The following is a 57671-nucleotide window of genomic DNA, read 5'->3' as shown; positions in this document are numbered from 1 at the left end:
GAACCATAAGGAGCATACAAGGCAAGGCCTTTGTACCGAGTAGCAATAAGTTGGGCCAGTTGTTGGGCCAGTTTTTGAGAGGAAAGGCTCATAAGGTAAAGAGCCCCATGGAATTTTATATGATTCAATTCCAGGTTTTCTTTGGCAGCCACCGTATTGATTAAATCAATTTGGTGAATTAAACTATCCTGTAGTTGTGGGAAAGGCAGGTCCACTGGAATTCTCCCGAAATTAGTACGATCTGGATAGGAGGGGTGAGCCCCAATTTTCACCTGATGTTTTTTCGCAAGTTTGATTGTTTGTGAAATGCTATGCACATTGCCAGCATGTCCCCCAGCGGCAATATTACAACTTCCCAAATAGGGCATAATGGCCTCGTCGTTTGGCATTCCTTCTCCCAGGTCACAATTTAGTTCCACGTCCACACTCATAGGTACAAGAATACGATGTATTTGTAATATAATGCTGAATTTCGAAAAAGAATCCATTTGGCGACATTACTAAATATACTTTGCCGCAACATTTTCCGTTTTCTTTTCGTCTTGAAGATAGAAATTAAGGTAAAAATTATGAAATATTCAATCAGCTTATTGGTAATATCCCTTGGGGTATTTTTTTCTGCTTGCAGTCCGGTACGAGTTTTCTTAGAAAAAAATGAAGTAGCAAGTATTGATGCTTATAAAACGTTTTACGTCATCAACCAATATTACGATAAAGATGCTTTTGAATCTCCAGTTTTGGAGGAGAATTTACAATATAGGCTTACAGAAGGTATGAAAAATTTGGGCTTTGAGCAGAATGAAACCAAGCCAGACCTTATCGTAAGGTACAATACAAACCTCACCGACAGACAGAAAGAGGTCAATCATCGCCCCATGATGAGCCCCTATTATGGTTATGGTGGGTTTTACAGTCCTTATATGATGCCCTATCCCTATGGTGGAAGGAGTTCATACAGTGTGGAGAAATACGATATGGGCGAATTGGTAGTGGATTTTATAGATACCAAACAGGATAAAGTAGTGATGCGGATCAGTGCTGTAGGAGAAATCACCAAGCCAAAACAAAAAACAAAAAACCTGTTTCTTTCAGTGGAAAAAATCCTCAAAGCCTTTGCTAAAAGCGTAATTTCTTAATCCTCAAACAAAGTCCAAACTTTGCCAGTGCCAGAGTAGGGGCTAAAGCACTAAGTTGTAGTTGGCCTTTAAGGTCTGGTAGACTTTATTTACAGGCAATCCCATTACATTGTAATAAGAGCCTTTAATATGATCTATACCTACCAGACCTATCCACTCCTGTATTCCATAGGCTCCGGCTTTGTCAAATGGTTTGAATTGGCTTATATAATAAGCTATTTCTTCCTGAGAAAGTTTTGAAAAACTCACCTCAGTTTTATCACAGAAAGTGAATTTTTTATCCATATCAGCTATACAAACGCCAGTAGTCACTAGGTGGCTTTTCCCATTGATTAATTCAAGCATTTTGAAGGCCTCATTTTCATTTAAAGGTTTGTTGAGGATGGTATTGTTTGCGATTACTACCGTGTCGGCCGTTATCAGCACCTCATCTTTTTTCAAACTTGGAAGGAAGGTACCTGCTTTTTTTTCAGCCAAATAGGTAGCCACTTCTTCTGAATCTAGATTCACCGGATAACTTTCATCCGTATCCATTGTTTTCACCTCAAATTCCAGGCCCAGGTCTCTGAGTAACTGTTGCCTTCTGGGGGAATTGGAAGATAAAATGATTTTTTTATTATTTATTAACATGTTTGATTTCGGTTTTTTGATCAATTTTAAATCCAAAAATAAGTTTTGAGATTTCCTTAAACCAGTAAATGGTCATAGATATCTCAATTAGTTAAATTTCAGGAGACCTTGGCCGCTTGATAGGAAAGCAAAGCATAGGTTTACAAATTCGGTTTATAGCTGGAAATTGGCCTGTTTTAATTTGGTTTTTTCTTCTTTAAAGCCCCAAATTTCCACATTCTTTATACCTTATGAAAGTTTAAATTAATTACGAATAGATGACATTTACATTTATTAAGTGCTTGAGAAGGCTCCAATTGTATTATCACTTATAAATAATTAGGGGACATTGAAAACTGAAATTACCAAAAGTGCATGTAATTTTGTTGAATCCACTTAAAAACCTTATTTTTGGGGGTTTTATTACCCTATTGGGTTAGTAATTTGTTAAACATCAAAGTAAATACACATTGGATATATTTGAAAAACTGAACACCAATCTTGGTCCACTAGGTAAGCATTCCGAGTTATCAGAAGGATATTTCATGTTTCCAAAATTGGAGGGTGAAATAGCTCCTAGGATGAAATTTAAAGGTAAAGAGGTTCTGAATTGGAGTTTAAACAACTATTTGGGTTTAGCCAATCATCCAGAAGTAAGGCAAGCAGATGCTGATGCTGCCACAAAATGGGGAGCCGCATACCCAATGGGTGCCAGAATGATGTCTGGGAATACTGATCTCCACGAGCAACTTGAGAATGAGTTGGCCGAATTTGTAGGTAAAGAGAAAGCCTATTTATTAAATTACGGTTACCAGGGAATCATGAGTGTAATTGATTCACTGATTGACCGAAAAGATGTAATAGTTTACGACAGTGAGTGTCATGCTTGTATTATTGATGCATTGCGTATGCACATGGGTAAACGATTTGTTTTTCCACACAATGACATGGAAAGTTGTGAAAAGCAACTTAAAAGAGCTGAGCGATTAAGCAAAGAAACAGGTGGTGGAATTTTGGTCATTACTGAAGGTGTATTTGGTATGACTGGAGATATGGGCAACTTGAAAGAGATTGTTAAATTAAAGGATAAATTTCAATTTAGACTTTTAGTAGATGATGCGCATGGTTTTGGTACTATGGGTAAAACAGGTGCTGGAAGCGGTGAGGAGCAAGAAGTTCAAGATCAAGTAGATTTATATTTTTCAACTTTTGCTAAATCTATGGCAAGTATTGGCGCGTTTATTGCAGGAGATGCTAAAGTTGTACATTACTTAAAATACAACATGCGTTCTCAGATATTCGCTAAGGCACTTCCATTAATTATGGTTGAAGGGGCTTTAAAGCGTCTTGACATGTTGAAGAACAGACCTGAATTCAAAGATAACCTTTGGAAGATCGTTCGTGCATTGCAAAATGGATTAAAGGAAAAAGGATTCAGTATTGGATCTACAAATTCTCCTGTAACACCAGTTGTTTTGAATGGTACTGTGGGTGAAGCCGCGACTTTGAGCAAGGATTTAAGAGAAAACTATAATATCTTTTGTTCAGTTGTTATTTATCCTGTTGTTCCAAAAGGAATGATTATATTGCGTTTAATACCTACTGCAGTTCATAGTCTTGAGGATGTGGTAGAAACAATCGCCGCTTTCGAAGCTATAAAGGAAAAATTGAGTAGTGGCTATTATAAAACCACAGAATTGGCAACCTCTTTTGGTGAATAAAATCAGAAAAAATTGCTTAAGCTGTAAAATTATAAAGTATTTAACTATATTGAATAAAAAAACAATTTCATCATTAACCTAAATAAACTTTTAATTATGAACAGATTTAATGAAATCAAAGATCTTATAATGTCTCTTGAAGCTGATTTTGACAAATTCTATGACAAGAAAAATCAAGCTGCTGGAACTAGAGTAAGAAAAGGCATGCAAGATTTGAAAAATATGGCGCAGGATATAAGAAAAGAAGTTCAGGACATCAAGAATACCTGATTTGAAAATTTAATAAAAAGGGGGACTTAATATTTTAAGTCCCCCTTTTTATTTTATATATGTTTTTAAACCCTGATTATGTAATAGGATTTCTCCGTCCTGACAATAGTCAGGGGTGAAGCCTGTCCCGTGTTTACGGGAAGTGTTGCAATCGCAGGAAAATCAGGCTGTTTGGAGATTTTAGCATAGCACCGCTATGGTGAAATTGAAAACAGCAACGATTGGGTATTTTGAAGCGATTTCAGCAGGTAATAGATTGTCTATTGCATATTTCGGGTTTAATTTACTCCAAATGTGGAGAATAGAACTGATTGGTATTGATTTTACCTGCAGCGGATTTAATTCTAGACTTAAGCTCCTCTGAAGCTTTTAATAGAGGAAGTCTTACATTGCCCTCACAAATCCCCAAATGCTCCATTAGGCATTTTACTCCTACAGGATTACTTTCCTCATACATCAGTGGATTGATGTCTAATAAACTAAAGGTGCCTTTTTTTGAATATTCTCCATTACCGTGAATAATGGCTCCCATAATTTCAGGGTAGGCATTAGCAATAACAGAAATTACACCTTCGGCGCCAATACTTCTCATTGGCGTAGTGATCATGTCATCACCTGAGATCAAAAGAAAATCGTCCGGCTTGCCATTGGCAATACGCATGCATTGCTCCAAGTCCCCGCTTGCTTCTTTAATTCCGATAATGTTCTTGTGCTTGGCCAATTCTAAAGTTGTATTTGCACTTAAATTGGACATGGTTCTCCCAGGGACATTGTACAAAATCACTGGGACAGGACATTTGTCTGCCAAAGCGGTATAATGTGCGATTATTCCTGATTGGCTCGGTTTATTGTAATAGGGACTTACCGATAAAACAGCAGCAATTTCGGAAAAATCGATGTTGTCTATAGCAGATAAAATTCCTGCAGTATTATTTCCACCAAGACCGTAAACAATAGGAACTCTTGTACGATTGATTTTTATAGTGAATGAGAGCACATCCATTTTCTCTTGCTCAGAAAGTGTGGCTGACTCTCCCGTAGTACCTTGTACAACAAGATAATCCACATTACCCAGAATTACATGCTCAATAACACTTTCCAAAGCAGAGTAATCAATTGCTCCATCTGCTTTAAAAGGAGTTACTAATGCTACTCCGGTACCTGTAAACTTTTTCATTTTAATTAATCTGCTTTAAATATTTTATCAACAGCGCTGTCCCTGATTGAATATCTTTTTCTTCATTATTTAACATCAAATCCAAATAGGGTTCTGTCTCCTTGTTATAAAACCCCATGCTATAAGATGTCGACTGTAATTGTAGTAAAAATAAGGTAAAGTAATTTAGTCTTTCCGGAGTAAAAATAATCAAATCTGGTGTAAGGGAAAGCAATTGAATTAGTTTTTCTCTGGGTTTACCAAATAAAGTAAAATCTTTATAAGAAAAAGCCTGTTCATCTACTGATTTCTCGTCATAATAATTCCCCATGATCGTGATTTCATTTCCAAGGTCGGAATGCACTACCTCCTTAATTACTTCAATTTCTTCTTTGCTACTCGCAATAATTGAAATGGTTTTAATATTAGCGGTATTTAATAGGATGGATTTCTGGGTTAACTTTTTCTTTGGATTTTCTAAAATACTTTTTACGTAATATTCCCTTATCCATTTCATCTGTTCTTATTTTATTTCTTTGTTTTATCACACATTTCTAAAAAAGATTCCTCTGAAATCAATGGAATATTTAGTTTTTGGGCTTTTTCCTTTTTACTTGGCCCCATTTCTTCTCCTTCGATAATGAAATCCAGGTTTTTAGAAACAGACTTGGAATAAGTGCCCCCATGGGATGCTACAAAATCCATGATCTCATCTCTCTTAAAATGATTTAATCGACCTGAAGCAAGAATTTTTTTACCTTCTAAAATGTTACTTTCCAACTGAGTCTCCTCTTCTGAAAGTTGAAATTGTAGGCCCTTTGCTTTTAGTTTATCTATGATCATTCTGTTTTTCTCTTTGGAGAAAAACAATCCTATACTTTGCACTAAAGTCTCACCTACACCATTGATTTCAAGTAATTCTTCTGCACTTGCCTTTTCTAGGTTCTCTATATTTTGGAAGTGTTTGGCCAACAATATAGCCGTATTTTCACCAATATTCCTGATCCCTAATCCAAATAATACTTTTGGAAAGGGTTGGGAAGTCGATTGGGCGATCCCATCCAGCATGTTTTTTATCACACCTTCCTGAAAAGTACTTCCTTTTAGTTTATTAATTTGATCCATTGCCCCACCAAATAAATCAAGGGTATCATTGATTACTATTTCATGAACACTATTTTTATTCTTTGTTATGACTGTAAAGTCTGCCAGGCTGTTTTCATTTCCAGTTAAAATATATAGAATATAGGCGACAGGTACAAAATCTTCCACTAAATCAAATTCTCCTTTATCTAGCAGTGCATCTAGCTTTTTGATTGATTCCAGATTGCTTTTGGCTTTTTTACCTGTATTTTTCACAAAATTTATAAATTCTGAAACCTTTTCATGCAAACTATAATTCTCATGCGTATCAATAAAGGAATCAATTTCCTTCAAGGTCAAATGTTGGCTTATGGCATACAATGCCTTTTTCAAGCTTACATACAAATACCCATCACTGTTTTTGGAATATTGATCATCGGATACCTCTAGCCCCAACAATTCTCCTTTTTTCTCAGGCAAATAATAAAGGTCTGCCAGATCCTGTACATAGCCCTGTTGGATCAATGCCCTGAGCCTTTCGGTCCCTAGCGAGTCAATATTCATGGCTCTTTTTGATACAAAGTGCTCAATTCTCCCTAAAACCTGAGGAGGGCAGGCTTCGTCATTTGGACAGAAGTGTTTCGCCTCACCCTCATTTCTTTCCAACAAGGTACCGCATTCTGGACAATGCTTGATATATACAATGGGTTTGCTGCCAGAAATTCTTCTTTCCAACACTACCCCAGTGATTTTTGGAATGATCTCTCCTCCTTTTTCTACATTTACTGTATCACCCTCATGAAGGTCCAGCCTTTCAATTTCATTGGCGTTGTGTAGGGATGCTCTTTTTACAGTTGTTCCTGCCAGTGAAACAGGGGATAAATTCGCTACAGGCGTGATTGCACCTGTTCTACCTACTTGATATTGAATAGACAAAAGGGTGGATTCAGCACTTTCTGCCTGGTATTTAAAGGCAATGGCCCATTTTGGAATTTTCGCGGTAAAGCCCAATTCCTCTTGCTGCCGGTAATCATTTACCTTAATTACCACGCCATCAGTCTCTACTGAAAGATGGTGTCGCTTTTCTCTCCAATCTTCGATATATGCCAAAACCTCATCAAGATTTTGGCATTGTTTATAAGTAGGAGATACATTGAATCCCCAATTTTCCAAAAGTTGTAGCGATTCTCCATGCTCTATTATGCCATAGTCATCTGCTATCAATTGGTATAGATAACAATTCAGCCTTCTTTTGGCAACTACGGATGAATCTTGCATTTTGAGGGTTCCCGAAGCAGTGTTTCTAGGGTTGGCCAGTAAACTTTCCCCACTTTCAAGCCTTTCAGCATTGATTTTCTCAAAGCCTTGCTTGGAGAGAAAAATTTCACCCCTGACTTCAAAATACCTGGGAAGATTTTCCTGGTCTTTGATGACCAAAGGTATCGTTCTAATGGTTTTGACATTTTCAGTCACTACATCTCCTTTGTATCCATCTCCCCGCGTGACTGCTCTTGTTAATACTCCATTTTCATAAACCAAACTGATGGCTACTCCATCAAATTTCAATTCACATAAATAGTTGTAATTTCTATGTTCAAGTCCTTTGGCTACCCTTTCGTCAAAGGCGATTAATTCTTCTTTGGAATAGGTATTGCCCAATGAAAGCATGCGTACAGAATGCTCTGCCGTCTCAAAGTTTTTTGTGATGGTACCACCAACCCTTTGGGTAGGGCTGTCCTCTTTTTTTAAATCAGGATACTCATTCTCCAGTTGAATGAGCTTATCAAGTAACTGATCAAAATCAAAATCACTAATTTCGGATTTGTCTTCCTGGTAATAAAGGTGATTGTAATGATTGATCTCTCTCGTCAACTCATCGATTAACTTCCCTGCCTCTTTTTTACTTACTTTATTCATTTAAAAAATGATCACAATTTCTTCCTTCAAATGTACTGTTTTTGATTATAAATTAATGGCATTGGCAGCAAAATAAAACCTGCTTTTTCTGAGCTAAATTTACTTTTGAGTAAAAGGCATTATGCTTCCTCAAAGGCTTTTTTAATCTCCTCTGAGGTCATTTTAAGTTTTTGCTTGCAAACTTTCACCAATTCACTGGCTTCCTGTACCATTTTGGTCAAATCATCCATTCCCTGATCTTCTTCTTCAAGCTGTTTTACCAACTGATCCAATCTAGCAATAGCTTCATCGTAGCTCAAGTTATCCTTTTTGTTTTTCATTTGTCTCTAATTTTTTGATAACAGAAGTTATTTTATCCCTTTTATTATAAGTAATCAGCTCATCACCGATTTTAAGGGTTTGCTTGTTAATAGGAATTCCGTCTTTCTCTGTTTTTGTATATCCCCGTTGCAATAGGGTTTGTGGATTGAGCCGGTCAATAGTTTTCCCATATTGGCCTAACTTTTCTTCGGCCTGTTTTAGTTTTCTTTCGGTTATTTTTCTCAAGCTTTCGTCAAGATGTACGCATTTGATGCTTTCCTTTTCTGTTCTGTAAAGAGATATTCGCCTTGCTTGCTGGGCGTATCGATCCAAAGCAAGATTACATTCGTTTAATTTTTGTCTCAGCAGGTTGGTTACCAGGTGAGTTTTGTCTGTTAGCCCAGCTTCTTCCGATTTTAATCTCGCCTGTATATGTCTTTCTATTGAGACCAGGTTCCTGTGCAGATTGTCTTCAAATTCACTGAATCCAGACAATATAAAACTGGCAACGGCAGTGGGGGTTTTTAGCTTGGTGTGGGCAACCAAATCTGCAATTGATTCATCCCTCTCATGTCCGATTCCTGTCACTACAGGCAAACTTGCATTGGCTATGGCTTTTGCAAGTTCGTAATCATCAAAACAATCCAAGTCCGTTTGTGCACCACCTCCACGGACTATGACCAAAAGATCAAATTTTTCTTCCAACAATAAATCTTCAATATGTTGGATGGCTTGAATTATTTGAGGTACAGCATCTTTTCCCTGCATTGCTGCTTGAAAAAGCTGATAATGGATTTTGAAATGCTGTGGATTCTGATCCAGTTGATTGATAAAATCCCCATATCCAGCAGCCGTGACTGAACTAATGACAGCAATTTTTTGACTTACTATCGGCAATACATATTGCCTGTTCAAGTCCATTAAGCCTTCATTGGTTAACCGGCTAATTATTTCTTGCCGTTTTCGGGCTCTTTCACCTAAGGTGAAATTGGGGTCAATGTCTTTAATTACCAGACTTATTCCATACAGTTCATGAAACTGCACACTTACCAGTGCCATTATATTCATGCCACCTTTAAGGGCTGTTCCGGTAGTGCTTTCAAATTTCCTTGAAATGGATTGGTAGGTATAAGACCAGATATTTCCTCGGATTTTAGCTAGTATATTGCCATCCGATTTTTCTATTAAATCAAGGTAAGCATGACCTCTTACGCCTGCCCTTAACTCACCTATTTCTGCAATTACCCAATAGGTAGGAGCGAGGTGGCTATCTAAAGTACTTTTGATCAGCTCGTTTAGGGATAGAAGGGATATTGCTTGCTGCTGCATCTTACAAATTAACAAAAAATATGCTTAAAAGGAGGGTGATTTCTATTTGAACGGAAGCATTTTTTAATTAATAGGTAAGCTTGTATGGGTAAAAAAAGACAAAGCTTTTTTACCTGCACGTGGAAAGGATAGGTAGAGAATACAAATAGGTTGTGTTGCCCTCATTTTTCTAAGCATCTTGACAAGATTTCATGCTTAGTTTAGTAATCCATACTTCCTTTTTCCTGTTTTGGAATGCGCCCTAAAAAAAGTGAATGTTGAAAATTAAATAAAATTCTCTTGGGCTAAATATAAAAGTTGTAATCTTAATGTTAGATTGACATCCCTAATTATTACTCTCCGATCTGGGTTGTCTTTCTTCCCTTTGTTTTCGTTGCATTTTATAAATGTGGCGAGTGAAATCCCTATTGATTTCATTCAATTCAAGAGCCTGAACAGGACTAAGCGTATCTGCTATTTTTCTTAGAAATACCTTCTCAGCATTCATAAGATTCTCTTGAATGCTAAATCTTTTTTCCATTAATTCTCTGGCCTGAGTATTTGAAATTTTTTCATCTCCTGTTTTAGATATGTTGCGCATTTCCCGCATCATTGAGTTTCTTTTACCTTGAAACTCATTGTATAAAGGCCAGAATTTCTCTGCTTGATCAGGGCTAAGTGACAGTCGATTGGTAATGAAGGCCACTCTTGCAGCTTCCAATTTTTCCTTGTCCACCTGATTGTTTTTCTGTGCGTACACAGAGAAAGTCAGTAATGTAAATAAGAAAGCAATTGCTAAATTTTTCATATCAATAAAATATTTCATTCTCCAATAAACCTTCGTCTATCCATGTCTGGTTGCTCCACTCTTCTTCTGTAATATCGTCAAGGAGCTCGTTGGGGTTGTCAGCCAAAAGTAATACATCTTCCACATTCCAAACGCCTGATTCGATGTAATATTCAACCTCTTCATTTAATTCTGTCTGGTAATTGATTGAAGAAGTTACCGTGTCATTGGTATTGAACAAAAAGAAGCCAATAATGACAACTGCGGCTGCGGCCATACCACTGAGATAGTATTGTAGAGCTTTAGGTTTTCGCTTTTCAAGAATTTTATCCGGAAGGTTCTCAAAGTAATTTTCCGGAGTCCTGAATATATTCTTCTTTGGGAATTTTTCCATATTGTTGTTTGACCGTTTTTTTATCAATAGGTTTAATCCTTGCTCAGATATTCTTCAATCTTTTTGACAGCATGATGATATCCTGCCTTAAGACTCCCTACACTTGTTTCAGTGATTTTGCTCATTTCTTCATAAGGTAATTCATCAAAATACCGAAGGTTAAAAATCAATCGCTGCTTTGTAGGTAATTTTAAAATGGCTTTTTGAAGTTTTTTTTCAATTTCATTGCCATCCACCAAGGGCGATTGATCTACATAGTTTTCCATCTTCTCGTGATAATCTTCGATCGGAATAGACAACTTCCTTTTCCTTTTTTCAATGAAATTTAAACTTTCATTGACTGCAATTCGGTAAATCCACGTAAATAGAGCGGAATTTTGGTTGAACTTATGAATGTTTTTGAATGCCTTGATAAAGGTGTTTTGTACAACATCATCCGCATCCTCATGTACAATCACCATTTTTCTAACAATGCCATACACGTTCCTCTGGTAGGTCTCCACCAATAACCGAAAACCCTTTTCACGGGTTTTTGGGTAATTGATCATTTCCAGAAGTTCAGCATCGTTTTTTGGCTCCATTCATGTCTTTGACTATAATTTAACCAATTGGTTTAATTGCAGCCCTATTTTCTTTTAAAAATTTTATGTGCTTAGGCTGTTTCCTCTCAAAAAGTCTCCAATATCCATCCTTTTCTTGCCTTCCATCTGAAGGTTTAAAATAGAAAGCGTCCCTTCTCCTGTTTGAAAATGAACAAAGGTTTTGTTGTCCGTTTTGAAAGCACCAACCCCTGTACCGCTACTGTCTGTTGCAAGGACCTCAGATTTGAAGATTTTACAGGTTTTATCGTTGATCCTGCACCAGGCACCCGGATAGGGTGAAAGCCCTCGTATAAGGTTATGAATAGCTTCAGCCGGTAGATTCCAGTTGATTTCACCAGTTTCCTTAAAGATTTTAGGAGCATGGTTTTTTGCCTTTGTCTCATCTTGTACTTTGGGCTGTACCTCTCCCTTTACAATGGCGTCCAAAGTATTAACCACCAACTTAGCGCCCTTTTGCATTAATTTCTCGTACAAATCTCCCAGGTTATCCTCCGGTAGGATAGGAACCTCTTCCTGGAATAAAATACTTCCAGTATCGATTTCATGTTTCAAGAAAAATGTGGTTACCCCAGTTTTGGTTTCCCCATTGATAATGGCCCAGTTGATAGGAGCAGCACCACGGTAATCAGGTAATAGAGAAGCGTGCAAATTAAAAGTGCCTAGCGGAGGCATAGACCAAACTACTTCTGGTAGCATCCTGAAGGCTACGACCACCTGTAGATCGGCCTTATAGGACTTTAGGGTCTCTATAAAATCTGGGTTTTTTAGATTGGGTGGTTGAAGAACCGGTATACCATGCTTCACAGCACAATCTTTTATTGGTGAGCTCTTCGGCTTTCTTCCTCGGCCTTGTAATTTGTCCTGAGCCGTGATCACAGCAATTATATTCCAACCATCTTCAATCATGGCTTCCAATGGGGCAACCGCAAATTCCGGTGTTCCCATGAATATGATCCTTAGGTCTTTTTTCTCCATCGTTTTATTCATAGATCAGGTATTCTTTTCTTTTTGCTTTATAAAGGTTTAATTCCTCCTGCCAGGTGGAGCGAATGCTCGCTTCGGACTCTCCAGCGATAATTAATTTTCTTAACTGATCTGATCCGGCAAGCTTGTCAAAAAAAGCATTGAAAAATGAGGCTCCTTTATTGGCTTTTTGATATGCTTCTAATAAATAAGATAAGGTGAATTGGTGGGAGAGAGGTTCATCTCTTAAATCCTTGCCATAGCAAAGCTTGTCTTGCTGCGGGGGATATTTGGACATTCCTTCTATGCTTATGGGTGTAAATGTGAAATCTCCAAATTTCGGATCAGGATAACCATATACCTGAAAAGGAAACAGTGTTCCTCTTCCAAGGCTTACGTCTGTACCTTCAAAGAAACATAGAGAAGGGTACAAGCGAATAGCAACATCATTCGGTAAATTTGGTGAAGGCTTTACTGGTAAGGAATAATGATTTTCATGCTTCCAGTTGCCTACAGGAACAACTTCCAAGGGTGCTTTAACTCCCTCTTTTAGCCAACCTTCTCCATTGATCATCTGGGCCAATTCACCTACAGTAAGTCCATGGATAATGGGAATAGGGTGCATTCCAACAAAGCTTTCATAACCTTTTTGTAGGACGGGACCATCTATATAGTCCCCGTTGGGATTGGGCCTATCAAAAACCATTAAGGTTTTATTTTGTTCTGCGCAGGCTTCCATTAGATAGTGCAGGGTGCTGATAAAGGTATAAAAGCGAATGCCTACATCCTGAATGTCAAAAATCACGATATCTACATCAGCAAGGGCGGCTGTGGAAGGTTTTTTTGATTTTCCGTATAAAGATACCAAGGGCAGTCCGGTTTTTGGATCTACCGTATTGTCTACCTTTTCTCCAGCATCTGCATCTCCTCTAAAACCATGTTCAGGTACAAATACTTTCTTTACCTCAATGCCTTGTGCCAATAAGAAATCCACCAGGTGTAAATTCTCTTTGGAGGTTAGGATACTGGTTTGGTTTACAGAAAGTGCAACTCTTTTACCTTTCAGTTTGGGTAAATAAATTTCAGGCCGGTCCGCACCAGGAAGAATTATAGGAGCGCTTGTCTCGGGGCTTGGTTTTTCTTCTAAATTGCGATTATTGTCCGGTTTACTTTTACAAAAAGTCATGTTACCAAACAAAAAAGCTAGGATAAGTATTAATTTAAGGTGCTTCATGTTAATTTGCGTTTCGGTTAACAAAATAAACGACTTCATTGAACCTTTCCTACTTCATTGCAAAAAGAATCAGTTTTAAAAAGACGGGAGGTTTCACCGGAACCATCCATCGGATTGCTGTAGCCAGTATTGCCCTTGGGCTTTCTATAATGATCATTTCCTTCTTGATTCTGGGAGGTTTTCAATCGGTGATTTCTAATAAGGTGTTTTCTTTTACAGGGCATTATCAGGTCAATCAATTTGTACTGAGTCAATCTCTGGAGGATTCTCCTACAAGCACCAATAGTGAATTTTATACCAATTTCCGTGATAGAGACTATATAGAACATGTTCAGGTTTTTGCCAATAAACCAGCACTTATAAAAGGGGAAGAGGAAGTAGAAGGTGTAATGATGAAAGGAGTAGGTAGAGATTTTGACAGCCTGGCCTTTAAACCATCGATAGTAAAAGGGCGGTTTATTCAGTTTGGAGACAGTGGCTCTTCTTCCAATGAGATTGTGGTCAGCACCAAAATTGCCAGAAAGATGCTTTTGGATGTTGGGAGCAAGGTTACCATGTACTTTGTACAGGATCCTCCACGCTTCAGAAGACTTGAAGTCGTGGGATTGTACGAAACCTTTTTGGAAGATTTTGATGATAAGTTTATTCTAGGAGATATTCGTGTCATACAAGTGCTGAATGATTGGGATGAAGATAAAGTTGGTGGATTTGAGGTCTTCTTAAAGGATCCCCAAACAATTGACCTTTATGAGGATGAGCTCTATGAAAGTATAGATTATGACTTGAGACTTACCAAAGCAACGGATAAGTTCATTCAGATTTTTGACTGGCTGGAATTGTTGAATAACAATGTCTATGTTTTTTTAGCCTTGATTCTATTTGTAGCTTCTTTCAATATGGTGTCCATTCTCTTTATTCTTATTATGGAAAGGACTTCTATGATTGGCTTATTAAAGGCTTTGGGTAGTACCAACCTGCAAATCCGTAATATCTTTATCTGGAATGGAATCCGAATTATAGGAAGAGGAATGTTATTGGGTAATTTGATTGGTTTGGGCTTTGGTTTACTGCAACAAAGCACCCACTTATTCAAGCTTAATGCTGAAAATTACTACATGAGCTATGTACCTATCGTGTGGGATTGGCCAATAATTCTGGGATTGAATGTATTAATATTGGTTATCACTACTGCAGTATTGTTTATTCCTGCAGTGATCATCAGTAACGTAAACCCTATCAAATCAATTAAATTTGACTAAGCTGTAAGAGGGGTTTTAAAATCAGATAATTGATTGTTCTTTGGCTTTTTTAGGCTTTATAAACATGCTTTTTACTTTCATGTAAATTACGCCAAGTATGGCTTCTCTAAAAATATGTTTAGACATTTTAGAGGTTCCTCTTGTGCGGTCAGTGAAAATAATGGGCACTTCCAGAATATCAAAGCCCATTTTCCAGGCTGTAAATTTCATCTCTATTTGGAAGGCATATCCTATAAATTTGACTTTGTTTAAGGGAATCGCTTCCAAAACTTTTCTATGATAGCATACAAAACCCGCTGTAGTATCTTTTATAGGAATTCCAGTAATGAACTGTACATACTTACTGGCGAAAAATGACATTAAAACCCTGCCCATAGGCCAATTGACCACATTTACACCTGATACATACCTAGAACCAATTACCAAATCATGTGAGCCTTTTACCGCTGCTGAATAGAGCAAACTTAAATCTTGTGGATTGTGAGAAAAGTCAGCATCCATCTCAAATATATAGGTGTAGCCCATTTTCAAAGCATAAGCAAAGCCTTCCAGATAGGCCGTACCTAGTCCCAGTTTGCCTTTTCTTATGATAAGGAAAAGCCGATCAGGAAAGGTTTCCTGCATCTGTTTTACCAATGAAGCGGTTCCATCAGGTGAACTGTCATCTATCACCAATAAATCAAAGTTTTCTGGCAGGGCCATAACTTCGACTATGAGATCCTGGATATTCTCCATCTCATTGAATGTAGGAACAATGACTAGTTTACTGCTTTTCATATTTGAGAATACAAAAGTAGGATTTAATACGGAATATTCTTCTGAGATCAGAAAAATTTGGTGATTGGAAAAAGTTAAAAGATGTAAAATATACAGGCCCAAGCCTCTTTCCAGGATGAGAGGGCTAACCGTGGCCTATGGACCGTATTGGAATAAATTACAGGTGAGAAAAGCAGTACTTACCTGCTATAATTGCAATCATTTTGGTGAAGTTTAGCGAATTCATTGCCTTTTAAGGCGGCTGTTTCCAAGTCGAAGCAAGATTGTCTAGGATTCTTTTCCATTAAACAAACAGCTCTTCTTGCCAAGGCCTCATAATGATTTGGATTCATTTCCAGAACCGTATCAAAATCTTCGACCGCCCAACTTTTATATCCCAATGTCATGAGGGCCAAACCCCGATTAAAAATGGCACTGACATTGTTTGGCTCCAGTTCAATGTATTTATTAAAGGTCACTACCACTCCTAGACCATCTCCAAGAAGGCCCATAGCGATTCCTTTATAATAATGGGGATTAGGTTCCCTAGGCCTTAGTTTGATAGCTAAATCTAAAAATTCTATAGCACTTTTATAACGTTCATTTTTGATCATTGCTCTGGATAGAAATAGGATGACATCATAGTCTTCAGGCACAATCATGGCTGCATAGAGTAAATTGTTTTCAGCTTCCTTGAAATCTCCCCGATCCCAGGCAATTTTAGCTATTCCTGCATAGGCATAAGCGTATTTGGGATCCAAAGTAATAATCTTTTTATAGTCAGCCATTGCCTCCTTGTATTTACCCAATTCTTCATAAGACCTGGCCCGAAGGTGTAGGGTCTTGAGATCTGTGGTGCTTGCAAAAAGTACTTTGCTAAACTCTTCCACCGCCTCATCATAGGCCCCACTATTGTACAACTGTTCACCAGTTTTAAAATCTCCAAAACAGCTTGTCAGTAATAAGCAGGCCAATACTATTCTTAAATCCCTAAACACCATAATGTTAATTGTATTAAATGATTAGTTCAATATAATAGATAAATTTTAGTTTGACAAATATTTTTTCTATCAATTAATAAAATGACTAAATATTTAATACATCTTAGTGTTTTTAACAGCAACAAAAAACTTGAGTGCAATGCTAAGACACAAGGTTTTTAATTAGGATGGGCCAGGTCAAAGTTCAATTTAAATTGGTACTATAAGGCAAAGAAAGAGGGCATATGTTGAAGTTAGCCTTGATTGAAATTCGCTTAGTTGGCTTCTACATACTTTTTAAAGTTGGTTAAGATGGCTTGCCAGCCTTGTAACTGAACCTCGATGCTGTTTTCAGCTTCTGACTCAAAGGATTCAGATACAGTGGTAGTGCCATTTTTATCTTGGAATTGAATAATTACTTTTCTACCATCAGCCAAGCCGTATTCAATTAGGTTCCCGGGTCGGATTTCCGAAAATGTGCCTTTAAAGGCATGCTGCCATCTTTCGCAGCCATAATGTAGCTAAAACTACCGCCTATTTTAAACCCGGATTATGCAATAGACAATCTATTACGTGCTTAAATCGCTTCAAAATCAGCCATTTCGTTGCTGTTTTCAATTTCACCATAGCGGTGCAATGCTAAAATCTCCAAACAGCCTGATTTTCTTGCGATTGCAACACCCATCACGAATTCTATTAGATAATCCGGGTTAAAGATTTATTTAAAGGGAATACAAAATGGGGGTTTTTGGAATGAATCAGACCTTTTCTCCACAATTGAACATCCATTGAACGCCAAATTTGTCTGTGCAACTTCCGTAATAATCTCCCCAAAACATTTCTTGAAGTTCCTGAGTCACTTTGCCACCTTCAGATAGCGCATCAAATAATTTCTTAGTTTCCTTGCGTGTGTCTGGTTGTAGGTTGATATAGGAATTGTTCCCAAAATTAATATTGAAGCCCATTGATTCAGGTGCATCAGTTCCCATTAAGGAATGGACGCCTAATATTCTCAATTCTACATGCATGATTAGGTTTTTGTCTTCTTCAGGTAGAGGGGGCGTATTCTCCTGAGGTGGAATGTCTCCAAACCTCATGGGACCATTTCCATAGAATTCACCACCAAATATTGATTTGTAAAAGTTAAATGCTTCCTCGGTATTTCGAGGGTAATTGAGATAAGTACTTACTGAGGCCATAATTTTTAAATTTTATATGTTATGATTGATTAAAATAAACTCTTGATAGGTCAATTAGCCATTTATCTTTAAAATATAGGTATGGATTTTCTTAATAATGGTGCTTGAAGCACTGCTGAAATAATATACATCACAGAAAGCATAAGTTTCTGTTTCCATTTTTATCTTCCCATTGACTGCTGCCTCCTGACCATGTGTGATGATCGAATCCAGCTTTAATTCGGAAGGGACCCTATTCTTCATTGCGTTAATCTCAAGGGAGAATTGATTTTTTCCCTGGATGGATTTGTCTCCATATATCTCCCAGACAATGTCTTCAGAAACATGCTCAATGATAAAATCTGCCTGTCCTGTTGCAAAGGCAATATTGAAGTCTTTTAGAAATTCTTTTTTGGGAGAATTTCGACAATTTGCGTTTACTGTTATTTTAGTCATCTAATTTTTTGGCATTTTATTAAAGTCCATGTGCAATATATTCCACCTATGGCCATCTAAATCCGTAAAGGCACAACCATACATCCAGCCTTGGATTTCAGCTGGGGAAGAGAACACCTTACCACCTGCTTTACTCACCTTTATAGCCATGGCATCTACATATTCACGGTCTGGGGCACCTACTGATAGCAGCATTTCACTCCCATTGTTTATGTCTGAAACTTTATTTAATGCATATTTTTCAAACTGGGCTGATGTAACCATCATTACCGGAACATTGCCAATTTTGAAACCAACCATTTCTGGAGCATCTCTCAATGATTCAAACCCCAGGCTAGTGAAGAAAGCTTTGGTTTGAGAAAGGTTATTAACGGGCAAGTTGATCCATAATTCTTGTGTCATTGTGGTTTCTACTTTTGGTATATTCAAATTTCCATAATTTAATTGTTAATTCCACTGTGTTGATCCGACAATTTAAGGGGTTGATTGCGACAAGGTTAATTTGTAATTTGCTGCTATGAAACACATCTCTATTCTTGTTCCGGAAGGGGATACTAGCCTTAGTAACCTTGAGGCTACCCACAAAATGTTCACTATGGCCAATGGGCATTTGGAACGCTCTGGTCAACCATTATTGTTTGATGTTCACTTGGTCGGCCGGTCCAGTAAGAGTCAGGTTAGCAATGGGATATTTAGTATTAAGCCGGATTGTACCATTGAAGAAGTGAAAAAAACGGATTTAATTATTATTCCGGCTATTCATGGAGACATTCATAAGATTCTAAAAGCCAATCTTGATTTTGTTCCGTGGATCAAGGCCCAATATGAAAAAGGTGCAGAAGTGGCTAGTTTATGCATAGGCGCTTTTCTTTTGGCCAAAACGGGGTTATTAAATGGTAAAAGCTGTGCGACACACTGGCTTATGACCAAGGCGTTTAGAGAGATGTATCCTGAAGTTCAGCTTGTGGATGACAAAATCATCACTGACGAGGCGAGGATATACACGAGTGGTGGTGCTTATTCCTCACTGAATTTAAACCTGTACCTCATAGAAAAATTTGTAGGTAGGGACATGGCCATACTTTCTTCCAAAATATTTGAGATTGATATTAATCGTCAAAGTCAGTCTCCCTTTATTATTTTCAAGGGGCAAAAATGCCATAGTGATAAAGCCGTGAAGGAAGCTCAGGAATATATTGAGGTAAATTTTAATGAAAAGCTAACTGTAGATGACCTGTCTGAGATGTATGCTATAGGTAGAAGAACCTTTGAAAGGAGATTTAAAAAGGCCACGTCCAATACAGTAATCGAATACATTCAAAGGGTTAGGGTAGAAGCTGCTAAAAAGAAGTTAGAAGCGAATGGAACAAGCATTAATGAAGTAATGTATGAAGTTGGCTATAATGATGCAAAAACATTCAGAGAGCTCTTTAAAAAGTTGGTTGGCATGTCACCATTAGATTACCGTAACAGGTATTATAAGGAGGTAGAAATGGTTTAGTAGTTCTCCAGTTCAGGTATAAACAAAAAAAGTGACCATAAAATGGCCACTTTCTAATTTTTTAAACCGAATAAAATTATCCGATTACCTCAACGTTAACTGCATTAAGTCCTTTTTGACCTTGCTCAGCTTCGTAAGATACTTTGTCATTTTCTCTGATCTCATCGATCAATCCACTGCTGTGGACGAAAATATCTTTACCTGAATCACTTGGAGTAATAAATCCGTACCCCTTCTCTGTGTTGAAAAACTTTACTGTTCCTTCTTGCATTGTATTATTGTTTGAATTGTAATATTGTGTTATTAATCTATGCGTTCAACGTTAATGGCGTTGAGCCCTTTTTTTCCTTGTTCTGTTTCAAAAGCTACTTCGTCGTTCTCCATGATCTCATGAATGAGGCCACTATTATGGACGAAAATATCCTTACCTGAATCCTTTGGGGTAATGAACCCATACCCTTTTTCTGTGTTGTAAAACTTAACTATTCCTTCTTGCATTATTGTAATTATATTGTATTGATTAAATTATTTCTTTACTGTTGGTAGTTCCATTCGTCCGAGTAGGTACAACATTTTAAAATGTTTGCTTATAGCCGAAAGGAAATTTCCATTCTTATGGTAGGGCAAGCCAAATTCCTTGGATGTCCGCTCTACAATCGGTGCTAATTTTTTATAATGTATGTGACTAATATGTGGAAATAAATGGTGTTCGATCTGATTGGTTAATCCACCTACAAGCCAAGACAAAACTTTGCTATTTGGTGAGAAATTGCAAGTGGTTGCCAATTGATGGGCAAGTCGCTCATCTTCCATGTTTCCCTGTTTGTTGGGTAATGGAAAAGAAGCATCAGAAACCACATGTGCTGATTGGAAAACCAATGATATGGTTAGGCCAGTTACAAAGTGCATAGCCAAAAAAGCCAGGATTACCATTCCTACTCCAAAGCCAGACATTGCCAAAGGCAATATTAAAGCATAAGAGTAATAGACTAATTTCCAAAGTATAATTTTCATTAGCCCCAATCTGTAGGTCTTTTTGTCTTTTACCAAGCCCATTTTATAATACCTCTTAAGCCTAATAAAGTCTTTTGTGGTTATCCATGAAATGGTAGACAGCCCATAAAAAAACCAAGCATACAAGTGTTGAAATTTATGAAGCCTGTTAATTTTTGCATTGGGGGAAAACCTTAGGAAAAACGGTGCATTGATATCGTCATCATGCGCTTCAATATTGGTAAAACTATAGTGAAGTACATTGTGTTGAAGTCGCCAAACCTCATCGTTTGCACCTATTAAATTAATGGTGTAACCCATTATTTTATTCACATATTTATTTTTGGAGTATGAACCATGTATGGCATCGTGCATAATTCCCATGCCAATTCCTGCCATGCCAAGACCACTAATGATAAATAAACCAAATAATAGGGAAACACTTGAAAATGGGACGAAAATGATAACGGCCAAAGGAGCAAAAAACAGCAGCAACATAAAAATGGTCTTAATTACCATGCGTTCATTGCCGTATCTGCTTAATTTATTGGTTTTGAAGTATTCCGAAACACGTAACTTAAGTGTAGAGGAAAAATCAGGACCTACTGATTTTGCGAAAGATAGCTTTTTAATAGAAACTAGAATTAAATAAAACTTAATTCAATAAAAAAGGAAATGTTGAGGGTATAGATCGATTTAATTCGACTATTGGAAACGTTGGGAGAAATTCTTAGAGGAAAATACTACTTAAACGGTTACTTCTCACTGCCTTTGCAGCGCACTTACTAAATTATTGTACCCAAACATATTTTGGATAGCGTAAAGGTAATCATATTTTACAATTAAAAGTATATTTTTTAGGATTTATTTTTTACATCTCCTTTTCATCCCCAAATTATTCGATAAAATACCTCAATGACCATTATTAAGCTTATTACAAAAATACCCTTAGTGATTACATGATTACGAAATCAGGCCAAAGCCTAATTTTTAGAACAATGGCTACTATTATCCATGATTTAGGTAAAATGTTACGCAATTCCTTGCTCTATTAGGTTAAGGGATGGTTAATTAATAGTAATTAAACTGAAAAATGTGATTAATAATTGTTTTTAAATTATTAATCACGAAATAATATGTACGTTTTTATTTTTTTTTCGGTATTTAAATACTTTATTTGATAGGTAAATAGGTTATTAGGTTTCCAATTATTAGGTATGTATACTGCTTTGAGTAACTCAGATCTTCTTTTTCAAATATCAGTGAATACTGATAAAAAGGCTTTTGCTGAGCTCTTTAATAGGTACCATTGCAAATTGGTTTCTTTTGCCCTGTACTACTTACCTATTCATGAAGAGGCAGAGGATGTGGTCTCAGATGTATTCGTCAATCTTTTAAAAAAGCACAGTCAGTTAAAGGATATTGACAATTTTGATGGTTATATCTATTTCGCAGTAAAGAACCATTGCCTCAATACTATTAAGAAGAACAAGCGGAAAGAACGTTTTGTAGGTATTTCATCAGAAATGGAGATTAGGTCTGAAAAGTGCATTCAACCCTTAGAGCAATTACTTAATAAGGAGCTGAGTTATTTTTATAATTGTCTTATAGAAGAATTACCTCCTAAAAGAAAGTTAGTCTTTAAAATGGTAAAAGATGATGGTTTGAAAATAGCTGAAGTAGCCAAACTTTTAGAAATCACCAATAAAACAGTAAAGAAACATCTAGAGCTAGCTGTAAAGGAAGTAAGACTGGGAATAAACGAATACCTTGAAGTCAAAGGTAAAAATACCAAAACTAATCCTTTGCAAAGTGAAAAAGAAAAAGTATTCATTTGATACTTTTCAATCCAAATCGAAATATTCGTTAAAAGGGTATTTCCTTGTCAATGCTAAAGAGGTTTTCTCTTAAAATAATCCAGATCATTTTTATCGAGAGCCTTGTTTCTTTTTTCGAAATCTAAGGTAAACCAAATCTAATTACAGGGTAACAGCGAGTATGCAGTGACTGCTTGTATTGATTTTTTCTTTTTAGCATTGACTCCTTCTGCCAACTAAATGTTCCCGGTATATTCTGGGATTAATGCCCTTTATAACTCCTTAATTTAAAATAGAAATTATAATTTCCCACCATCATTTTTTATTGGATTAAAAGGAGTAAAAATAATTTCAAAATAAATCAAATTGTATTACGCCTTTCTTGATGTAGAGATGTCTTATATATGTGAGTAAGAAAAAAGACAATATTGATGACTTGCTGGTAAAGGTATTAACCGGTACGGCAAGTGTTGCTGAATCTGAAGAAGTTGAGTTGTGGGCTAAAGAGAATGAAAAAAATTCCAATACACTAGACAAGTTAAAGGAAATATGGCAAGAAAAATCCCCAGCATATACGCAGGCTAATTCTGAAGATAAAATCGATAACATTTGGGACAAAGGAATAAAAAAAAATAATGCCTCTAAATCTGTTTCCAAACCCTTTCTAAAATACGCTGCCTCCATATTGCTATTTTTTGGTTTTTTAAGTAGTATTTATTATTTTATTCCAGTAAATAATGATACTAAGGAAGAAAAGCTGACAAAATATACCGTTCGCAGTAATCCTCCTGGTCAGAAATCCAAACTAACCCTTCCTGATGGATCCATTGTTTATTTAAACTGCTCTTCAAGTATAAAATATATAGTAGGATTTGAAGGTGAAGAAAGAAAGGTTGAATTAATAGGGGAAGCTTATTTTGAAGTGGCTTCAAATGCTGAAAAACCTTTTATAGTAGAAAGCAATAGATTAGCGACCAAAGCGCTTGGGACTATTTTTAATATTAATGCCTATCCCGATTGTGAGCTAACCAGGATTTCGCTTTTAGAAGGTAAAGTAGAAATTCAAAACCCAAGTACAGATATAAATTCCATATTGCTAACAGCAGGGAAGGAGTTACAGGTAAACACAAAAACTAACACATATACTGAATCAACTTTTGATCCACATTTGGTAGTGGCCTGGAAGGAGGGAGCATTAGCTTTTAAGAATTCAGACTTTAACACAGTTAAATTGAATTTGGAGCGATGGTTTGGTGTAGATATTCATGTTAAAGGGAAAAAGCCAGAAGACTGGAGCGTAACAACAGTCTATAAAGGGCAAACACTAAAAAATATTTTAATGGATTTACAGTATTCTAAAAAATTCGCCTATGAGATAAACGATGATCAAATTATAATTGAGTTTTAGCAAATATGTAGCAGTTGGCAGCTACCTCCAGACGCTTATAAATAATTTAGCGAGTCTCCTGAATGCATATTTTGCAAATAACATTTTCTAAATCCTATATAGAATTTTAACAAAGTAAATTATGAGAAAAAAACCTTTACCACTAATTTTAAAAATGACTAAAAATGTCATTTTTGGTTTTTTGCTACAGACACTTTTTTTCAATGTGTTGCTTGCAAACAGGATTGAAGCGCAAAAAATCAATGAAGTATTTGTGAGTATTTCCTTTAATAAAGGAAAGTTGGTTGATGTACTCAAGGAAATTGAAGTACAGTCAGCATTCCATTTTACAGTTCACGAGAATGATGATTTTTTAAATGAGTTAATCTCTATTAATCATAAGAGAATTTCCATAGAAGGCGCGCTAAAGGAAATTAGCAAAAATACTGGTTTGGCCTTTCAGCAAATAAACAATAACATATCCATTCGGCGTCAAAATAAAGATGAGCGAGCTAGAAAACTAGAGCAAGCCAATATAGAAATTAATGGTCAAGTGGTTTCAGGAACAGATAACCTTCCTTTACCTGGCGTTGCAATTAAAGTAAAAGGTACAACCCAGGGAACCATTTCAGATATAGATGGGAATTATACCATTACTGCAGATGAAAACGCAGTGCTCCAATTCAGTTTCATAGGTTTTGCGACCAAAGAAGAAGCTGTAAATGGTCGTTCTTTGATCAATATAATCTTGGAAGAAGACCAACAAAATTTGGATGAGGTAGTGGTTACAGCCATTGGTATCAAGCAGCAAAAAAAGAAATTGGGTTATGCAACTCAGGAAGTGAATACAGATGTATTGGGTGAAGCAAGAACCATGAACTTGGGAAATGCACTTTCAGGACAAATCGCTGGCTTGACAGTTACCAACCCTACAGGAATCTTTCAGTCTCCTTCTTTTTCATTAAGGGGCAAGACACCTTTGATTGTGTTGGATGGTGTTCCTGTGGAAACAAATTTATTTGATATTTCTCCAGAAGACATTGAGAGTATCAACGTACTAAAAGGTGGTGCTGCCTCTGCACTTTATGGAGCAAGAGGAAAAAATGGAGCCATTCTTATTACCAGAAAAAATGCTTCTAAAGAAGGGCTTACAGTTACCGCTTCTACCAGCAATATGGTGACAGCCGGCTTTACTGTTTTCCCTGAAACCCAAACTCAATATGGTAACGGATCCAATGGGAAATATGAATTTTGGGATGGTGCTGATGGAGGTATTTCCGATGGTGATATGATCTGGGGACCAAAATTTGAACCTGGTGTGATGGTTCCTCAGTGGAATAGCCCAATTAGAAATATTCAAACAGGTGAGCAGATCGATTGGTATGGAAATGTAGCAGGTACTATATATGATGATAAATCATTGTACGAAAGGGTGCCTACTGAATGGAAAAGACACGATAACCTGAATGACTTCTTGAAAACAGGAGTGGTTTCTAAAAATGATTTCTCCATTGCTTACCAAGGTGAAAAATCCAGGTTTTACTTTTCAGGAAATTATTCCTACCAAAAAGGTCAGGTACCTAACACTGCACTTAATACTGGAGGTTTGAACTTTAACAGTTCTTTTGACTTAACCGATAAATTAACATTAGACGCGACCTTGAGTTATAATAAGGTTTACTCACCAAATTATCCGAGATATGGCTATGGACCTAAAAACCACATGTATACCATTTTGATATGGATGGGTGATGATGTCAATGGACGTGATTTGAGAGACCACATGTATGTGCCTGGGCTGGAAGGTTACCGTCAGGCCAATTTTAACTATGCTTGGTACAATAACGTTTATTTTGCAGCTCATGAGTTGAACCAGCAGCACAACCAGAACACGCTTGATGGTAAGTTGAAGTTGAATTACCAGATTTCTGATAATTTTAATATTCAAGGTAGGGTTTCTGCTAGGGAATATAGTGTGTTTTCTGACATGCAGAGTCCAAAATCTTACATGAACTATGGAGATTCTAGAAATGGTGATTACAAGATGTGGAACGACAAGCGTTTAAACCTGGATACAGATATCCTTGCTTCTTATAACAAGACTGTAAGTGATAATTTCTCCTTTGCGGTTAATGCAGGTGGATCCATATTCTATAGGACTTACCAGCAGGAATATGCTACTTCTGATGGATTGATTGTCCCAGAAATTTACGGTTTGAGCAATACCCAGGGGCCGGTTAAGGCAAGTAATTATTTTCAAGAAAAAGCCATCCGTAGTACCTATGGTTCTGTGAATTTTGATTTATGGAATTCTGTATTCTTAAATTTCTCAGGAAGAAATGACTGGTCTTCTACATTACCTACTACTACCAATTCTTATTTCTATCCTTCTGCTTCAATGAGTACCATGCTTTCAGAATTTATTCAGTTGCCAAAAGCAATGGATTACCTAAAAGTATACAGTTCATGGTCTCAAGTTTCAAGTGACTTAAGTCCTTATAGTATCTACTCAACCTATCAAAAAGGGGTTACCTATGGAGCTACTCCATCCGTTTATTATCCTTCAGGTTTGGTGAACTCCAGTATTATGCCTGAGAAGTCCACTACTTTTGAGGCTGGATTTTCAACCTCTTTTGTTCAAAAAAGGTTGACCTTTGAAGGTACTTATTACAGGATTCTGGATGAAAACCAGATCATTGACTTGAGCATTTCTGAAGCTTCAGGTTTCACTTCCAGAAAAGTAAATGGCAACGAATACACCACTCAGGGTTTTGAGGCCATGGTTAATTTCAATGCCATAGAGCGAAATAACTTCTCTTGGAATGTTGGATTGAACTGGACAAGATATGTGAAGAAAATAACCGAAATTTTCGATAACAATGAGAAATTTGGTAACCTGGTAGCAGGTGACAGATCTGATGCTTACTATGCTACAGTATGGCAAAAAAGTGCAGACGGGAAAGTGATTTTGGATGCCAACACTGGATTGCCTAGCAGAGATCCATATCCATCTAAAATTGGTCATTTAAATCCTTCTTGGAGATTAGGTCTTCAAAACAGATTTAAAGTAGGAGACTTCAGAATTGACATGGACATTGATGGTGCTTGGGGAGGCTTGATCCGATCCTTGACCATTGAGAAAATGTGGTGGGGTGGTAAGCACCCTAACTCCGTACTATATAGAGACCAAGAATATGCTGCTGGACAGCCTGTTTATGTGCCTGAAGGTGTAGTGGTCACTGGTGGTGAGCTTGTTAGGGATGTAAATGGTGTTATCCTTACTGATAGCCGTGAGTATACCCCAAATACTACCGCTGTAAGCTGGCAGACCTGGTCACAGATCTATCCTTACCGTGCTCAGGTAACTGAAGATGAAAATTCGCTTTTTGCCAATGTTTATGACCGTTCCTATTTAAAATTGAGAAGACTATCTGTGTCTTACGATCTTATGAAAATCATGTCTTCAGAAAAAATAAAGAGTCTTGACCTTTCTGTCTATGGTTACAACCTGGCAATGTGGAAAAAGATGCCATTATTGGATCCTGATTATGGTGATGACAATAACTTACAAGATCCATCTTCGAGATATGTAGGTTTGACTCTAAGAGCTACCTTTTAATAGATTTTCCAGACTAAGTAAAAAGATATAAGATGAAAAATATATTAGTTATAGGTTTATTGTTGATTGGGCTTGCCTCCTGCCAAAACCTTGAGGAGATGAACATCAATCCTAATCTACCAACGGAAACCCACCCTCAGCTATTGTTGACCAATATAGAGTGGGATGCTTTCAGGGATTATAGGGGTACTTCTCCTTTATATGCATTGAAAATGCTCGTACAAACAGATGGTGAGAATACAAGCCAATATTATAAGTGGGATCGTGCAAGTTACGGAAACTACAGTGTGCTGAAAAATGTGACTAAAATGATGGAAGAAGGAGAAAGAATAGGCGAACCTACCTATGTGGCATTAGGTAAGTTTTTTAGGTCCTACTATTTCTATAACCTGACATTAACCTTCGGTGATGTGCCCTACAGTGCTGCCCTTAAAGGTGAAATAGAACAAAATTACCAGCCCGTTTACGATGAACAGGAAATGGTATTCACTGGGATCTTAAAAGAATTGGAAGAAGCCAATGATATCCTTGCTGCTAACAATACCATTATCGCAGGAGATATCATTTATGATGGAGATGTTACCAGCTGGAGAAAATTGGTCAATGCTTTTAGACTTAAGGTGATGTTGACCCTATCTGAAAAAGATGGGATGAACATTGATAGTGAATTTGCCTCTGTTTATCAGAATGAGCCCTTAATGGAAGATGTGGATGAAAGTGGACAATTGGTCTTTTTGGATCAGCAGGACAACCGCTACCCAGATTTTAATTCCAGTGGTTTCAGTTCCGGAATGTACATGGACTCCACTTTTATTCAGCGACTTCAGGACCGTGAAGATCCAAGGTTGTTCATTTATTGTACACAGACCAAGTCCGCTAAAGAAGCAGGTAAAGACATTTCTGATTTTTCTGCTTATGAAGGTGGGGATCCAGCCGCTCCTTATGCTGAGGTTAATGAAAAAGCCACTGAAGGTAATGTTTCAAAGGTAAATGATCGTTACCACAAAGATCCAGTGAATGAGCCTTATATGCTTTTGGGTTATTCCGAGCAGCAATTGATTTTGGCTGAGGCTGCTACAAGAGGCTGGATTAATGCAGATGCTGCCATGTTGTATGAATCGGGTGTAAAGGCTTCATTTAAGTTTTACGAGATGTATGCAGAAAATTATTCCTCTTTTGTTGGGGAAGCGGATGCAGAAAACTATCTGTCTAAGCCTATCAATGATTTCTCTATGGCAAGCACAGAAGATGAGCAAATGCAGTTGATCATCATGCAAAAATACCTTCAGTCTTTCTTTCAACTGGGATGGACTTCCTTCTTTGATCACCTAAGAAGCGGAGGATATCCTTCTTTTAGGAGGCCTGCAGGAGTTGAAATTCCTTACAGATGGATTTACCCTCAATCTGAATACAATTACAACGCCAATAATGTTACTGAGGCCATTAGCAGACAATTTGGTGAAGGTAATGACCATATCAATGAAATGACCTGGTGGCTGAAATAAAATAAAGCCCTCCAGTTTACTTAAAAGTGGAAAGCTGCCCTTAAAAAAGGTAGTTTTCCACTTTTTTAATTTTTATTAGGAGAATTATTACAGATTCTATAGTAGAATTCTAACGTATCTAGAAGCTTTGAAAGCATATAAAAACTAGTTGCTTTATACGTGCTGAAAGTATTTAGCTTTCTTTATCAACTGCTGTGGTTTCCAGGTAATTGATAAGCATTTCCATATTCCCAGAACGAGATCTGGAATAGACTTTAGTCAATTTTCCAGAATTTAGTTTCAGGTTAATAGAATAAAATTTCCCACGCCAGAGGGTGTTGATTTTTTGAAAATTCCAACTATTTAGTTCCGTATCCAAATTGATAACTTCTTTTTTAAAGGGGTGCAAAATGGTTAATTTATTATCGACTAAATGGAAGTTAATACTGGTTTTAGAATTGGCCAATAACACTGCCATTAGTGCGGAGACAATTAAAATTGAGATTATAACTATATACAAATAACTCATGCTTTATATAATTTACAGGTTTTATCTAACGTATCAAAGGACAGAATTAAATCCATATTCGGTTTGTTTATCTATTTTTAACCTAAAAGTAATGGTGATACGGTAAGACCCCATCAAATGGTAGATGATGAAATAAATAGTTGCTTTTAGTATATTCCAGAACTAAGACTTACATTGTCATGCAGTTGATACCAAAATTCAGGATTGTCTGTATTGAGTTGAAAGACATTAACGCTAACTATCCCAAAAACAATATGGGCCAGGAACAAAGCTATAAAATAATGTAGCTGTGAAATTTCAGGAGGCTGACTATGCAAGATCAGGTAAGTTTTCCAAACAATTATTGCCACTAATCCGCTTAATGCTCCTATTAATACTGCATCTTGAAAATTGATACTAAATATCCCCCAATTCCACAATAGAAAATAAGTAAATGAGAAAACAATGCCCACTCCAAAATGGGCCAATGTACCTAGGAATAAAGCGTTTTTGGAAGGATTCATAAAATTTTTTTCCCCTGAGATCATGCTACCTAACAATGGAATAACTTTAGTGAAATGTTTTGATAAGTAACTGTATAGGTACATTACCAAAGTCATGGCGATTGTACCTGCTATTCCTGATAAAAGCGTGATTAGAAAATACCTAATATCCATATTATTACAAGCTTTTAATTGATTTGAACAAAAAGGGTGAGGGCAAGCCTCACTCCTTAATTTTCTATTTTACCTCTAGAGATTTCAATTGGTCGGCTGAAACGGTTTGATGAAATTTTTCGTGTAGCCATTACCAATAGGTATTGTTTACGGTTTCAGAACAACTTTCACACAGTCGTCTTCTTTTTTATCAAATATCTCATATCCTTTTGATGCTTCGGAAAGAGGAAGCGTATGTGAAATAATATCATCTAATACAACTTTGTTTTCTTCAACAAGGGTAATGAGTTTATCTATATAATTTATTACAGGAGCCTGTCCCTGTTTGATCGTAATGGCCTTATCAAACACCCTGTGAAGTGGGAAATTGTCATAAGTAGACCCATATACGCCTACTATACTTACTGTGCCTCCTCTTCTTACTGCCCTAAAAGCCATATCCAGTACTTTCATACTGCCTTTTTCAAAATTGATAGTGGCCTTAAATTTGTCCATCATGGTCCTTTCTGGCTCAAAACCAACAGCATCCACACAAACATCGGCACCTCTGCCTTCAGTCATTCCTCGAATGGCTTCTACCACTTCTACATCATGTGGGTTGAGCGTCGTAACGTGATTTACATCACGTGCTTTTTTAAGCCTATACTCTAGGGGGTCAATTGCAATGACTCGTCCAGCACCGTTGACCCATGCCGCTTTCTGCGCCATTAATCCCACCGGACCCGAGCCGAAAATCGCTACTGTTTCTCCTCCTTTAAGTTGTGCCCAATCGATTGCGGACCAGCCAGTAGGGAATATATCGGTTAGAAACAGGGCTTGATCATCACTCAGCTCATCGGGAACAATACGTGGGCTGATATCAGCATAAGGTACTCTCACATATTCTGCCTGACCTCCTGAATAGCCCCCGTACAAATCGGTATAGCCAAACAATGCTCCTCCTTTCTGATCGGTAAGATTGCCATTAGGACCATAGTTTTTATAATTAGACTGTTCACAATGAGGTGAAGCGCCATGATTACAGAAAAAACAATGACCACATGAAAGCGGAAAAGGGACTACCACACGGTCACCTTTTTTTAGCTTTTTTACTCCTTTTCCTACTTCCTCCACTATACCCATAAATTCATGCCCCATGATCATATTTCCCGCTTGGGGTACAGCACCACTTAAAATGTGAAGATCGGAACCACATATGGCTGTAGAAGTAACTTTTAAGATAACATCTGTAGGGTCTATTAGTGAAGGGTCCTTTACATTATCGACTTGGATTTGTCCTGGTTTGTGAAAAACTGCTGCTTTCATGGTTAGTTGGTTTTGTATGGTAAAATTAGTTGGTAATTAATTTGATTATTCGAATCCCAAAAATTTATTTATTGGAAATGATCGTTATTTACTAGCATATAACGATAAAAAACATAAATTAAATAAGCCATTGTTTATTCCCATTAAACATTTATTCAAAAAAGCACACATTGTTGAAGTCGCGGTAAAATTCTTCCCATTCTTTACAAAATCTTAAACTTTTAAGTTGGGTTAGGTCAGGATGCAATGTTTTCATTGAAGTAAGATTGCAAGTTGAACTGACAGATTTACCTTCACGGGGGAAGAGGGCAATTATGAAATAGCCCATTAAGCTGCAGACCAAGATGGTTTTCTGATTTTCTTAAAAAATTAAAGCATGACAAAAATTGGATGACTTTGTCAGTTAAATTAGGCGCTATTGGTTTTCTATAAAGTGGAAAATGAAAGAAACAGTAAGTATATTTGGGATTAGCCTGCTATGTTGTAGGCGATTTCTTTTGTTGTTCTAAGTCCAAAATTCCACGAATTAATACTCAAACAAAATAACTAGAATGAAAATAGTAGCAATTTTAATTACAGTCCTGTTATCAGGTTTCAGCTTGTCTGCACAGCAATTTGACGATTCAAAGGTGCCAGGATTTGTGGTCGCCTATAGTCCGGCCTCTTCAGGCAAGTACATTGGCTCTCCAAGCTTGGCCGTTTTGCCTAATGGTGATTATGTAGCCTCACATGATTTTTTTGGACCTGAGTCCAATGAGCATAAAAGAGCTACTTCAAAAATTTATACCTCCAGAAATAAGGGGAAATCATGGAAGGAAATTGCTCAAATAGACGGTGCGTTTTGGTCCAAACTTTTTGTTCACCAAGGGACACTTTGGCTAATCGGATTTGACAGACATCATGGGAATACGCTTGTAAGGCGCTCAGATGATGGTGGAAAAACCTGGACCAAACCTACCAACAGTACCAATGGCTTAATCCTGGAAGGGGAATACCATTGCGCTCCTATGCCTATTATTGAACACAATGGAAGAATTTGGAGAGCCATGGAAAGTGCCATGGGGCCAATTAAAAAATGGGGAAAAAGATATGGGGCTTTTATGCTTTCAGCACCTGTTGATGCCGATTTATTGCAAGCTGATAGTTGGACAAGTAGCAATATCTTGTACTATGATTCTACTTATTTGGATGGCAACTTCGGTGGCTGGTTAGAAGGCAATGCAGTCGTAGACAAAGAGGGACAAATTTGGGACATGTTGCGTGTGGATGACCGTTCTACTTTAGAAGAGAAAGCTGCCAGAGTTAAAATTAGTGCCGATGGTAAAAAAGCCACTTTTGATCCAGCAACTGGTTTTATATCCTTTCCTGGAGGAAGTAAAAAATTCACCATCCGCTTTGATGAAAAAAGTGACCTTTACTGGACCATTGCCAACGTTATCCCTGAATCGGTTAAGAAAGAAAACAAAGGTAAAAACCCAGCCAGTATTAGAAATACCCAAGCATTGTTTTCTTCTCCTGATTTAATCAACTGGGAGCAAAAGAAAGTATTATTGCAGCATGAAGATGTTAAAAAGCATGGTTTCCAATACCTTGATTGGGTTTTCAATGGGAAAGACATCCTCTTTTTATCCAGAACTGCCTATGATGATGGGGTAGGAGGAGCACACAATAACCACGATGCCAATTTCCTTACCTTCCATAAAATAAAAAAGTTTAGAAAAATTAAGTAAAGTGTTCTGTGTCAATCCTTATAGGGTTGGCAATAGTAAAAAGTTTAACTAGCCGTGGATTATCATCCACGGTTTTTTGGTCTTATAAGCTTGCGTAAACGAGATAACACAGGGTTAGTTATTGGCTAGTTTTCACGATAATATTTAGGTTTATCGAGCTTCACCTTAAATTTTAACTACAAAGCCCCCTATAGAGGTGATATTATAATAGCCGGTGGATTTTTTCGCAACAATGCTGACAAACTTTAACGTCTATTATTCATCGAAAACACAGATTAAATCCTATAACCTTACCAAGCCCCAAAGGGGTGTAATATTCTAGCCAAGGGTGTCAGCCCTTGGTATTAAATGATCAACACATCTTGATTTTGGCGGTATTGTTGCCTTTTTTGCAACAATGCTGACAAAATCTCCCTGATGAATGTTTCCTCATGGAAATGAATTGACCTTGCAATCTTGGTCTCACTTGACTGGTTGATTTTTCATTATTCCCACTGTTCATTTTTGGCTTGACCCAAAAACGAACCAAAAAGGTCAAGGCTGTCAAATCTTATTTCAAATGATGGATTAGGTTTAGGGAAAATAGATCATTAACGTATCCATCATTTGATTTTTGGAGCTGAATTCCGGGCTAAAAATGAGTGGATCTCCTTTATTGGAGCTAACTCATTTTTTTAACGCCCTCCATGCATCTCCATAAACCATAAGCTTTGAAGGCCGAAAATACCTGACATAATATGCTGTCATAAAAGAGTTTCTTTGTCGAGATTCAATGGCACACCTAAAGCTATCTAGCCAATTGGACCATCTTGCAAATCTCCCTTTTAAAACAAAAATTTGATCTTTACGATAACCATAAACCCTTTTAGGAGTGATATAATTATAGTCGGTGGATTTTTTTCGCACCAATGCTGACAAAATCTCAACGGCACAGTCCTTTACCGAAACCATATATTAACCTTTATGACAGCCGAAAACCCCGGCAGGGGTGACATGATTATAGCCGGTGGAGTCAGCCACCGGGTAAGAAATCAAATGTCACTTGATTTTGGCGGTATTGTTGCCCTTTTTTTGCAACAATGCTGACAAAATCTTCATTTGAAATCGGAATTCAATTTTCTCTGATAAATGCATTTTGGGAATCGCCAACCCATCTGTATTTATACAAGGTGGTCCGCTGTAATCCATTATCGGCTTTTTCATTGTGGGATATATAAAACAAACCATCACCCAAGGACTGTATACCTGTCGCTCCCCATTTAAAATGCCAACCACGAATACCTGTATCAGAATCCTTAGGCCCAGCTTGCAACAAAGACAAAGTTTTGACTTTTATTTCTTTATTATCAGAATGAATATGGCTTCTTCTAGGCTTATTATGCCCATCAATAACGAATAAATCATAATTCGGAAATTGGGTTTTGATTCCCTTATATACCGCAGCAAACAAATTCCCCGTATGTGAATCATAGGCTAAATTTTGGATACCATAACGGGTATTTCCGGTTTTCACAAAATACTTTTCTGCTGGCTTATTAGGACCTGAGGTATGCAGGTTATCTTGAGATAGCTGCTTTTCATATTTATCCCAATTGCTGACATCATACTTTAAAATTACCTGATGGTCATTGTCATCCCTATCTACATCCCCATAAATTCCATAGGCAACATATAGATACTTCTTATTCAGATTAGAACTTCCTATAGTAGGAGCAAAGGTAAGTCCATCGATGCCTGAACAGGCAAATCGGTGAGGCATGATTTTACCAGCTACATTTACTTTAGCCTCATAATCTTGTACCACCTCTGATAAATAAACAGTACGCAATAGGTCCTCTGTTTCGGCATCCATATCGGACCGTACAATTTTGGCCCCATCAAAAATGGCTATATAGAATCCGTTCACACCCGTACTCTCTTCTTTTCCCAAACTCTTTTTGATCCCTTTACCTATTGCATCATTTTTATACTCCAAAGAACCGTAGATTTTACCATCTTCTTGGTTGAAATCCAAATCGCCCAGGTGACCCATAAATCCCAATACGCTTCCTACCATGTGGCCTGAAAGGTCCATTTTGACCAGTTTATTGGTAAAAGAAAGATAAATAAATCCATTTTCCTTATCTAAAGCCATTCCTTGTACATGCATTTTCCCTTGGTCTCCTGAAAAGAAAGCATCGGGCCAATGACTTGGTATTTTAACTTCTTGCCCTTGTGTATTCCCTAATATCAAAATAAAAATTAAGGCGAATAGTAATGTTTTTTTCATTGGTATTGGTAATCTGTTTCAGTGATTTGTTGACTTTTCTTCATTTCTGGGAAATAAGCCCATTGCCTTCATTTTGGGCGGTATTTTTTGAATAAATGGGATCAAAACGAATGAAATAATTGAAAATCAATATACCAATTATTTTAGTAGGCTTGAGATAAATTGTTATAGACCCGGGAGAATCCAAAATGATTTGTTAGCCATGGCATTGGAGCAATAATAAAGCATAGACTGGATAAATAGATCAATTTTTATAAGGTTAAGAACTTGCAAATAATCTTGATTGAGCACCTGTGGAGCCAATAAACTCCTTTTTTAATTATAGTCAATCTTTTTGAATAATAGTCAGTAGTAACCAAATACTATTTAAAGACTTATGGTATCGATAACTTTTTGAAGTTGATGGGAAATATTCTAACAATGGGATGAACGGAGCTTTTAATTTATAAGTATTTGATAGTTTTGAAGCTTAATAGGCAAAATAAAAATAGGCTTACCATAGTATTTGTTTGGGAAAACCTTTAAAATGGAAAGTTTTACCTGCTGTATGTACCTGCCGGAAAGGCATATTGTTTTGAATCAATTAAAAATAAACAAGTAAATAAATGAACTGTAAAAAATTAGCCTTAGTACTGCTGTTGCCGGCAATGTTACTGAGTACTGCAGCCTTGAAGGCCCAAGTGAAAAAAGTAAAACATGTGGTCTTATTGGGTTTGGATGGCTTAGGAGCTTATGCAATTCCTCAGGGTGAAATGCCAAACCTTAAAAGAATTATGGATTCCGGAAGTTACAGTTTAAAAGCCAGAACAGTCTTACCCTCATCCAGTGCAGTAAATTGGGCTTCTATGTTGATGGGCTCAGGTCCTACGGCCCATGGATATACTGAATGGGGAAGCAAAACGCCGGAGATTCCACCTGCAAAAATTGGTAATTATGGGATTTACCCTTCTATCTTTGGCTTGATTAGAGAGCAAATGCCTCAAGCCAAAACCGCAGCAATATATAGCTGGGGTGGCATTGAATACCTGTTGGAAAAGGATGGCATTGATGTGGTGATGCATGGAGATGATGATGAAATCTGTACCGAAAAAGCTTCTGAATTAATTATTAAAGAGAAACCAAATTTTGTATTTATCCATTTGAGTGAACCAGATGGAGTAGGACATGGGATTGGCCACGATACTCCGGAATACTATGCAGAACTAAAAAATGTAGACCATAGAATTGGTCGAATTTATGACGCCATTGAAGAGGCGGGCATTGCTGATGAAACCATCTTTATGCTGTCTTCAGATCATGGAGGAACAGGAAAAGGCCATGGAGGAAAAAGTTTGGAAGAAATATATATCCCTTGGATTATTGAAGGTAGGGGTATAAAAAAGAACCATGAGATTTCAGACCTGATCATGACCTATGATACAGCGGCGACCATTGCCTGGATATTTGGCTTGGATATGCCACAGGTATGGAGAGGAAAACCCGTGTTGGAAAGCATTAAATGACTTTTCCTTTCCTAAATTAGGAATAGTTGCCAAGTTTATAAACCAAAATAACCATGCTAAGGGCCGGATTGTAGTTAATCCGGCCTTTTTTAACAAAAAAACAGAAATCCTTATCACGATCTTGGATAGTTTGGATTTATACTCCCGTTATTATCAAACCATCGACTCTCTCAACCCCTAAATTTGTATGTTTTATTTAAATTCGCATTGAATTTAATCCTTTTTAGGATTATTGAGGTTTAATTCCCAAACAAACTTAATTCTTTCGATTTTAAAATGTCTGGTTGCATATCTCAAGTAACAATATCCTTCTAAATAAAGGCTTGGGGGGATCATTTTATCTAAAATATCAAATTCCTCCTTAATTTCATGTATTTTAAAATCCTTAATGGTTCGGACAGTTTTATTTTCTTCGATATCTAAATACTTAATTCTTATTGGGTTATTATTTTTCTCAGCACTTTTTATTACTTGATCTATTTTATTTACCTTTCCATCAATAAAAATAGGAGCTAAACCCAAAAAGGGGCTTTCAATCTCGGTGATTTTCTCAATAATTTCATTATAAATTTCAATTTGCTCTAACTTATTAGTCAAATAATCAAATCCTTCTAAATAATAGTAGCCACTATTGCAGAGAATCCTTTTGGGACTAAAGATTGTATTACCCGAATCTTGTTTTATCCTTATCACTTGCTGTGATTCAATAAATTTATTTATACCTCCTAATACTTCAGGTGAAATGGTTGGAATTAGATTTAGGACTTCAACTGGTAGTAAAATCTCAGAAAATTTTTCTCCATTCGGGTTATACCATTTACACTTAACCAAAGTTTTTGGTAGAAACTTTCTTTGTTCTCCATTATTGGGATTATATATTTTTTGATTGGTTAAATCATTATTTTTAAAACCAATGATTTGCATAACTGGACTTACAAATTGCAAATAATTTGTTGTGGTAGATTTTTTATCAATTGAAACGCTAGAGTTATTAAATGAAATAGCTTGCTTTTGCTTTCCCAATTCAGTATTTAAAGTTTTAAGACTCACTAAAGCACCCATAAACTCCTTTAAATTTTTAGAAGAAATTGGCGCACTGATCTTTAATTCTTCATATTTACAACTTACTTGCTTTAATTCGTTACTTGAAAACCATGCTTCCACAAACTGATGGTTTTTGGTACTATACCAAATACATTTACAATTATAAGATCCTTTTTCTATAATTGGTACCCCATCCTGTTCGTCAAAATTGCTTTTTGTATTTTTCAAAAGCTCAATAATAACCATGATAGGTGGTGTCGTTAAATGGTCCCCAATTATTTGAGTTTGAATGGTTTCGTCATTTAGATAATTTAAATTGTAGGGGTGACTTTTAAAGGTTACTGTAGATCCGAGTATAAAAGTTGACATAAGGGAATGTTATTTGAGTTTAATTGAAACAAATATGTAAAAAATAAATAACTTTGAAGATTACCTTGCAGAAAAAAGTGCGGCAGACAAACGTCTGGTTAGGACCATAGGGTTGTATTACAAACCACTGTTGGCGACATACGGCCTTTCAGGATAGAGATTACCATGAACATAGTTCCTAAGAAGAGGAATTCCTATAAAGATTAATTCTTTGAGAATTGCTATTGCTGGGACGACATGAAGGATATTTTCACTTGTAATGAGGAATATATCTAATGTTAATAAAGTTGCTAATTTGAATAAGTATTTCATGTTACTCTTTGTTTGTGTTTGAACATAATTGAAAATTTAGTGTGACTCAAGAACTTGGGTTCCGGTTCGGCTTTCAAAGGAAAGTGTATGTTTGTCTATTGATGCTGGTACACCACTTCTGCAAGGTTTATTTTTATTGTTATGCCCATTGATAAAAAAAAACATGCTTGGTTAAAGAACAGAGGATACCTTCACGTTTCTCCTCAAATTGATGTTTTTAGAAAAAGAAATAGTCTTCTAAAAAAACTTTCCATTAAGGGTTATATAACAAAACATGCATTTTTTCCATTACTTCATTCCTATATTAAGGAAAGAAGATATAAGTATAATTCCCATAAGAGAAAAAATTCCCATGTGGATAAAGACGGAAGACCAACTGCAAAACTCCGTCCCCTGCATTACGCCTCTCATTTCGATAGTTTAATTTTTGGATATTATGCTGATATCCTTCAGGAAGAATATGAGAGAATCTTATCTGATAATCCCGAACTGTCCGAATTGGTTACAGCTTATCGAAAGGTTCCAGACCCTGATAATCCTGGAAAAAATAAAAGTACAATCAACTTCGCTCAAGAGGTATTTTCAGAAATTAAGACAAGAACTGAAAAAAAAGGTGAATGTGCGGTGATGAAGTTCGATATCAAAAGTTACTTTAGCAGAATTGATCATAAGAAACTTAAAAAAGCCTGGTGTTCTGTTTTAAAGGTAAATACCCTGCCTGAAGATCATTATAACGTTTTTAAAGCATCTACCAAATTCTCATACATTTTAAAAAATGACCTACGTAAATACGCCCAAACGAAAGTTGGTAAACATGGATTTGATGAAAAAAAATTAGCATCCATAAGGAAAAAAGGAAGGTTATCTTTTTACGATTCCAGCGCAGAGTTTAAAAGTGCTATTAAAAACAAAGAACTACCCATTTATAAGTTTCCCTTTCGTAATGACCAGAAAGAACCAGTAGGAATACCCCAAGGTTTACCTATTTCTGCTGTCCTTGCAAATTTGTACCTTTTGGATTTTGATAAAACTGTATTAGAGAAAATTGTAATTGAGCGTGGTGGGTATTACCGCAGATATTCAGACGATATTATAGTTGTTTGTGATGTTGCTGATAAAGAAGTCATTAAAAGCCTTATACTTACCTTAATTAAGGAAAGCAAAGTGAGTATTAGTGAAGAGAAAACAGAAACTTTTTACTATAAAAGAGGTGTTAACAACCGGTTAATAGCTTATAAATTAAGCGATCAAGGGGGATATATTCATCGTTATCCCCTTAATTACCTTGGTTTTGAATTTAATGGTGAACAAATTTTAATAGCCAGTAAAAATTTGTCTAGATTTTACAGACGAATGATATATTCAGTGAAACGAAAATGTTTCATTGCTAAAAAAGCTCACAATAATGATCCAGAGGCGAATTTAGCATTATTCCGTAGACAACTTTATAGGCTATATTCTCATACTAACTTAAATAAAAAGAAGATTTACGGTAGGAGGAAAACACTTCGCCGCAATAAGAATGGAGTGTTTGTATTTCACTCTATTCCTGTGGAAAAAAAACCTAAAGGAAATTATTTTTCATATGTAAAAAGGGCTTCTAGAATTATGGAAGAACCTGCTATTAAAAAGCAATTAAGAAATCATAGGAGTATTTTAGATCAGGCAGTTAGTAAAAATATAAATAAAGATTTTTGACTTAAATTTTATGGTTATTAATTGATGGAAAAATAATAATTAGTATTTAATACCAAAGTACTGGGTTAGATTTTTAATTGTATTCCATTTGGTTTGTGAAGAATTGTTTTTTAACATAGCAGGAATCTATTGTGTTGAAAATTAAAATAAACTATAATTCCAAAATCTTTTCAAATCACCAAATTTTTTTGAAAGCATTGATTAAATAGGAGCAATTTCTGTTTATTTGTATTGTCTGGATTTTAATGATGGTTTTACTATTTACATAAATCCGCAAACCTTGCAGGTTTTGTTGATAATCAGCGCGATGTTAAAATTAGCTGAGTGAAACCTGAAAGGTTTTATCTCAACAAGAACCAATTGATTAAAGAAATAGGCTGCGGAAATTAGGTATTTGCTATGATTTCGTTTGCCGATACACTTAACTGTAGACAGTAATACAATCACTGTCAAGTCAATAATAAAAATTTAAGCCCATGAGAATTGTCTTTCTCCTCTTTGTCATTAGTAATTTTCTCTTTAGTTGTAATACCTCTCAATCGGAAAAAGAAACCATAGAAGCCCCTCATTTTGAGGAAATAGAGCTGGTTTTTACCGCAGCCAATACCCATAACAATCCTTATACGGATGTAGAAATGTATGCGGAGTTTGTAGGTCCAGATGGACAGCAACTGCGCCGACCTGCTTTCTGGGATGGGGGACAAATCTGGAAAGTCCGCTTTGCTTCTCCTATTGCCAATGCAGAGTGGAAATGGAAGACCATCGCTTCCGATAACAGTGACACAGGCTTGCATGGGCAAGAGGGAATGCTTAAAAGTGTGGCCTATACCGGGAATAATCAATTGTTTCATCATGGGCTGTTGCGTATGTCTGAGGGCCAGCGAAATGTGGTCCATGCGGATGGAACGCCTTTTATCGTGGTGGGAGATACCCCTTGGGCCATGCCATGGAGAGCAACCTATGCAGATGTAGCACAGTATGCCAAAGATCGTAGCGAAAAAGGTTTTAATACCGCTTTACTAATGACCCTTCAGCCTGACCAAGGGGCTACCGGTCCCAATGTCCGGGATACGGATCAAGGTTTTGCTGTCGCTTTTTCAGATTTGCCGGAAGGACATATCAATCAAATCAATGCGGATTATTTTCAGTACCTGGACAGCCTGATGGGTATACTTGTTGCCCATGAAATTGTGCCAGTTTACCAGCCTGTTTTTCATGGATTTGGATGGAAGGGTAAAGAGGTATTGGGTAAGAATATTGTGGCTGAAGAATATGCACGCTATTGCAAATACCTTGTGGCACGCTATGGAGCCCGTCCGGCCATGTGGTTGGTAGGTGCAGATGGAATGGGTAAAGAAGTAGGGGTTAAAGAAGGTGGAGAAACTGTTGAAGCTTGGGATGCATACCGTCAACCTACCGGAATTCACTACAATCCTTTTGATGATTTTATCCCTGAATGGGCCGATCCGGATACTTACGAAATACATTACAATAAAGCCTATCAGGAGGCCGAATGGCTGGACTTTCAGTGGGCACAAACCGGGCATACTGCCCAAAAGATTTATGATAAAGTGGAGGAAATGTATGAGAACAAGCCTATAAAAGCAGTGGCCAATGGAGAACCTACTTATGAAGGAATAAGAGATCCGGAAAATGGTTCAGGCTGGTGGCAGGGAGAAGAAGCATGGATGCAGTTGATGTCAGGAGGCACCATGGGTGTTGTTTACGGTGCAGGTGGCATGTGGCAGTGGAAAGTGAGTCCTGATGAAGAAGGATGGGCCGCATGGGCAAATTCTGAAGTGTCCTGGAGGGAAGCCTTGAACCTGGAAGGTAGTCGCTATGTGGGATTTATAGCGAAAGCTATGGAGGGAATGCCATTTACAGATATGGAGAAGCGGAAAGACCTTGCAGGAGGGAAGCTTTGTTTGGCCAATGCAGGTGAGTTTTATTTGAGTTATCTCAACGAAGGGGGAGAAATAACCCTCAGTGAATTAACACCTGAAATGCCTTATCAATGGTTTAATCCGAAGACAGGCGCATTTTTGCCAGAAGCTTCTGTGACTGAAACCGTTCAGACCTTCACTGCCCCAGACAATGAACCTTGGGTACTAATTGTAGGCAAAAGAAAAACCATATAAAAAAATCACCCAATCACTAGATCACTCCATCACTAAATCACTCCATCACCCCATCACCTATTGTTTTCACATTCATCAAACGGCTAGGTTCAAATTTAATTTAACCGATAGTTGACCAGTAGAAAAAAACGATCCGCTCGTACACCCAAATAAATGTAATCGGACATCCCGTTACCTCTCTCATAGCGGAATTCTCCTGACAGTCGTCCTTTGATGGCTCCTAATCCTAGTATTAGCCCTTGCTCATAGCGACGTGTTTTATCCAATAGTTTGCTTTCATTATTGGTTTCTGAAGTATAGAATTTTTTAAAAGTGGATTTTTTGATAGTTTCACTCAAGGCATAACCATTTGAAATTCCTGCATTGGCAAAAATTTTAAAACTTTTCAAGGGATACTTAAAACGCACTAAATTATTTAATTTAAGGTAACCATAACTCAATTTTCCTTCTACATTTATATAGTCATTTTCATTAGTGAAGTCTTGAAAACCCCCACTTACATTATAATGAGAGTAAAGTAACTCATTATAAATAGACCATTTACGTTCCTTTCTAGGCAGTATTAAATCAACAAAAATACCTGCGACTACGCTGTAATCCCTTGGAAAATTAATCCTTTGAATGTCAAAAACTTGGCTACTATTAATTGAAATTGATGTTGAAGAAACTCCTGTCAAAATGCCTAAGTCAGCTACAATTTTTTCCCTAACTTTTCTAAATGTGGGCAGTCTATCCGTACATTCATAATATTTCAAAAAAATGCTCTCCAAACTATTGCTATTATACTGAGCATCTTCCAGAGAAGGCATCATGTATAAACAATCACCTAAATAAGAAGCCAGTTGGCGCTTATACGTTAAGTTTTCTTTCTTGAGTTGTATCCCCTTTTGTTCAGTAAGGTACCACTTGTATTTTAGAAGGGTATAATTGTTTCCTTCTTTGATATAATAATTCTCTTTGCCAGAAGATTTCATGCCTAGCAAGGATTTTTTCCCCAATACCAATGTCTGTAAGAATACTGTATCCATTCTCACCTGTAAGGCCGAAGATTCACTGTGTACATAGACCGTATTCTTAGTTACTTCCTTCTCCACTGCAGCGCCTACATAGATTTCATCCAATACCCCAAATTCGGCGATGTCTAAGGGCTTGTAAACTTTTATCCTGTCCTGTCCCTTCTGTTTGAAGAATACAGTTTTCGGGTTGTTATCCCAGTTTCTATAGTCAATTAGCCCAGGTATGGTGTCCCCTTCTAAGGTCTTTACATAGCCGGGTAAGTATTTTTCCTGTGATACTGCCTTATTAAAAATCAATGCAAAAAATAAAAATGCAAAAATATATTTCATTGGATAAAAATTGTTAAAATGTCTTACAAATTTCAAATATATAGACAAATCTGGATAATGTCTTTCTAATCTTTCCTAAAATAAATGCATTATAGTTTTCATTATTCATTCTCAATGGATTACAATTTATGCTTTAATTTTTTTTTAAGAATTCCTGTGCTTCTTTAAACTAATGCAGGATTATTTTCACCTCTGTACAGTTAATTATAGAGATTATGGTTATTATTGATATTCTGGTAGGTACAGTTGACATAAAACCCTATGACTAACAAGGGAAGTAAGCTTACTATTAGCAAAAGAGCGATTGTTTAACTTTACCTTACTTGTTTTTGATTTATTATTTGTACCAAAAAAATTACTCTAGTGAGACAATCTGTATTTATCGCACTCCTTTTGATTATAGGTTCCTGTGCCAACCAAAAGCCCAAAAATGAATTTTGGAATGATGGCAAAGCCGTTTTTGAGTTAAGTGAGATTTTTGCAGGAGAGCGATTTCCCAATGTGGTAACGGCTAAGGATGGTTCTATTGTAGCCACCTGGGGAAATAAAAGTTACCAGGTGCGTAGGAGTGAAGATGGAGGCAAAAGCTGGCAACCAATCATTACCCTTGTCGAGCCCGGTTTTCAAGGAGGAGGCGTTATAGTGGATGAAAACAGTGGAGATATTTTGGCATTTGTAGAAGAAAGTCATCCCATTTCCCCTTTTCAAATGTACAGGAGCAAAGACAATGGGAAAACATGGGCAGTTGAAGAAACGAGTCTAACAGGAGACAAGAATGGAAATGTACCTTCCATGCACATGAATGAGCACGGTATTACTTTACAATTCGGTGAAAAGAAAGGAAGATTGATTCGGGCAACTCGCAATTATGATGGCGGAAACAATAAGGAGTTTTGGCCCAACCATTATACCAATGCCATTTATTCTGATGATGCAGGGAAAACCTGGCACACTAGCGCCCCTTTTCCTGCCAATGGAACAGGCGAAGCCACGCTGACAGAACTTTCTGATGGAACCATCTACTACAATTCCCGCAGGCACTTGTCCACCGATGGCTTGAACCCAAGAATGAGGCATATTGCACATAGTACAGATGGAGGAGAAACATGGGAAGGCCTATATGTCAGTGAAGAATTACCTGATGGAGACCAAAGCGGTGATTATGGATTGATGGCAGGCTTGATTAGACTGCCAATCGAAGGGCATGATGTGTTGCTCTTTAGCAATATAGTATCCGATAAAGGCAGAAACCACGGAACCGTCTGGGCCAGCTTCGATGGTGGCAAAACCTGGCCGGTAAACAAACTGGTAGAAGAAGGCAAGTTTGCCTATTCCTCCATGACCGCCGGAAGAGCCGGTACTCCAAGCGAAGGATTGATTTACCTATTCTTTGAAGGAGAAGGCGAAGACCCTAAAGGTTACTCAGGTAAGATGGCCATTTTCAACCTTGCTTGGCTTTTAGACGGTAAGGATTGGGAGGAGTTTTTGGATAATTTATAATTATTAATTGTTAATGATAAATTAGAATAGAATATGGATAGATATACTTCAACAATAAATATGGGTGTATTCTAATTGTTTATCTTTTTAAGAATTAACCTTAGAATACTTATCAGAAATAACTTAAACAAAAAAATGGATCCCACTTAATAATACTTTAAGATAAATTTGGTTAATTGTTAATAATTCTTTGTTGAAAGTAATTAAATTTTAATGTAAAATATTTATCAAGGAAACGATATCTTTTAAAATTATCTTAAATAACCATTAAATGACTATACCTAAAGGGATTACTTTTGGATCAAAAGTTATTGTTATTCCACCTATCGTATCAGGTTTTACACATAGTGGCTACATGAAGCGGGTGATGAAAGACAATTATATTTGGGTTGAAAGGGGAGAAATTATTGGAGAATTTAACATCAATGGCAATTACAATGATAACCTTTTTTCTCGAGTTTTTAACTCAAAAGATCATACTGCACCTATCAGATGTCCTGCTTCAGGCCTGCTCTTACATCCAACTATAAAAAATTCTTTACCTCGAGATTGGAATAAAATAAATGAGCCTCCGATTGCCTGTTTTTCATTATTGATTCCAGATGACGAACCAAAACCGGAATCTGGAGAATTTATATACAAAGAAATGTGTAATTTTGTCAAGAGTATGGAACATTATTATTTCAGAAGTTCCAGGTATTGGAGTATGCCAGGGTTTACCTCAGAAACGCTAGAGAAAATGATCAACCTACAATTGAATGCAAACCCTTTAATTTTTGATGCTCTTCCAGAATGGGCGGATTATCTTGATGAGGCTCGTATAAAGAAACCAGAGTTAAGACCCCATATTAAACATTTATCCAACATCTTATAAAGCATTTTAAGAAATTATGTGAATGTATAATTAATGATGAAACCTCATTCCCTTCTTAAGGGATGATGATTTTCATGGTTTATTGTCAAATACTTTTGATTTTAGGTAGAATACGATGCCTATAGAGCATTAAATCCTTGCCAAGTTTTATATCTTTAGGGAAGAAAAAGTAGTCGGAGATTTTTTTAATCCGGTGGTAAACGCTTGATGCAATAAAGACTGCTATTGTATCAATATTCTATTACTTAATAATTAATTGCATTAATGGCCAAAAAACAGCCCAAAAAGAATCAAAAATCCATGGAGGAAACCCTCTGGGATTCAGCCAATAAATTAAGAGGAACGGTAGAAAGTTCTGAATACAAACACGTAGTACTAGGTCTGATCTTCCTGAAGTTTGCTTCAGACAAGTTTGAAGAACGTAGGACTGAATTGATCGCTGAGGGTAAGGAAAAATACCTGGAGATGAGGGAATTCTACAATATGAAGAATGTCTTCTTTCTCGCTCCCGAAAGCCGTTGGTCGTATGTGATTGGGCATTCCAAGCAGGATGATATCGCATTGATCGTGGATACGGCCTTGCATACCATTGAGAAAAACAATCCTTCCCTAAAAGGCGCTTTGCCGGACAATTACTTTTCCCGACTAAACCTTGATCCCAGTAAACTGGCGGCCCTTCTGGATACGGTTAACAATATCGATACGGTAGGGGATGCAGAGGAAGATGTTGTAGGTAGGATTTACGAGTATTTTCTGGGTCGATTTGCTGCTGCTGAAGGAAAGGGTGGTGGCGAATTCTATACACCCAAATGCATCGTAAACCTGATTGCCGAAATGCTTGAGCCCTACAAAGGAAAGATCTATGATCCAGCTTGCGGTTCAGGTGGGATGTTTGTGCAGTCTGTACAATTTGTCAAAAGTCATCAGGGCAATACCAGAGATATTTCAATCTATGGACAGGAATACACTGCCGTTACTTATAAATTGGCCAAAATGAACCTAGCTATTCGTGGGATTTCTGCTAATCTTGGGGATGTACCTGCCGATACTTTTTTTAAAGACCAGCATCCTGATCTCAAAGCTGATTACATTATGGCAAATCCTCCCTTCAACCAAAGCCAATGGAGGGAGAAAAACGAACTGGAGGATGATTTACGATGGGCAGGATTTACTACCCCTCCGGCAGGGAATGCCAACTATGCCTGGATTTTGCATATGCTGAGCAAGCTTTCCGAGAATGGTACTGCAGGTTTTGTTCTGGCCAATGGCTCTATGAGTAGCAATACCTCAGGAGAAGGAGATATCCGTAGGGAACTGATCGAAAAAGACATGGTGGACTGTATGATTGCCTTGCCGGGGCAATTGTTTTATACTACACAAATACCTGTTTGCCTTTGGTTTATAACTAAAAACAAAACAAGACGTCCTCATCCGGAAGATCCAACAAAAGAATTCCGCGATAGAAGAGGAGAGACCCTCTTCATAGATGCCCGTCAACTCGGCTCCATGATCGACCGCACCCAAAAAGAACTCACCAAAGAAGACATATCCCAAATCGCCAACACCTACCACACCTGGCGCAACCAAGTCCCTCCAGAAAAAGAACGTGTGGCCAAGGGCCAAACCAATCAAAGCTCCCCTCCTTCTCAAGGAGGGGTGGCCGAAGGCCGGGGTGGTTTTATAAACCAAACCAAGGTGGCTGAAGGCCGAGGTGGTTTATTAAACCAATCCACGGTATCCGAACCCCAGACAGCTTATAAAATAAACAACCTTCCCCACCTTAAAACCTTCAGGAAAGAACTTAGAAACAACCTAACTCCGGCTGAAGCCAGCTTATGGACGCTATTGCAAAACAAAAAACTGGATGGTAGAAAATTCAGAAGACAGCACAGTGTGGGGAATTACATACTGGATTTTTATTGTCCTTCAGAAAAACTGGCCATTGAATTAGATGGGCAGGGACATTTCAATGTGGTTCAAGCAGAATATGATCGAGAGCGGGATTTGTTTATAAATGCCTTTGGTATCAAAGTTCTGCGTTTCGAAAACAAAGAAGTTTTCGAGAATACGGAGGCTGTTTTAAATGCCATTAAAGCGGAGTTTGGCTGGTATATAAACCACCCCGCCTTGCAGGAACAGCAGGAGGAGAAAGAGAACCACCCCGCCTTACAGGCACCCCGGGAAGATCTAGAAAAGAACCACCCCGCCTTGCAGGCACCCCTCCTTGGGAAGGAGGGGAACTACAGGTACGAAGACATCCCGGGCTATTGCAAATCTTCCACACTTTCTGAGATCCAAGCCAACGACTACGTTCTGACTCCTGGGCGATATGTTGGGGTGGCTGAGAAAGAGGACGATGGGGTTCACTTCGAGGATAAAATGACGGAGCTGACGGCTGTATTGAAAGAACAAATGGCTCAAGCTGATCATTTGGATCAAGCTATTTTGGAGAATTTAAAAGCTTTGGGGTATGAGTGAGTGGAAACCAGAAACAGTAGGTAATGTTGTGGAGTATATAAAAGGTTTTCCTTTTAAGTCAATTGACTATAAAAACAAAGGAATACCGATAGTAAAAGTAAAAAACTTTACAGCCGACTCTATTGATATATCAGACTGTGATTTTCTTGATGAGGAAGAATATAATAAATATTTTAAGTACAGGTTAAACGAAAATGATATATTAATTGCAACAGTGGGTTCTTGGTTAACTAACCCTAACTCTGTTGTTGGCAAGACTGTAAGAGTGCCATCTAAAGTTAAGGGAGGCTTACTAAATCAAAATGCAGTTAGATTAAGGGCGAAAATTGATGTTGATCAGCGATATCTATTTTATTTATTAAGGCATGATAGATTTAAATTTTATATAGTAGGAACTGCTCAGGGTAGTGCAAACCAGGCAAGTATTACATTAAATGATATATTTAATTACGAGTTTGAGATTCCCCCTCTAACTGAACAAAAAGCTATTGCCCATATTTTAGGCACCTTAGATGACAAGATTGAGCTAAATTGGCAGATGAACCAAACCCTGGAAGCCATGGCGCAAGCTTTGTTTAAAAGCTGGTTTGTGGACTTCGATCCGGTGGTAGACAATGCCCTGGCAGCAGGCAATGCTATTCCCGAGGAATTGCATGCAATGGCGGAGAAACGAGCATTAGTCCCACATTCAAAAAAACTAATCTCAAAATCCCCTGAGCTTGCCAAAGAGTTTCCATCTTCTTTTGTTTATGATGGGACGCTGGGGAAGTGGATTCCTGAGGGATGGGAGGTGAAGAAGCTCCAAGAATTAGTAAATGTAAAATATGGTAAGGATCACAAAAAGCTAGAAGTTGGTGGAATCCCATGTTATGGATCCGGGGGAGTTATGAGAATGGTGAATGAAGCACTGTATGAAACAGAATCTGTTCTGATACCAAGAAAAGGAACATTAAACAATATAATGTACGTCAATAAACCTTTTTGGTCTGTAGATACCATGTTTTATACGCAAATGAAACAGAATAATTTCGTGAAATACTTTTTCTATGTAATGAAAAAATTGAATTTCAGTGACATGAACGAAGGTTCAGCTGTGCCAAGTATGACAACTGCACAATTAAATGCAATGAATATTATTCTTCCTTCAGTACAAAATCTTAAAAGATTTGATGTTTTAATCTCAAAAAAAGTTATAAAAAAAGAGAGTAATGATCTTCAAATTGAAACATTAACCCAATTGCGAGATAGGTTGCTTCCTAAATTAATTAGTGGAAAGTTAAGAGTTGACAATAAATATAATAACATAATAAACCCGAAAAATTATGAATCCTGAAAATTTAAGACCTGAAAAATTTAAAAACCACACCATAGTCTACACCAATGAATATTTTACGGTTGCTTATGGTGAGTGGGACACTCAAAAATAACTAAGACTTGCCATGAGGTGGAATTGAGGAGGAGATTCCTTAGGATACCCAAGTCAAGGAGGAAACCCCTTATGGTTTCAGCTACCAAGCGATGGGATTTGGACAACTGAAATTTTGAGAGAGATTAAAAATATTGATGAGAGTGAAAAGCAGATTAAAGATCTTAAATCGAAATTGTAAATACATAATAAGGGTACCGATTGAATCAAGAAATAATTTTTAATAAATATTCAATATGTATTTATCCAATATGAAGCTTTGGAACTTCAGAAAGTTTGGTTCTGAAAGTGATTTTAACTTAGCATTACCAAATTTGAACTTGAATTTCACAACAGGAATTAATGTTTTGATTGGTGAAAATGATTCAGGAAAAAGTGGAATTGTTGATGCTATAAAATTAACCCTAAAAACTCATAGTTATGAATGGGTTAAGTTGGATTGGGATGATTTCTATAATAGTTCAAAAAGATTGAGAATTGAATTGACATTCGAAGAACTATCCGATGACGAAGCAAAAAACTTTACAGAGTGGCTAGGATGGAATGGTGAAGGTGACGAAATCAAACCTTTTCTAAGAATAATTTATGATGTTACGAGAAATCTTGAAGATCAATATATTTTTCCTACTGAAATAAGAGCAGGAGTTGATGAAATAGGATATCAACTCACAGCAGAGGCAAGAGAATATTTGAAAACGACTTATCTGAAACCCTTAAGAGATGCAAGGTCTGAATTAATCCCGCGAAAAAACTCAAGATTAACTCAAATACTTCAAGGGCATGAGGCCTTTAAAGGAAGAGATAATGATCATAGATTAGTGGGGTTATTTAAGGCTTTTAATGAAGAAGTTAAGAAATACTTCGAAGGGAAAGATAAGGATGGAGGTGAACTTGAAGGCGATGATTTAAAGGGAAAAGAATTAAAGACTGAAATTGATAGGTTTATACAGGCTTTCTATTCAAAGAATAAAGAATCTAATTTTGGAGTTCTTGGTAATAACCTCAAAAATATTCTTGAAAAGCTTGAGCTATCTATTAAAGATGAGATAAACCCTGGTTTGGGAACTTTGAACAGATTGTTTATGGCTTCAGAGTTACTTCATCTTCAAAAGAAAAATTGGGACGGTTTAAGATTAGGTTTAATTGAAGAATTAGAAGCTCACCTACATCCTCAAGCACAAATGCAAATCATAGAAGCTTTGCAAAATGAACCAAATATCCAATTAATACTAACTACACATAGCCCTAACCTAGCGTCTAAATTAAAACTTGAGAATCTAATTATCTGTAATGGAAGCAATGCCTTCCCTATGGGAGCATTCTATACAAAATTAGCTTCCGATAATTATAAGTTTCTTGAAAAGTTTCTCGATACGACTAAGTCTAACTTGTTTTTTGCAAAGGGTGTTATTCTAGTCGAAGGATGGGCAGAAGAAATACTACTTCCTAGTCTTGCAAATGCAATTGGTATAAATCTTACCGAGAAAGGAGTTTCCATTGTGAATATTGGAAATACAGGATTTGATCACTATTCAAAAATTTACTTAAGAAAAGTAGAGCCATTTATGAAAATTCCAGTGGCAGTCGTTACAGATTCTGATTTCAGAGAATATGAAAAAGTAGGTAAGGATTATGTAAAAAAAGAAGATTGTACTATCAATAATGAAAATTATAGAATAATTAGTAACATTATTTCCAAATCAGATCAATCTGTACAATATTTTCCTGCAACGAACTGGACTTTGGAATATTCGATTTTTAAATCTCCTACATTATCCGTTGCATTTCAAAGTGTTTGTAAAAAAGTTCACTCAAAAACCAAATGGGATTCAAATTTTGAAAAAACCTTGGCGAGAAAATTAATTGATAAAAATAGTAAACTAGGAAAAACAGAAGTGGCATATAGATTAGCCAATTTTATTGATGAAGATCTAAAAAATCCAATATCTGCTAGAACAATATCAATTAATTCTGAAGATGAAAATGACAGTATAAATTATTTAATTCAAGCTATAAATTATGCTGCGGGAAATTAATATAACTGATGCGGATATCAAATACGCCGAAAAAGTACTTTTATTTGAAGGGAGAAAGTTTGATGACGAAAGAAGAATATTCATTCGAGACCTTAGTACTTTAGATTTACAAGCTGTCCCAGGAAGTGGTAAAACGACAGCACTACTTGCGAAACTCTTAATTCTAGAAAGATACATGCCTCTTGAAAATGGTAGAGGTATTTTGGTTATATCCCATACAAATGCTGCTGTAGATGAAATAAAGGAAAAAATCGGAAAAAATTGCCCTAAACTTTTCACCTACCCTAATTTTATTGGTACAATTCAAAGCTTTGTTGATACCTTTCTAGCAATTCCTTACTATACAAACAAGTTCAAAAAAAAACCAACGAGGATTGATTCTGAAATATATAATGAGCGAATCTCTCAAATACTAAAAAATCCTTATCCCTTTAAATTTAGACTTTCCCAGGATAATTTTAAAAAAATATTAGCACTTAAACATGTAGACGAGTCATTGTTTTATAATTTTCGATTTGGAATTGAGAATAATAAAATCGTTCTAAAGAAAGAATTGAATGGAGAAAATCTTGAAATAAAGAAACCAAAAAGAGGTAAAAACTATCAAGATTACACAGTAGAAGAAAAATCAATTCTAAAGAGATGGTTTTTTGAATTGAAATTATATCTTATGAAAGTTAAAGATGTATTGCATTATGATGACGCATATTTCTTAGCTAATCTCTCAATAGTAAAAAATCCTTCTATAATTAAACTTTTGCAAAGACGATTTAAGTTTGTTTTTGTCGATGAAATGCAAGATATGGATGTGCACCAACATCATTTGGTTGAAAAAATTTTTCATCCTAATAATATAACTCAATCAATCCTTCAAAGAATTGGGGACAAAAATCAAGCAATTTATAACGGGAAATCTATTAAATCAGAAAATATCTGGACAGATAGAAATAAAATATTGTTTATACAAGGGAGCCATAGACTTAGTCCAAGGATAGCAGCTGTAGTTCAAACTTTAGCTATTACTCCCAATAATATTGAGGGGAGAAATACAAATTTTGATGGTTCAGAAATTGACATTAAACCAACAATTCTCATTTATCGAAATGATACAAGATCATTAGTGATTTCGACTTTTGCTAATAAAATTAAAGAATTTCAAATATCACGGTTGATTCCTAAAGACCCAATACATAAATTTATGGCAGTTGCTTGGGTAAAGGAAAATAACGATCTGAATAAAACATCATTGAAAGATTATTGGCCTCATATTTCTAATTCTATTGCAGGTCATAAAATAGATTTCAATGTACTGGAAGATTATGTGCTATTTTTTGATAAAGAGAAAAAGACTTTAGAATCTGTTCGTAAGAACATTTTAAATGCACTTTTGAAAATTCTTCGCTTAGAAAATGTTATGGATGAATACAAAAGGGTTTATACAAAAAGAAAATTAATTAACTTCTTTAAATATCTTGGTAAAAATGAATATGAACACCTAAAGTTGAATCTTTATAAATGGTCTATAGAATGCATAAAAGGGAATAGTTTAGAAACAATTGATTCAATTAAAAAATATATTCCTTCATTTCTATTCAATTTTCAAAAAACAATAAATTATTCACATAACTTCATAAATGGAAAATCTGGAATCAAGGTAGATGATAATATATCCAAAATTCAATCCAATTTTCACGAGTTTGAAGGTATTAATATTGAAATTGGTACTGTTCATTCAGCAAAGGGACAAACTCACACTGCAACTTTATATTTAGAAACTTTTTATAGTAGGGGTTATGGGAATTACGAATCTGAAAGGTTACGGAATCAAATAAAGGGTATAAGCATAACGGATACTCTTAAAAAAGTTGTAAGTGGAAGAGACAAGGTTATTCAATCATGCAAAATGGCTTATGTTGGCTTTTCAAGGCCGACACATTTTTTATGTTTTGCTATTCATAAAGATCGGTATGATGCACATCTATCTGATATAGATCAAAATTATTGGGACATTATAGATTTAAATTCTATTTCAGATTAATTGATGAAATTCACTGAATCCCAACTTGAACAGGCCTTTATTAATTGTTAATGATTAATTGTAAATTATTAATGAAATGAGGGTGAATGTCGTAAAGGATAAAGGTTTTGGGTTTGCGATTAGAGTGGTTAGGCTTTATCAGTTTCTATGTGATCAAAAAAAAGAGTATGTTCTTTCAAAACAACTGCTAAGAAGTTGAACTTCGGTAGGAGCAATGGTTCGAGAAGCTGAACATGCAGAAACAAAGAACGATTTTAAACATAAAATGAGCATCGCCCAAAAAGAAATAAACGAAACCATTTACTGGCTTGAATTACTGCATAAAACAGATTATTTGACCTTAGACGAATTTGAAAGTATGAATTCAGATGCAGTGGAAATAATCAAAATCATCATAGCCATTTTAAAATCTGCAAAAGCCCATTAACCATTGAACATTTATAATTAACCATTACAAATGAAGTTTACTGAATCCCAACTTGAACAAGCCTTTATTACCCTCTTAGGAGAGCAGGGGTATCCCTATGTGCCGGGTGAGGAGATTGTCAAAGGAAAGGAAGAGGTGTTGTTACGTGAGGATTTGCAGGCTTTTCTACAGGAATCTTATGCAGCGCAGAAGATTACTCCAGCAGAAATCTTTGGGATCATTCGTGAATTGGAAAAACTACCGGCCTCTGATCTTTATGAGAGTAATAAAACGGTTATGAATTGGGTTCGTGATGGTTTTCTGCTAAAGCGGGAAGATCATAACAAGAAAGATATATTTATCTCTTTGATCAATTACGCCGAACCTGAGAAAAACATTTTTAAAATCGTCAATCAGCTTGAAATTCAGGGATTTGAAAAGCGAATTCCAGATGGTATACTCTATGTAAATGGCTTGCCACTAGTGATATTTGAATTTAAGTCAGCCATAAGGGAGGAAGCTTCCTTGCATTCTGCCTTTGTTCAGCTGACTACCAGATACAAACGGGATATACCAGACCTATTCAAATACAATGCCTTTTGCGTTATTGGTGACGGTGTGAATACCAAGGCAGGTAGTTTTTTTGCTCCTTATGAGTTCTTCTACTCATGGAGGAAGATCGCAGGTTTGGACAAAGAGATCGATCCACAGTCCGGACTTTCTACCAAAGTGCATGGGATAGATTCCATGTACACGTTGATACGGGGCATGCTGGACATGCACCGATTTTGTGACATTGTTCATAATTTCATTTATCTACCGGATAGTTCCAGGAAGGATGAGAAGATCCTCTGTCGCTATCCTCAGTATTATGCGGCTACCAAACTTTTTAAGAACATAAAACAGCATCAGCTTCCTCATGGAGATGGTAAGGGTGGAACCTATTTTGGAGCCACAGGATGTGGGAAGAGCTTTACCATGCTGTACCTTACCCGTTTACTGATGAAGAGTGTGGATTTTGCCAGTCCTACCATTGTGCTGATTACGGACCGCATGGACCTGGACGATCAATTAAGTGCACAATTTACCAATGCCAAGGACTTTATAGGAGACAATGTGATCAAGTCGGTAGTAAGTAGGGCTGATCTCAGGGAGGAACTAAAGGGAAGAAACTCCGGAGGAGTTTTTCTGACCACAATTCACAAGTTCAATGAGGATACCGAATTGCTTACGGAGCGGAGCAATGTTATTTGTATTTCGGACGAGGCCCACCGTAGTCAGACAAATCTGGATCAGAAAGTCCGTGTTACAGATCAGGGAGTGAAGAAGAGCTTTGGTTTTGCGAAGCATCTACACGATTCCTTTCCCAATGCCACTTATGTGGGTTTTACCGGAACACCTATCGATGCCACTATGGATGTTTTTGGGGACATAGTAGATACCTATACCATGACCGAATCGGTAATGGATGAGATTACGGTGAGGATAGTCTATGAAGGGAGGGCGGCGAAAGTATTGCTTGAAAACCATAAGCTACAGGAAATAGAGGCCTATTACAATAAAGTCGCTAAAGAAGGAGCGAATGAATACCAGATCGATGAGAGCAAGCGTCAAATCACCCAAATGAGAACGATTTTGGGAGATCCCGGACGAATTGAAGCCATTGCAAAGGATTTTGTAAATCACTACGAAACTAGAGTAGAAGAAGGAAGTACCCTTCTTGGGAAAGCGATGTTTGTTTGTAGCACCCGTGAGATTGCCTATATGCTTTATCAGGAAATCATTGGCTTGAGACCTGCTTGGGCAGAGATTTTGGTAGCCGAACAGGGTGTGGAGTTGACTGAAAAAGATCAAAGAGAACTTAAGCCCATGGCTCGGGTAAATATGGTGATGACTCGGAGCAAGGATGATGTGAAAGAGCTGTGGGATGCTTTGGGGACTCAGGAATACAGAAAGGAATTGGACCGGCAGTTTAAGAATGCCAAGAGTAATTTTAAGATTGCGATAGTGGTGGACATGTGGTTGACGGGTTTTGATGTGCCTTTTTTGGATACCATGTACATAGACAAACCCCTACAGGAACACAGTTTGATTCAGACGATTTCAAGGGTTAACCGGAAGTTTGAGGGAAAGTCAAAAGGCCTGGTAGTAGATTATATCGGAATTAAAAAGCAGATGAACTTGGCGCTTAAGCAATACTCCACGATGGATAGCCAAAACTTTGAGGATATTGAGCAGTCCATTGTAGTGGTAAAGGACCATATGAATTTATTGGAAGCTATATTTCATAAATTCGACTACAGCAATTATTTCAATGGTTCTCCATTGGAGCAATTAAATACGCTCAATATGGCCGCTGAATTTGTGCAGTTGACCAAGCAATTGGAAAAGCGCTTTATGAATTTAGTGAAACGGATGAAGGCAGCTTATGATATTTGCTCAGGTAGTGCGGCCTTTAGCAATGCCGAAAAGGATAAGATTCATTTTTTTATAGCGGTCAGGTCCATCGTATTTAAATTAACCAAAGGCGAGGTTCCCGATACCGATCAGATGAATGCCAAAGTTCGAGAGATGATTCATGAGGCCATTTTAAGTGAAGGCGTAGAGGAGATCTTCAAGCTTGGGGAAGATGATCAGAAGCAGGTGGATATCTTTGAAGCTGATTACCTGGCCAAGATCGATAAAATCAAATTGCCCCATACAAAAATCAAATTGCTGCAAAAGCTATTGGCGAAAGCCATCGATGAGTTTAAACAAATTAACAAGATAAAAGGTGTTGATTTCTCTAAGAAGATGCAGCATTTGGTAGAGAAATACAATGAACGCAAAGAGGCTGATGTGCTTCAAAGTGAGGTATTGGAAGACTTTACCAACGAAATCATAGACCTGTATTATGCCATGAAAAAGGAGAAGGATTCTTTTGCTGAGATGGGGATAGATTTTGAAGAAAAGGCCTTTTATGATATACTGAAAGAATTGGCTGTAAAGTATGACTTTGTTTATCCTGAGGACAAGTTGATTCACTTGGCGCAGTTGGTAAAGGACGTGGTAGATGACAAAGCAAAATATACCGATTGGAGCAAGCGGGACGACATCAAGGCCGAA

At 36.9% G+C, this 57671-nt stretch carries 46 protein-coding genes and 2 pseudogenes (2 of these 48 running past the window's edge); 21 read left to right on the top strand and 27 right to left on the bottom strand.

All coding sequences use genetic code 11. The annotated features are described in order from the left end of the window. Positions 1-488 carry the 5' portion of a LamB/YcsF family protein gene (locus AC13EX_RS21280; protein WP_482894250.1) on the bottom strand. The gene continues 304 nt to the left of window position 1, outside the view, so 488 of the gene's 792 nt are visible here — the first part of the coding sequence; the start codon lies at positions 486-488; its stop codon lies off the left edge, out of view. Positions 489-569: 81 nt separating this feature from the next. Between AC13EX_RS21280 and AC13EX_RS21275 the strand changes: the two genes are divergently transcribed. Next, positions 570-1136, top strand: a complete 567-nt coding sequence (locus tag AC13EX_RS21275) for a DUF4136 domain-containing protein (RefSeq protein ID WP_048644677.1) — start codon at positions 570-572, stop codon at positions 1134-1136. A gap of 42 nt (positions 1137-1178) precedes the next feature. Here the strand turns inward: AC13EX_RS21275 and AC13EX_RS21270 are convergent, their stop codons facing one another. Next, complete coding sequence (locus AC13EX_RS21270; protein WP_482894249.1) at positions 1179-1766, bottom strand: Maf family nucleotide pyrophosphatase; 588 nt, start codon at positions 1764-1766, stop codon at positions 1179-1181. A gap of 449 nt (positions 1767-2215) precedes the next feature. Here AC13EX_RS21270 and AC13EX_RS21265 point away from each other — a divergent pair, with 449 nt between their 5' ends. Next, positions 2216-3466: an aminotransferase class I/II-fold pyridoxal phosphate-dependent enzyme gene (locus tag AC13EX_RS21265; protein ID WP_048643726.1), complete on the top strand. Its 1251-nt coding sequence runs from the start codon at positions 2216-2218 to the stop codon at positions 3464-3466. Positions 3467-3562: 96 nt separating this feature from the next. Further along, positions 3563-3736, top strand: coding sequence for a histone H1 (locus AC13EX_RS21260; protein WP_205749784.1), 174 nt, complete (start codon positions 3563-3565; stop codon positions 3734-3736). Between the two features lie 283 nt (positions 3737-4019). Here AC13EX_RS21260 and dapA read toward each other — a convergent pair whose 3' ends face one another. The 10 genes from dapA to AC13EX_RS21210 all read right to left on the bottom strand — a co-directional run bounded on the left by dapA (position 4020) and on the right by AC13EX_RS21210 (position 13480). After that, a complete protein-coding gene (gene dapA, locus AC13EX_RS21255; protein ID WP_482894248.1) occupies positions 4020-4913 on the bottom strand; it encodes a 4-hydroxy-tetrahydrodipicolinate synthase in 894 nt (297 codons plus the stop codon). A gap of 1 nt (position 4914) precedes the next feature. After that, positions 4915-5409, bottom strand: a complete 495-nt coding sequence (locus AC13EX_RS21250) for a DUF6913 domain-containing protein (RefSeq protein WP_482894247.1) — start codon at positions 5407-5409, stop codon at positions 4915-4917. A gap of 11 nt (positions 5410-5420) precedes the next feature. After that, complete coding sequence (gene ligA, locus AC13EX_RS21245) at positions 5421-7892, bottom strand: NAD-dependent DNA ligase LigA (protein ID WP_482894246.1); 2472 nt, start codon at positions 7890-7892, stop codon at positions 5421-5423. 119 nt (positions 7893-8011) lie between these two features. Continuing rightward, the gene (gene xseB, locus AC13EX_RS21240; protein WP_048643721.1) at positions 8012-8212 is read right to left on the bottom strand and encodes an exodeoxyribonuclease VII small subunit; all 201 of its coding nucleotides are present in this window, start codon (positions 8210-8212) and stop codon (positions 8012-8014) included. Further along, a complete protein-coding gene (gene xseA, locus AC13EX_RS21235; RefSeq protein WP_482894245.1) occupies positions 8193-9521 on the bottom strand; it encodes an exodeoxyribonuclease VII large subunit in 1329 nt (442 codons plus the stop codon). The genes xseB and xseA overlap by 20 nt, the downstream gene beginning before the upstream one ends. Positions 9522-9846: 325 nt before the next feature. Continuing rightward, entirely contained in the window at positions 9847-10308 is a 462-nt protein-coding gene (locus tag AC13EX_RS21230; RefSeq protein ID WP_482894244.1) for a Spy/CpxP family protein refolding chaperone, read from the bottom strand. Position 10309: 1 nt separating this feature from the next. Next, positions 10310-10681, bottom strand: a complete 372-nt coding sequence (locus AC13EX_RS21225) for a hypothetical protein (RefSeq protein ID WP_339711544.1) — start codon at positions 10679-10681, stop codon at positions 10310-10312. 32 nt (positions 10682-10713) lie between these two features. Continuing rightward, positions 10714-11262 (bottom strand): RNA polymerase sigma factor, encoded by a 549-nt coding sequence (locus tag AC13EX_RS21220; RefSeq protein ID WP_048643718.1) that lies wholly within the window; start codon positions 11260-11262, stop codon positions 10714-10716. Between the two features lie 63 nt (positions 11263-11325). Then, positions 11326-12270, bottom strand: coding sequence for a methionyl-tRNA formyltransferase (gene fmt, locus AC13EX_RS21215; RefSeq protein ID WP_482894243.1), 945 nt, complete (start codon positions 12268-12270; stop codon positions 11326-11328). Further along, positions 12263-13480, bottom strand: coding sequence for an exo-beta-N-acetylmuramidase NamZ family protein (locus AC13EX_RS21210; RefSeq protein WP_482894242.1), 1218 nt, complete (start codon positions 13478-13480; stop codon positions 12263-12265). The genes fmt and AC13EX_RS21210 overlap by 8 nt, the downstream gene beginning before the upstream one ends. 38 nt (positions 13481-13518) lie before the next feature. On the opposite strand from AC13EX_RS21210, the gene AC13EX_RS21205 reads away from it, so the two are divergent. Beyond that, entirely contained in the window at positions 13519-14739 is a 1221-nt protein-coding gene (locus tag AC13EX_RS21205; RefSeq protein ID WP_482894241.1) for an ABC transporter permease, read from the top strand. Between the two features lie 21 nt (positions 14740-14760). Here AC13EX_RS21205 and AC13EX_RS21200 read toward each other — a convergent pair whose 3' ends face one another. From AC13EX_RS21200 to AC13EX_RS21175, 6 genes and pseudogenes are all read right to left on the bottom strand, one after another. Further along, positions 14761-15516, bottom strand: coding sequence for a polyprenol monophosphomannose synthase (locus AC13EX_RS21200; RefSeq protein WP_482894240.1), 756 nt, complete (start codon positions 15514-15516; stop codon positions 14761-14763). Between the two features lie 179 nt (positions 15517-15695). Continuing rightward, entirely contained in the window at positions 15696-16496 is an 801-nt protein-coding gene (locus AC13EX_RS21195) for a tetratricopeptide repeat protein (protein ID WP_048643715.1), read from the bottom strand. A 254-nt stretch (positions 16497-16750) separates the two neighbouring features. Next, positions 16751-16960, bottom strand: a pseudogene (locus tag AC13EX_RS21190) (SRPBCC family protein); the annotation flags it as partial. Between the two features lie 273 nt (positions 16961-17233). Then, positions 17234-17674, bottom strand: a complete 441-nt coding sequence (locus AC13EX_RS21185) for a VOC family protein (protein ID WP_482894239.1) — start codon at positions 17672-17674, stop codon at positions 17234-17236. A 54-nt stretch (positions 17675-17728) separates the two neighbouring features. Continuing rightward, positions 17729-18109, bottom strand: coding sequence for a nuclear transport factor 2-like protein (locus tag AC13EX_RS21180; protein ID WP_482894238.1), 381 nt, complete (start codon positions 18107-18109; stop codon positions 17729-17731). Then, a complete protein-coding gene (locus AC13EX_RS21175) occupies positions 18110-18538 on the bottom strand; it encodes a VOC family protein (RefSeq protein WP_157470567.1) in 429 nt (142 codons plus the stop codon). 88 nt (positions 18539-18626) lie between these two features. Between AC13EX_RS21175 and AC13EX_RS21170 the strand changes: the two genes are divergently transcribed. Beyond that, a complete protein-coding gene (locus AC13EX_RS21170; RefSeq protein ID WP_482894237.1) occupies positions 18627-19610 on the top strand; it encodes a GlxA family transcriptional regulator in 984 nt (327 codons plus the stop codon). A 76-nt stretch (positions 19611-19686) separates the two neighbouring features. On the opposite strand, the gene AC13EX_RS21165 is transcribed toward AC13EX_RS21170, so the two are convergent. Genes AC13EX_RS21165 through AC13EX_RS21155 form a run of 3 tightly spaced genes read right to left on the bottom strand, consistent with a single transcriptional unit; the run spans position 19687 to position 21101 of the window. Next, positions 19687-19881, bottom strand: coding sequence for a cold-shock protein (locus tag AC13EX_RS21165; protein ID WP_048643710.1), 195 nt, complete (start codon positions 19879-19881; stop codon positions 19687-19689). Positions 19882-19913: 32 nt separating this feature from the next. Further along, positions 19914-20108, bottom strand: coding sequence for a cold-shock protein (locus AC13EX_RS21160; RefSeq protein ID WP_048643709.1), 195 nt, complete (start codon positions 20106-20108; stop codon positions 19914-19916). A 27-nt stretch (positions 20109-20135) separates the two neighbouring features. Continuing rightward, positions 20136-21101, bottom strand: a complete 966-nt coding sequence (locus tag AC13EX_RS21155; RefSeq protein WP_482894236.1) for a fatty acid desaturase family protein — start codon at positions 21099-21101, stop codon at positions 20136-20138. 719 nt (positions 21102-21820) lie between these two features. Here AC13EX_RS21155 and AC13EX_RS21150 point away from each other — a divergent pair. From AC13EX_RS21150 to AC13EX_RS21135, 4 genes are all read left to right on the top strand, one after another. Next, positions 21821-22441, top strand: coding sequence for an RNA polymerase sigma-70 factor (locus AC13EX_RS21150; RefSeq protein ID WP_482894235.1), 621 nt, complete (start codon positions 21821-21823; stop codon positions 22439-22441). A gap of 385 nt (positions 22442-22826) precedes the next feature. Then, positions 22827-23828, top strand: a complete 1002-nt coding sequence (locus AC13EX_RS21145) for a FecR family protein (RefSeq protein WP_482894234.1) — start codon at positions 22827-22829, stop codon at positions 23826-23828. A 121-nt stretch (positions 23829-23949) separates the two neighbouring features. Continuing rightward, positions 23950-27426: a SusC/RagA family TonB-linked outer membrane protein gene (locus AC13EX_RS21140; RefSeq protein WP_482894233.1), complete on the top strand. Its 3477-nt coding sequence runs from the start codon at positions 23950-23952 to the stop codon at positions 27424-27426. Between the two features lie 32 nt (positions 27427-27458). Further along, entirely contained in the window at positions 27459-28931 is a 1473-nt protein-coding gene (locus tag AC13EX_RS21135) for a SusD/RagB family nutrient-binding outer membrane lipoprotein (protein ID WP_482894232.1), read from the top strand. Positions 28932-29103: 172 nt separating this feature from the next. Here AC13EX_RS21135 and AC13EX_RS21130 read toward each other — a convergent pair whose 3' ends face one another. The 3 genes from AC13EX_RS21130 to AC13EX_RS21120 form a co-directional block, all read right to left on the bottom strand. Further along, entirely contained in the window at positions 29104-29439 is a 336-nt protein-coding gene (locus AC13EX_RS21130; RefSeq protein WP_482894231.1) for a hypothetical protein, read from the bottom strand. Between the two features lie 146 nt (positions 29440-29585). Further along, positions 29586-30095: a DUF6789 family protein gene (locus AC13EX_RS21125; protein ID WP_482894230.1), complete on the bottom strand. Its 510-nt coding sequence runs from the start codon at positions 30093-30095 to the stop codon at positions 29586-29588. A gap of 147 nt (positions 30096-30242) precedes the next feature. Further along, positions 30243-31400 carry an alcohol dehydrogenase catalytic domain-containing protein gene (locus AC13EX_RS21120; RefSeq protein WP_482894229.1) on the bottom strand — a complete coding sequence of 386 codons (1158 nt, stop codon included), beginning with the start codon at positions 31398-31400 and terminating at the stop codon, positions 30243-30245. Positions 31401-31951: 551 nt separating this feature from the next. Here AC13EX_RS21120 and AC13EX_RS21115 point away from each other — a divergent pair. Beyond that, a complete protein-coding gene (locus AC13EX_RS21115; RefSeq protein ID WP_482894228.1) occupies positions 31952-33130 on the top strand; it encodes a sialidase family protein in 1179 nt (392 codons plus the stop codon). Between the two features lie 1111 nt (positions 33131-34241). Here AC13EX_RS21115 and AC13EX_RS21110 read toward each other — a convergent pair. Next, positions 34242-35399 carry a hypothetical protein gene (locus AC13EX_RS21110; protein WP_482894227.1) on the bottom strand — a complete coding sequence of 386 codons (1158 nt, stop codon included), beginning with the start codon at positions 35397-35399 and terminating at the stop codon, positions 34242-34244. A 605-nt stretch (positions 35400-36004) separates the two neighbouring features. Between AC13EX_RS21110 and AC13EX_RS21105 the strand changes: the two genes are divergently transcribed. Then, positions 36005-36901: an alkaline phosphatase family protein gene (locus AC13EX_RS21105; RefSeq protein WP_482894226.1), complete on the top strand. Its 897-nt coding sequence runs from the start codon at positions 36005-36007 to the stop codon at positions 36899-36901. 213 nt (positions 36902-37114) lie between these two features. On the opposite strand, the gene AC13EX_RS21100 is transcribed toward AC13EX_RS21105, so the two are convergent. Then, positions 37115-38314, bottom strand: coding sequence for a WYL domain-containing protein (locus AC13EX_RS21100; protein ID WP_482894225.1), 1200 nt, complete (start codon positions 38312-38314; stop codon positions 37115-37117). A 453-nt stretch (positions 38315-38767) separates the two neighbouring features. Between AC13EX_RS21100 and AC13EX_RS21095 the strand changes: the two genes are divergently transcribed. Beyond that, complete coding sequence (locus AC13EX_RS21095; RefSeq protein ID WP_482894224.1) at positions 38768-40324, top strand: reverse transcriptase domain-containing protein; 1557 nt, start codon at positions 38768-38770, stop codon at positions 40322-40324. 476 nt (positions 40325-40800) lie between these two features. Beyond that, complete coding sequence (locus tag AC13EX_RS21090; protein WP_482894223.1) at positions 40801-42462, top strand: glycoside hydrolase family 140 protein; 1662 nt, start codon at positions 40801-40803, stop codon at positions 42460-42462. Positions 42463-42557: 95 nt separating this feature from the next. On the opposite strand, the gene AC13EX_RS21085 is transcribed toward AC13EX_RS21090, so the two are convergent. Then, the gene (locus AC13EX_RS21085; RefSeq protein WP_482894222.1) at positions 42558-43808 is read right to left on the bottom strand and encodes a porin family protein; all 1251 of its coding nucleotides are present in this window, start codon (positions 43806-43808) and stop codon (positions 42558-42560) included. A 363-nt stretch (positions 43809-44171) separates the two neighbouring features. Here AC13EX_RS21085 and AC13EX_RS21080 point away from each other — a divergent pair, with 363 nt between their 5' ends. The 8 genes and pseudogenes from AC13EX_RS21080 to AC13EX_RS21045 form a co-directional block, all read left to right on the top strand. Then, entirely contained in the window at positions 44172-45308 is a 1137-nt protein-coding gene (locus tag AC13EX_RS21080) for a sialidase family protein (protein WP_482894221.1), read from the top strand. A 271-nt stretch (positions 45309-45579) separates the two neighbouring features. After that, positions 45580-46182 (top strand): hypothetical protein, encoded by a 603-nt coding sequence (locus AC13EX_RS21075; RefSeq protein ID WP_482894220.1) that lies wholly within the window; start codon positions 45580-45582, stop codon positions 46180-46182. Positions 46183-46446: 264 nt separating this feature from the next. Continuing rightward, positions 46447-48660 (top strand): N-6 DNA methylase, encoded by a 2214-nt coding sequence (locus AC13EX_RS21070; protein ID WP_482894219.1) that lies wholly within the window; start codon positions 46447-46449, stop codon positions 48658-48660. Beyond that, positions 48653-49993 (top strand): restriction endonuclease subunit S, encoded by a 1341-nt coding sequence (locus AC13EX_RS21065; protein ID WP_482894218.1) that lies wholly within the window; start codon positions 48653-48655, stop codon positions 49991-49993. The genes AC13EX_RS21070 and AC13EX_RS21065 overlap by 8 nt, the downstream gene beginning before the upstream one ends. Before the next feature lie 329 nt (positions 49994-50322). After that, positions 50323-52122: an ATP-dependent nuclease gene (locus AC13EX_RS21060; RefSeq protein WP_482894217.1), complete on the top strand. Its 1800-nt coding sequence runs from the start codon at positions 50323-50325 to the stop codon at positions 52120-52122. Beyond that, on the top strand, positions 52106-54160 hold the full coding sequence (locus AC13EX_RS21055) for a UvrD-helicase domain-containing protein (RefSeq protein ID WP_482894216.1): 2055 nt from the start codon (positions 52106-52108) through the stop codon (positions 54158-54160). The genes AC13EX_RS21060 and AC13EX_RS21055 overlap by 17 nt, the downstream gene beginning before the upstream one ends. A 211-nt stretch (positions 54161-54371) precedes the next feature. Further along, positions 54372-54587, top strand: a pseudogene (locus AC13EX_RS21050) (four helix bundle protein); the annotation flags it as partial. 30 nt (positions 54588-54617) lie between these two features. Continuing rightward, on the top strand, positions 54618-57671 hold the 5' portion of the coding sequence (locus AC13EX_RS21045; protein WP_482894215.1) for a type I restriction endonuclease subunit R. The gene runs 117 nt beyond the window's last position; 3054 of the gene's 3171 nt are visible here — the first part of the coding sequence; its start codon is at positions 54618-54620; its stop codon lies beyond the right edge, outside the window.

The sequence above is a fragment of the Cyclobacterium sp. L-R genome, assembly GCF_056859355.1.
This window is presented reverse-complemented; position numbering and strand designations above follow the sequence as displayed.

Excerpts from the sequence above, each read along its gene's own strand:
- AC13EX_RS21275 (WP_048644677.1), top strand. The coding sequence starts at position 570 with ATGAAATATTCAATCAGCTTATTGGTAATATCCCTTGGGGTATTTTTT.
- AC13EX_RS21270 (WP_482894249.1), bottom strand. The coding sequence starts at position 1,766 with ATGTTAATAAATAATAAAAAAATCATTTTATCTTCCAATTCCCCCAGA.
- AC13EX_RS21260 (WP_205749784.1), top strand. The coding sequence starts at position 3,563 with ATGAACAGATTTAATGAAATCAAAGATCTTATAATGTCTCTTGAAGCT.
- dapA (WP_482894248.1), bottom strand. The coding sequence starts at position 4,913 with ATGAAAAAGTTTACAGGTACCGGAGTAGCATTAGTAACTCCTTTTAAA.
- AC13EX_RS21250 (WP_482894247.1), bottom strand. The coding sequence starts at position 5,409 with ATGAAATGGATAAGGGAATATTACGTAAAAAGTATTTTAGAAAATCCA.
- ligA (WP_482894246.1), bottom strand. The coding sequence starts at position 7,892 with ATGAATAAAGTAAGTAAAAAAGAGGCAGGGAAGTTAATCGATGAGTTG.
- xseB (WP_048643721.1), bottom strand. The coding sequence starts at position 8,212 with ATGAAAAACAAAAAGGATAACTTGAGCTACGATGAAGCTATTGCTAGA.
- xseA (WP_482894245.1), bottom strand. The coding sequence starts at position 9,521 with ATGCAGCAGCAAGCAATATCCCTTCTATCCCTAAACGAGCTGATCAAA.
- AC13EX_RS21230 (WP_482894244.1), bottom strand. The coding sequence starts at position 10,308 with ATGAAAAATTTAGCAATTGCTTTCTTATTTACATTACTGACTTTCTCT.
- AC13EX_RS21225 (WP_339711544.1), bottom strand. The coding sequence starts at position 10,681 with ATGGAAAAATTCCCAAAGAAGAATATATTCAGGACTCCGGAAAATTAC.
- AC13EX_RS21220 (WP_048643718.1), bottom strand. The coding sequence starts at position 11,262 with ATGGAGCCAAAAAACGATGCTGAACTTCTGGAAATGATCAATTACCCA.
- fmt (WP_482894243.1), bottom strand. The coding sequence starts at position 12,270 with ATGAATAAAACGATGGAGAAAAAAGACCTAAGGATCATATTCATGGGA.
- AC13EX_RS21210 (WP_482894242.1), bottom strand. The coding sequence starts at position 13,480 with ATGAAGCACCTTAAATTAATACTTATCCTAGCTTTTTTGTTTGGTAAC.
- AC13EX_RS21200 (WP_482894240.1), bottom strand. The coding sequence starts at position 15,516 with ATGAAAAGCAGTAAACTAGTCATTGTTCCTACATTCAATGAGATGGAG.
- AC13EX_RS21195 (WP_048643715.1), bottom strand. The coding sequence starts at position 16,496 with ATGGTGTTTAGGGATTTAAGAATAGTATTGGCCTGCTTATTACTGACA.
- AC13EX_RS21185 (WP_482894239.1), bottom strand. The coding sequence starts at position 17,674 with ATGGCCTCAGTAAGTACTTATCTCAATTACCCTCGAAATACCGAGGAA.
- AC13EX_RS21180 (WP_482894238.1), bottom strand. The coding sequence starts at position 18,109 with ATGACTAAAATAACAGTAAACGCAAATTGTCGAAATTCTCCCAAAAAA.
- AC13EX_RS21170 (WP_482894237.1), top strand. The coding sequence starts at position 18,627 with ATGAAACACATCTCTATTCTTGTTCCGGAAGGGGATACTAGCCTTAGT.
- AC13EX_RS21165 (WP_048643710.1), bottom strand. The coding sequence starts at position 19,881 with ATGCAAGAAGGAACAGTAAAGTTTTTCAACACAGAGAAGGGGTACGGA.
- AC13EX_RS21160 (WP_048643709.1), bottom strand. The coding sequence starts at position 20,108 with ATGCAAGAAGGAATAGTTAAGTTTTACAACACAGAAAAAGGGTATGGG.
- AC13EX_RS21155 (WP_482894236.1), bottom strand. The coding sequence starts at position 21,101 with ATGTTGCTGCTGTTTTTTGCTCCTTTGGCCGTTATCATTTTCGTCCCA.
- AC13EX_RS21150 (WP_482894235.1), top strand. The coding sequence starts at position 21,821 with ATGTATACTGCTTTGAGTAACTCAGATCTTCTTTTTCAAATATCAGTG.
- AC13EX_RS21140 (WP_482894233.1), top strand. The coding sequence starts at position 23,950 with ATGAGAAAAAAACCTTTACCACTAATTTTAAAAATGACTAAAAATGTC.
- AC13EX_RS21135 (WP_482894232.1), top strand. The coding sequence starts at position 27,459 with ATGAAAAATATATTAGTTATAGGTTTATTGTTGATTGGGCTTGCCTCC.
- AC13EX_RS21130 (WP_482894231.1), bottom strand. The coding sequence starts at position 29,439 with ATGAGTTATTTGTATATAGTTATAATCTCAATTTTAATTGTCTCCGCA.
- AC13EX_RS21125 (WP_482894230.1), bottom strand. The coding sequence starts at position 30,095 with ATGGATATTAGGTATTTTCTAATCACGCTTTTATCAGGAATAGCAGGT.
- AC13EX_RS21120 (WP_482894229.1), bottom strand. The coding sequence starts at position 31,400 with ATGAAAGCAGCAGTTTTTCACAAACCAGGACAAATCCAAGTCGATAAT.
- AC13EX_RS21115 (WP_482894228.1), top strand. The coding sequence starts at position 31,952 with ATGAAAATAGTAGCAATTTTAATTACAGTCCTGTTATCAGGTTTCAGC.
- AC13EX_RS21110 (WP_482894227.1), bottom strand. The coding sequence starts at position 35,399 with ATGAAAAAAACATTACTATTCGCCTTAATTTTTATTTTGATATTAGGG.
- AC13EX_RS21105 (WP_482894226.1), top strand. The coding sequence starts at position 36,005 with ATGAACTGTAAAAAATTAGCCTTAGTACTGCTGTTGCCGGCAATGTTA.
- AC13EX_RS21100 (WP_482894225.1), bottom strand. The coding sequence starts at position 38,314 with ATGTCAACTTTTATACTCGGATCTACAGTAACCTTTAAAAGTCACCCC.
- AC13EX_RS21095 (WP_482894224.1), top strand. The coding sequence starts at position 38,768 with ATGCCCATTGATAAAAAAAAACATGCTTGGTTAAAGAACAGAGGATAC.
- AC13EX_RS21090 (WP_482894223.1), top strand. The coding sequence starts at position 40,801 with ATGAGAATTGTCTTTCTCCTCTTTGTCATTAGTAATTTTCTCTTTAGT.
- AC13EX_RS21085 (WP_482894222.1), bottom strand. The coding sequence starts at position 43,808 with ATGAAATATATTTTTGCATTTTTATTTTTTGCATTGATTTTTAATAAG.
- AC13EX_RS21075 (WP_482894220.1), top strand. The coding sequence starts at position 45,580 with ATGACTATACCTAAAGGGATTACTTTTGGATCAAAAGTTATTGTTATT.
- AC13EX_RS21070 (WP_482894219.1), top strand. The coding sequence starts at position 46,447 with ATGGCCAAAAAACAGCCCAAAAAGAATCAAAAATCCATGGAGGAAACC.
- AC13EX_RS21065 (WP_482894218.1), top strand. The coding sequence starts at position 48,653 with ATGAGTGAGTGGAAACCAGAAACAGTAGGTAATGTTGTGGAGTATATA.
- AC13EX_RS21060 (WP_482894217.1), top strand. The coding sequence starts at position 50,323 with ATGTATTTATCCAATATGAAGCTTTGGAACTTCAGAAAGTTTGGTTCT.
- AC13EX_RS21055 (WP_482894216.1), top strand. The coding sequence starts at position 52,106 with ATGCTGCGGGAAATTAATATAACTGATGCGGATATCAAATACGCCGAA.